Source organism: Streptococcus sp. 20925_1_22, from assembly GCF_041431685.1.
Classification (GTDB): domain Bacteria; phylum Bacillota; class Bacilli; order Lactobacillales; family Streptococcaceae; genus Streptococcus.
This window is the reverse complement of sequence record NZ_JAPVYE010000008.1, coordinates 1-56,991: the sequence shown is the minus strand read 5'-3', so window position 1 is coordinate 56,991 and position 56,991 is coordinate 1. Positions and strand designations below refer to the sequence as shown.

At 43.4% G+C, this 56,991-nt stretch carries 56 protein-coding genes and 1 riboswitch (1 of these 57 only partly in view); of the genes, 40 read left to right on the top strand and 16 right to left on the bottom strand.

What is annotated here, in order from left to right:
* Positions 1 to 1,294, top strand: partial view of an IMP dehydrogenase gene (guaB, locus tag O3621_RS10450; protein WP_314448146.1) — the 3' portion only. The gene continues 188 nt to the left of window position 1, outside the view; 1,294 of the gene's 1,482 nt are visible here — the last part of the coding sequence; its start codon lies beyond the left edge, outside the window; it ends in the stop codon at positions 1,292 to 1,294.
* Positions 1,295 to 1,473: 179 nt separating this feature from the next.
* On the opposite strand, the gene recF is transcribed toward guaB, so the two are convergent.
* Together recF and yaaA are read right to left on the bottom strand one after the other, a co-directional pair.
* Complete coding sequence (recF, locus tag O3621_RS10445) at positions 1,474 to 2,568, bottom strand: DNA replication/repair protein RecF (protein ID WP_314448143.1); 1,095 nt, start codon at positions 2,566 to 2,568, stop codon at positions 1,474 to 1,476.
* Positions 2,569 to 2,570: 2 nt separating this feature from the next.
* The gene (gene yaaA, locus O3621_RS10440; RefSeq protein WP_314448142.1) at positions 2,571 to 2,978 is read right to left on the bottom strand and encodes a S4 domain-containing protein YaaA; all 408 of its coding nucleotides are present in this window, start codon (positions 2,976 to 2,978) and stop codon (positions 2,571 to 2,573) included.
* Between the two features lie 187 nt (positions 2,979 to 3,165).
* On the opposite strand from yaaA, the gene yfmF reads away from it, so the two are divergent.
* The 8 genes from yfmF to O3621_RS10400 all read left to right on the top strand — a co-directional run bounded on the left by yfmF (position 3,166) and on the right by O3621_RS10400 (position 10,393).
* Positions 3,166 to 4,413 (top strand): EF-P 5-aminopentanol modification-associated protein YfmF, encoded by a 1,248-nt coding sequence (yfmF, locus tag O3621_RS10435; protein WP_314448139.1) that lies wholly within the window; start codon positions 3,166 to 3,168, stop codon positions 4,411 to 4,413.
* Positions 4,413 to 5,708: an EF-P 5-aminopentanol modification-associated protein YfmH gene (yfmH, locus tag O3621_RS10430; protein WP_314448138.1), complete on the top strand. Its 1,296-nt coding sequence runs from the start codon at positions 4,413 to 4,415 to the stop codon at positions 5,706 to 5,708. Before yfmF ends, yfmH begins: the two co-directional genes overlap by 1 nt.
* A gap of 33 nt (positions 5,709 to 5,741) precedes the next feature.
* A complete protein-coding gene (gene rodZ / locus O3621_RS10425) occupies positions 5,742 to 6,596 on the top strand; it encodes a cytoskeleton protein RodZ (protein ID WP_314448137.1) in 855 nt (284 codons plus the stop codon).
* Positions 6,597 to 6,612: 16 nt separating this feature from the next.
* Positions 6,613 to 7,152 (top strand): CDP-diacylglycerol--glycerol-3-phosphate 3-phosphatidyltransferase, encoded by a 540-nt coding sequence (pgsA, locus tag O3621_RS10420; protein WP_002899412.1) that lies wholly within the window; start codon positions 6,613 to 6,615, stop codon positions 7,150 to 7,152.
* A 1-nt stretch (position 7,153) separates the two neighbouring features.
* Positions 7,154 to 7,990, top strand: coding sequence for an energy-coupling factor ABC transporter ATP-binding protein (locus O3621_RS10415; RefSeq protein ID WP_314448135.1), 837 nt, complete (start codon positions 7,154 to 7,156; stop codon positions 7,988 to 7,990).
* Positions 7,966 to 8,805: an energy-coupling factor ABC transporter ATP-binding protein gene (locus O3621_RS10410; protein ID WP_314448133.1), complete on the top strand. Its 840-nt coding sequence runs from the start codon at positions 7,966 to 7,968 to the stop codon at positions 8,803 to 8,805. Before O3621_RS10415 ends, O3621_RS10410 begins: the two co-directional genes overlap by 25 nt.
* On the top strand, positions 8,798 to 9,592 hold the full coding sequence (locus O3621_RS10405; RefSeq protein WP_002905670.1) for an energy-coupling factor transporter transmembrane protein EcfT: 795 nt from the start codon (positions 8,798 to 8,800) through the stop codon (positions 9,590 to 9,592). The genes O3621_RS10410 and O3621_RS10405 overlap by 8 nt, the downstream gene beginning before the upstream one ends.
* Positions 9,593 to 9,802: 210 nt before the next feature.
* Positions 9,803 to 10,393 carry a LysM peptidoglycan-binding domain-containing protein gene (locus O3621_RS10400; RefSeq protein ID WP_009659542.1) on the top strand — a complete coding sequence of 197 codons (591 nt, stop codon included), beginning with the start codon at positions 9,803 to 9,805 and terminating at the stop codon, positions 10,391 to 10,393.
* A gap of 133 nt (positions 10,394 to 10,526) precedes the next feature.
* On the opposite strand, the gene O3621_RS10395 is transcribed toward O3621_RS10400, so the two are convergent.
* Genes O3621_RS10395 through sdaAB form a run of 3 tightly spaced genes read right to left on the bottom strand, consistent with a single transcriptional unit; the run spans position 10,527 to position 12,778 of the window.
* On the bottom strand, positions 10,527 to 11,174 hold the full coding sequence (locus O3621_RS10395; protein ID WP_314448127.1) for an HAD family hydrolase: 648 nt from the start codon (positions 11,172 to 11,174) through the stop codon (positions 10,527 to 10,529).
* 51 nt (positions 11,175 to 11,225) lie between these two features.
* Positions 11,226 to 12,098 carry an L-serine ammonia-lyase, iron-sulfur-dependent, subunit alpha gene (gene sdaAA, locus O3621_RS10390; RefSeq protein ID WP_002928565.1) on the bottom strand — a complete coding sequence of 291 codons (873 nt, stop codon included), beginning with the start codon at positions 12,096 to 12,098 and terminating at the stop codon, positions 11,226 to 11,228.
* Positions 12,099 to 12,106: 8 nt separating this feature from the next.
* Positions 12,107 to 12,778, bottom strand: coding sequence for an L-serine ammonia-lyase, iron-sulfur-dependent subunit beta (gene sdaAB, locus O3621_RS10385; RefSeq protein ID WP_371514143.1), 672 nt, complete (start codon positions 12,776 to 12,778; stop codon positions 12,107 to 12,109).
* A gap of 274 nt (positions 12,779 to 13,052) precedes the next feature.
* On the opposite strand from sdaAB, the gene mnmA reads away from it, so the two are divergent.
* From mnmA to O3621_RS10310, 15 genes are all read left to right on the top strand, one after another.
* A complete protein-coding gene (gene mnmA / locus O3621_RS10380) occupies positions 13,053 to 14,198 on the top strand; it encodes a tRNA 2-thiouridine(34) synthase MnmA (protein WP_314448173.1) in 1,146 nt (381 codons plus the stop codon).
* 137 nt (positions 14,199 to 14,335) lie between these two features.
* Positions 14,336 to 16,243 (top strand): tRNA uridine-5-carboxymethylaminomethyl(34) synthesis enzyme MnmG, encoded by a 1,908-nt coding sequence (gene mnmG / locus O3621_RS10375; RefSeq protein ID WP_314448125.1) that lies wholly within the window; start codon positions 14,336 to 14,338, stop codon positions 16,241 to 16,243.
* A gap of 157 nt (positions 16,244 to 16,400) precedes the next feature.
* Positions 16,401 to 18,422, top strand: coding sequence for a DHH family phosphoesterase (locus O3621_RS10370; RefSeq protein WP_032909870.1), 2,022 nt, complete (start codon positions 16,401 to 16,403; stop codon positions 18,420 to 18,422).
* Entirely contained in the window at positions 18,419 to 18,871 is a 453-nt protein-coding gene (gene rplI / locus O3621_RS10365; RefSeq protein WP_002894242.1) for a 50S ribosomal protein L9, read from the top strand. Before O3621_RS10370 ends, rplI begins: the two co-directional genes overlap by 4 nt.
* Positions 18,872 to 18,897: 26 nt before the next feature.
* Positions 18,898 to 20,253: a replicative DNA helicase gene (gene dnaB / locus O3621_RS10360; protein WP_002894241.1), complete on the top strand. Its 1,356-nt coding sequence runs from the start codon at positions 18,898 to 18,900 to the stop codon at positions 20,251 to 20,253.
* Between the two features lie 2 nt (positions 20,254 to 20,255).
* On the top strand, positions 20,256 to 20,531 hold the full coding sequence (locus O3621_RS10355) for a Veg family protein (protein ID WP_002894239.1): 276 nt from the start codon (positions 20,256 to 20,258) through the stop codon (positions 20,529 to 20,531).
* 96 nt (positions 20,532 to 20,627) lie between these two features.
* On the top strand, positions 20,628 to 21,251 hold the full coding sequence (locus O3621_RS10350) for an HAD family phosphatase (RefSeq protein ID WP_314448122.1): 624 nt from the start codon (positions 20,628 to 20,630) through the stop codon (positions 21,249 to 21,251).
* Positions 21,252 to 21,335: 84 nt separating this feature from the next.
* Positions 21,336 to 21,437, top strand: a riboswitch (TPP riboswitch).
* A gap of 90 nt (positions 21,438 to 21,527) precedes the next feature.
* Positions 21,528 to 22,307: an ABC transporter permease gene (locus O3621_RS10345; protein ID WP_002927386.1), complete on the top strand. Its 780-nt coding sequence runs from the start codon at positions 21,528 to 21,530 to the stop codon at positions 22,305 to 22,307.
* A complete protein-coding gene (locus O3621_RS10340; protein WP_371514142.1) occupies positions 22,298 to 23,350 on the top strand; it encodes an ABC transporter substrate-binding protein in 1,053 nt (350 codons plus the stop codon). The genes O3621_RS10345 and O3621_RS10340 overlap by 10 nt, the downstream gene beginning before the upstream one ends.
* Complete coding sequence (locus O3621_RS10335; RefSeq protein WP_004189378.1) at positions 23,350 to 24,072, top strand: ABC transporter ATP-binding protein; 723 nt, start codon at positions 23,350 to 23,352, stop codon at positions 24,070 to 24,072. The genes O3621_RS10340 and O3621_RS10335 overlap by 1 nt, the downstream gene beginning before the upstream one ends.
* Before the next feature lie 389 nt (positions 24,073 to 24,461).
* On the top strand, positions 24,462 to 25,073 hold the full coding sequence (gene rpsD / locus O3621_RS10330) for a 30S ribosomal protein S4 (protein ID WP_002899562.1): 612 nt from the start codon (positions 24,462 to 24,464) through the stop codon (positions 25,071 to 25,073).
* 199 nt (positions 25,074 to 25,272) lie between these two features.
* On the top strand, positions 25,273 to 26,304 hold the full coding sequence (locus O3621_RS10325) for an NAD(P)-dependent oxidoreductase (RefSeq protein ID WP_314448117.1): 1,032 nt from the start codon (positions 25,273 to 25,275) through the stop codon (positions 26,302 to 26,304).
* Entirely contained in the window at positions 26,279 to 27,106 is an 828-nt protein-coding gene (locus O3621_RS10320) for an MBL fold metallo-hydrolase (protein ID WP_314448115.1), read from the top strand. The genes O3621_RS10325 and O3621_RS10320 overlap by 26 nt, the downstream gene beginning before the upstream one ends.
* A complete protein-coding gene (locus O3621_RS10315) occupies positions 27,075 to 28,334 on the top strand; it encodes a F390 synthetase-related protein (protein ID WP_314448113.1) in 1,260 nt (419 codons plus the stop codon). The genes O3621_RS10320 and O3621_RS10315 overlap by 32 nt, the downstream gene beginning before the upstream one ends.
* Before the next feature lie 100 nt (positions 28,335 to 28,434).
* A complete protein-coding gene (locus O3621_RS10310) occupies positions 28,435 to 29,379 on the top strand; it encodes a 3-oxoacyl-[acyl-carrier-protein] synthase III C-terminal domain-containing protein (RefSeq protein ID WP_314448112.1) in 945 nt (314 codons plus the stop codon).
* A 104-nt stretch (positions 29,380 to 29,483) separates the two neighbouring features.
* On the opposite strand, the gene O3621_RS10305 is transcribed toward O3621_RS10310, so the two are convergent.
* Entirely contained in the window at positions 29,484 to 30,014 is a 531-nt protein-coding gene (locus O3621_RS10305; RefSeq protein ID WP_002918003.1) for a TetR/AcrR family transcriptional regulator, read from the bottom strand.
* Between the two features lie 232 nt (positions 30,015 to 30,246).
* Positions 30,247 to 30,951 (bottom strand): DUF4947 domain-containing protein, encoded by a 705-nt coding sequence (locus O3621_RS10300; RefSeq protein WP_314448107.1) that lies wholly within the window; start codon positions 30,949 to 30,951, stop codon positions 30,247 to 30,249.
* Between the two features lie 373 nt (positions 30,952 to 31,324).
* Here O3621_RS10300 and O3621_RS10295 point away from each other — a divergent pair, with 373 nt between their 5' ends.
* From O3621_RS10295 to O3621_RS10285, 3 genes are all read left to right on the top strand, one after another.
* Complete coding sequence (locus O3621_RS10295) at positions 31,325 to 33,748, top strand: YhgE/Pip domain-containing protein (protein WP_314448104.1); 2,424 nt, start codon at positions 31,325 to 31,327, stop codon at positions 33,746 to 33,748.
* A gap of 189 nt (positions 33,749 to 33,937) precedes the next feature.
* A complete protein-coding gene (locus O3621_RS10290) occupies positions 33,938 to 34,651 on the top strand; it encodes a polyphosphate polymerase domain-containing protein (RefSeq protein ID WP_314448101.1) in 714 nt (237 codons plus the stop codon).
* A 20-nt stretch (positions 34,652 to 34,671) separates the two neighbouring features.
* Positions 34,672 to 35,931, top strand: coding sequence for a carbohydrate-binding domain-containing protein (locus O3621_RS10285; RefSeq protein ID WP_314448099.1), 1,260 nt, complete (start codon positions 34,672 to 34,674; stop codon positions 35,929 to 35,931).
* Between the two features lie 78 nt (positions 35,932 to 36,009).
* Here the strand turns inward: O3621_RS10285 and O3621_RS10280 are convergent, their stop codons facing one another.
* From O3621_RS10280 to O3621_RS10265, 4 genes are all read right to left on the bottom strand, one after another.
* A complete protein-coding gene (locus tag O3621_RS10280) occupies positions 36,010 to 36,963 on the bottom strand; it encodes an LD-carboxypeptidase (RefSeq protein ID WP_314448097.1) in 954 nt (317 codons plus the stop codon).
* Between the two features lie 144 nt (positions 36,964 to 37,107).
* Positions 37,108 to 38,148, bottom strand: a complete 1,041-nt coding sequence (locus tag O3621_RS10275) for a DUF4097 family beta strand repeat-containing protein (RefSeq protein ID WP_111676851.1) — start codon at positions 38,146 to 38,148, stop codon at positions 37,108 to 37,110.
* Positions 38,141 to 38,740: an HAAS domain-containing protein gene (locus O3621_RS10270; protein ID WP_314448094.1), complete on the bottom strand. Its 600-nt coding sequence runs from the start codon at positions 38,738 to 38,740 to the stop codon at positions 38,141 to 38,143. Before O3621_RS10270 ends, O3621_RS10275 begins: the two co-directional genes overlap by 8 nt.
* Complete coding sequence (locus O3621_RS10265) at positions 38,715 to 39,053, bottom strand: PadR family transcriptional regulator (protein ID WP_268697923.1); 339 nt, start codon at positions 39,051 to 39,053, stop codon at positions 38,715 to 38,717. The genes O3621_RS10270 and O3621_RS10265 overlap by 26 nt, the downstream gene beginning before the upstream one ends.
* Before the next feature lie 258 nt (positions 39,054 to 39,311).
* On the opposite strand from O3621_RS10265, the gene O3621_RS10260 reads away from it, so the two are divergent.
* The 6 genes from O3621_RS10260 to O3621_RS10235 are packed head-to-tail and all read left to right on the top strand — an operon-like array spanning position 39,312 to position 44,300.
* Complete coding sequence (locus O3621_RS10260; protein ID WP_049542284.1) at positions 39,312 to 39,443, top strand: teichoic acid D-Ala incorporation-associated protein DltX; 132 nt, start codon at positions 39,312 to 39,314, stop codon at positions 39,441 to 39,443.
* 19 nt (positions 39,444 to 39,462) lie between these two features.
* Entirely contained in the window at positions 39,463 to 41,013 is a 1,551-nt protein-coding gene (dltA, locus tag O3621_RS10255) for a D-alanine--poly(phosphoribitol) ligase subunit DltA (RefSeq protein WP_314448092.1), read from the top strand.
* On the top strand, positions 41,010 to 42,254 hold the full coding sequence (gene dltB / locus O3621_RS10250; RefSeq protein WP_314448089.1) for a D-alanyl-lipoteichoic acid biosynthesis protein DltB: 1,245 nt from the start codon (positions 41,010 to 41,012) through the stop codon (positions 42,252 to 42,254). Before dltA ends, dltB begins: the two co-directional genes overlap by 4 nt.
* A gap of 19 nt (positions 42,255 to 42,273) precedes the next feature.
* A complete protein-coding gene (gene dltC / locus O3621_RS10245; protein WP_002894204.1) occupies positions 42,274 to 42,513 on the top strand; it encodes a D-alanine--poly(phosphoribitol) ligase subunit DltC in 240 nt (79 codons plus the stop codon).
* A complete protein-coding gene (gene dltD, locus O3621_RS10240; RefSeq protein ID WP_314448087.1) occupies positions 42,506 to 43,774 on the top strand; it encodes a D-alanyl-lipoteichoic acid biosynthesis protein DltD in 1,269 nt (422 codons plus the stop codon). The genes dltC and dltD overlap by 8 nt, the downstream gene beginning before the upstream one ends.
* Positions 43,775 to 43,814: 40 nt before the next feature.
* The gene (locus O3621_RS10235) at positions 43,815 to 44,300 is read left to right on the top strand and encodes an N-acetyltransferase (RefSeq protein WP_371514141.1); all 486 of its coding nucleotides are present in this window, start codon (positions 43,815 to 43,817) and stop codon (positions 44,298 to 44,300) included.
* A gap of 30 nt (positions 44,301 to 44,330) precedes the next feature.
* Here O3621_RS10235 and O3621_RS10230 read toward each other — a convergent pair whose 3' ends face one another.
* The 3 genes from O3621_RS10230 to O3621_RS10220 form a co-directional block, all read right to left on the bottom strand.
* Positions 44,331 to 45,158 (bottom strand): Cof-type HAD-IIB family hydrolase, encoded by an 828-nt coding sequence (locus tag O3621_RS10230; protein WP_371514140.1) that lies wholly within the window; start codon positions 45,156 to 45,158, stop codon positions 44,331 to 44,333.
* 32 nt (positions 45,159 to 45,190) lie between these two features.
* A complete protein-coding gene (locus O3621_RS10225) occupies positions 45,191 to 45,937 on the bottom strand; it encodes a DeoR/GlpR family DNA-binding transcription regulator (RefSeq protein ID WP_371514139.1) in 747 nt (248 codons plus the stop codon).
* Between the two features lie 162 nt (positions 45,938 to 46,099).
* Positions 46,100 to 46,495, bottom strand: coding sequence for a hypothetical protein (locus O3621_RS10220; RefSeq protein ID WP_002907568.1), 396 nt, complete (start codon positions 46,493 to 46,495; stop codon positions 46,100 to 46,102).
* Positions 46,496 to 46,775: 280 nt separating this feature from the next.
* Between O3621_RS10220 and O3621_RS10215 the strand changes: the two genes are divergently transcribed.
* Together O3621_RS10215 and O3621_RS10210 are read left to right on the top strand one after the other, a co-directional pair.
* Positions 46,776 to 47,357, top strand: coding sequence for a DNA-3-methyladenine glycosylase (locus O3621_RS10215; RefSeq protein ID WP_314448082.1), 582 nt, complete (start codon positions 46,776 to 46,778; stop codon positions 47,355 to 47,357).
* Between the two features lie 3 nt (positions 47,358 to 47,360).
* Positions 47,361 to 48,623, top strand: coding sequence for a S41 family peptidase (locus tag O3621_RS10210; RefSeq protein ID WP_371514138.1), 1,263 nt, complete (start codon positions 47,361 to 47,363; stop codon positions 48,621 to 48,623).
* Between the two features lie 25 nt (positions 48,624 to 48,648).
* Here the strand turns inward: O3621_RS10210 and O3621_RS10205 are convergent, their stop codons facing one another.
* Positions 48,649 to 49,815, bottom strand: coding sequence for an MFS transporter (locus tag O3621_RS10205; RefSeq protein WP_314448078.1), 1,167 nt, complete (start codon positions 49,813 to 49,815; stop codon positions 48,649 to 48,651).
* A 38-nt stretch (positions 49,816 to 49,853) separates the two neighbouring features.
* Positions 49,854 to 50,375 carry a TetR/AcrR family transcriptional regulator gene (locus tag O3621_RS10200; protein WP_002910979.1) on the bottom strand — a complete coding sequence of 174 codons (522 nt, stop codon included), beginning with the start codon at positions 50,373 to 50,375 and terminating at the stop codon, positions 49,854 to 49,856.
* Between the two features lie 169 nt (positions 50,376 to 50,544).
* Here O3621_RS10200 and O3621_RS10195 point away from each other — a divergent pair, with 169 nt between their 5' ends.
* From O3621_RS10195 to O3621_RS10175, 5 genes are all read left to right on the top strand, one after another.
* Entirely contained in the window at positions 50,545 to 51,432 is an 888-nt protein-coding gene (locus O3621_RS10195) for a cation diffusion facilitator family transporter (RefSeq protein WP_314448076.1), read from the top strand.
* 1,121 nt (positions 51,433 to 52,553) lie between these two features.
* Positions 52,554 to 54,236, top strand: coding sequence for a GspE/PulE family protein (locus tag O3621_RS10190; protein WP_002907555.1), 1,683 nt, complete (start codon positions 52,554 to 52,556; stop codon positions 54,234 to 54,236).
* Position 54,237: 1 nt separating this feature from the next.
* Positions 54,238 to 55,302 carry a type IV pilus twitching motility protein PilT gene (locus O3621_RS10185; RefSeq protein ID WP_011837691.1) on the top strand — a complete coding sequence of 355 codons (1,065 nt, stop codon included), beginning with the start codon at positions 54,238 to 54,240 and terminating at the stop codon, positions 55,300 to 55,302.
* Positions 55,303 to 55,305: 3 nt separating this feature from the next.
* Positions 55,306 to 56,532, top strand: a complete 1,227-nt coding sequence (locus O3621_RS10180) for a type II secretion system F family protein (protein WP_125434465.1) — start codon at positions 55,306 to 55,308, stop codon at positions 56,530 to 56,532.
* A gap of 172 nt (positions 56,533 to 56,704) precedes the next feature.
* The coding region (locus O3621_RS10175) for a prepilin-type N-terminal cleavage/methylation domain-containing protein (protein WP_371514137.1) at positions 56,705 to 56,991 on the top strand (287 nt) is incomplete at its 3' end.

Here is a 56,991-nt window from a genome sequence, read left to right as displayed (position 1 = left end):
CGCTATTGCCCGTGCTGGCGGTCTTGGAGTTATCCACAAAAACATGTCTATTGAGCAACAGGCTGATGAAGTTCGAAAGGTTAAACGTTCTGAGAATGGCGTTATTATTGATCCTTTTTTCCTAACGCCAGAGCATACGATTGCTGAAGCAGATGAGTTGATGGGACGTTACCGTATCAGTGGTGTTCCTGTTGTAGAAACTCTTGAAAATCGTAAGTTAGTAGGGATTTTGACCAATCGTGATTTGCGTTTTATTTCTGACTTCAATCAACCTATTTCCCGTCATATGACTAGTGAGAATCTTGTCACAGCTCCTGTTGGAACAGATTTGGGAACTGCAGAGCGCATTTTGCAGGAGCACCGGATCGAAAAGTTGCCTTTGGTTGATGATAAGGGCTGTCTTTCAGGTTTGATTACCATTAAAGATATTGAAAAGGTTATTGAGTTTCCAAATGCTGCCAAAGATGAGTTTGGCCGTCTCTTGGTAGCTGGTGCTGTGGGTGTTACTTCAGATACTTTCGAACGTGCAGAAGCTCTCTTTGAAGCGGGTGCAGATGCGATTGTTATTGATACTGCGCATGGGCACTCAGCTGGAGTTTTGCGTAAGATTGCAGAGATTCGTGCTCATTTCCCTGATCGCACCTTGATTGCAGGAAATATTGCAACTGCTGAAGGTGCACGCGCTCTTTATGAAGCAGGTGTGGATGTTGTTAAGGTCGGAATTGGACCAGGTTCTATCTGTACAACCCGTGTCATTGCTGGTGTTGGCGTTCCCCAAGTAACTGCTATTTATGATGCAGCTGCTGTGGCGCGTGAATATGGAAAAACCATCATTGCTGATGGTGGAATCAAGTACTCCGGAGATATTGTTAAGGCCTTGGCTGCTGGTGGAAATGCTGTTATGCTGGGTTCAATGTTTGCTGGTACAGACGAAGCGCCAGGCGAGACAGAAATCTTCCAAGGTCGGAAATTTAAGACTTATCGTGGTATGGGCTCTATTGCCGCTATGAAGAAGGGCTCTAGTGACCGTTACTTCCAAGGTTCTGTCAATGAAGCGAATAAGCTAGTTCCAGAAGGAATTGAAGGCCGTGTGGCATACAAGGGAGCTGCTGCAGATATTGTCTTCCAGATGCTTGGTGGTATTCGCTCTGGAATGGGCTATGTTGGTGCTGCAAATCTGCAAGAACTTCACGATAATGCTCAGTTTATTGAGATGAGTGGCGCTGGATTGAAAGAAAGCCACCCTCATGATGTGCAGATTACAAATGAAGCCCCTAACTATTCAGTTCAATAAAAAATAAAACGAGGTCGGGAATTTTTCCTAACCTCGTTTTAAATTTACGATTTAAATTGACATGCTTTACAATTCAAAAAGCTATAAAAGCTGTTCTAATAACAATTCGATATAATTCGTTTACACTATAAGCGATATTTTGTAAATGAAATTTACAAAAACGTAAATCTCATGTAATTCTAGGATTGAGACATGATTTGTCCTTGCTGAATGGTGAAAATTTTAATATCTTGTGGAAGATTTTTTAAATGTTCTAAAGTTGTTGTAGTGATGAAAGTTTGAATATCCTGAGAGATAGTTTCTAATAATTTTAGTTGACGGTTATTGTCAAGTTCGCTCATTACATCGTCAAGCAACAAAATAGGCGTTTCCTTTGTAATGCTTTCTATTAACTTGATTTCGGCTAGTTTCAGAGATAAAACAAGACTGCGATGCTGACCTTGACTACCAAAGTTGGCATCCATCTGGTTGATAAAAAAAGCAATATCATCACGATGGGGACCAACGCCTGTATTTTTTTTGAATAGATCGCGTTTACGGCTGCTTAATAAAGAAGAGTGGTAAGTTTCTTCTAAACTGTCAATTTGGTGTAAAGGAATAGATGACAGATACTTGACAGTCAATTCTTCCAAATTTTGAGAGATGTCCCAGTGCTTGTCTTGAGCAAAGCTTTCTAATTTTTGCAAAAAATCCAACCGATGCCTTATGACACGACAGCCATAGTCAACTAGCTGATCATCAAGGACAGTCAAGAAGGTTTCATCAACTTTGTCATTAGCTTTCAGATAGGCATTGCGTTGTTTGAGGACATGGTTGTAATTGGATAAATCTGATAGATAGACAGGTTTGATTTGTCCGAGTTCAATATCTATAAATTTACGACGTAGACTGGGGGAGCCTTTAATCAACTGTAAATCTTCAGGAGCAAAAAGGACAACATTCATAGTTCCAATGTAGTCTGATAATTTACTTTGCTTCAAGTGGTTGACTTTTGTGATGCGACCTTTTGGTGTCAAGTTAATGTCAAGGGGAACTTTACCAGTCTTTTTTTCCAAGATACCAGAGACAAGGAGTTCATTTTCTGTAAAATGAATCAGATCCTTATCTGAGCGTGTGCGGTGGCTTCTTGTCAAGGCTAGGAAATAAACAGCTTCTAAAATATTGGTTTTACCTTGTGCGTTCTGACCTAGAAAGACATTTAATCCAGGATGGAAGTCAATATCAGCTTCCTGATAATTTCGGAAATGCTTGATTTTTAATGATTGCAGCCACATGATTAGATACCAGGGAAGCGAACAGGGCTTTTAGTAGTTTTCTGCTTTTTAGGTACCCCTGTATTCTTACGCTTTTCTTTTTTAGAAGTCTGGTTTTTTTTAAAATCCTTATTCATGGCTTTGACAAGTTCAGCAACTCGTTTTTTTTCTGCGATTTCTTTCTGGTGTTGCAGAATTTCTTCTTGACTAGGAGCTGTCAGATTAATTTCAATTCCTTGCTCAGGAAGGGAAATCCTATCATTGACACGGAGTTTTTTTCCCCGGCGGTTTTCTGGCTCACCGTTAAAAAGAACTGGATATTCACTTAGAAATGTTTTAATTGCTCCGCCGCTTTGGATAATTCCTGTTTCTTTTAAAAGTGCTTGCAGCGTGATGTAGTCATCAAATAATTTAAATAATTTATATTCCATATTTCACCTCAACCCTGTCATTATACCATATTTGTTAGTAAAAAGTGCTGAGGTACTTTGGATAAAATCGGAAATTTTCTCCTGTTATCAGAAAACGTTTTAATCAGCAAAAAGCTTGGTGGAACAAACAAATCAGAGGCATTTCATGATATAATAGTAGTCTATATTATTCAGTATGAGGGGCGTCATGGAAATCACTAAAGGAGTTCGTCTCCATTTTATTCAATCAGAGAAATTTAAAACAAACAAAATTAGGGTTCGTTTTTCAGCGCCTATGTCCAAAGAAACAGTAGCTGGTCGGGTTTTAACAGCCAGCATGCTAGAGACTGTCAATGCTGTTTATCCTACTTCGCAGGCTTTTAGAGAGCGTCTGGCCAACTTGTATGGTGCTGATTATTCTACGAGTCTTTCAAGGAGAGGATTTATCCATTATTTAGATATCAATCTTTCTTTTGTGCGGGATAAATTTTTGAGTCGTAAGAATGTCCTGACAGATGCCATGCTTGATTTTTTGAAAGCCAGTCTGTTTTCTTCATTGGTAAGTCAGAACGCTTTTGATGAATCTGCTTTTGAAATTGAGAAGAAAAATATCTTGAATGATTTGGAAGCTGAAATTGAGAATCATTTTTATCATGCTCACCGAGAATTAGATAAACTCTTTTATGAAGAAGAGGAAATGCAGATGCCTCGTGTTGGGACGATTGAATTAATTCAGAAAGAGACAGCTGCAAGCAGTTTTGCTGCTTTTCAGCAGATGCTTCAGGAAAATCAGATTGACTTTTTCTTTATTGGGGACTTTAATGAAGTGGCTGTTCGGGAGAAAATTCAATCTTTCAATTTTGCACCTCGCCAGCAAGAACTTCAGTTAGTTTATCAGCAAGAATATTCCAATGTTTTGCGAGAAGGACTGGAGCAGAAGGACGTGCATCAGTCAATTATTGAGTTGGGCTATCACTTCCCTATTCAGTACGGAGAGAGTGAGCACCTGCCTTTGGTCGTTTTAAATGCTTTGCTAGGTGGCTTTGCTCATTCGAAATTATTTGTCAATCTTCGTGAAAAGGAAGGGCTGGCTTATACAATTTCTAGCAATTTTGATATTTTTTCAGGAATGATGCGGATTTACGCTGGTATTGACCGCAGCAATCGGACCAGAACAGTTGCTTTAATCAACCGACAGATTGGTGATTTGAAGCGTGGAAATTTTAGTCTGGAAGAACTGAATCAAACCAAGAAAATGCTGAGAAATTCGGTATTGTTAGCTCAGGATCGACAGAATACAATCTTAGAGAGAGCTTATATGGCTTCTGTTTTAGGGAAAAAATTCTTATCTCTTGAAGCTTGGTTGGAAGCTTTGGAACAGGTTCATAAAGATGATATTATCAAGGCAGCTGGTCTCTTGAAATTACAAGCTATTTACTTTATGGAAGGAAAATAATGCAGGGAGAAGTGTTAGAAAAAATTAATTATTCAGCAGTGGGAGAAACGGTCTATCAGACAGTCTTGGCAAATGGTTTGCGTGTTTTTCTTCTGCCTAAAAATGATTTTAATGAGACTTATGGGATTATCTCAACTAATTTTGGTTCAGTGGATACAGGGATTGTTTCACGTGAAACCAAGCAGGTCACTCAATATCCGGCTGGAATAGCTCATTTTTTGGAACATAAGCTTTTTGAAGGCCCGCAGGGAAAGGATCTGCTGCTGGAATTTACTAAGCTAGGAGCTGAGAGTAATGCCTTTACGAGCTTTACTCGGACCAGTTATCTGTTTTCTGCAACGGATAACATTTCAGAAAACCTACAGCTTTTGCAAGAACTTGTGCATCGGGTTGATTTCACAAAAGAATCCATTTTGCGGGAACAGGATATTATCGGCCAAGAAATTGAAATGTATCAGGATAATCCAGATTATCGTCTCTTTTTTGGAGCCTTGGCCAATCTCTATCCTCAAACACCTCTGGCAGAAGACATTGCAGGAACGAAAGAGTCCATCTCTGAAATTACCGTCGAAAATTTGAAGGAAAATTTCAAAAACTTTTATCATCCTTCTAATATGACTTTGTTTGTGATTGGAAATTTTGATTTGGAACAGATAGCTTCTGAGATTGCAGAACAGCAGGAAAAACTAGTTTTTGCTGGGAGTTCGGAATCTATTGAAAAAATTCCTGTTAGCCTTCACCCAGTGGTATCAACGGATACTCACCGAATGGAGGTGGCGAGTCCAAAACTGGCAGTTGGGATTCGAGGGACAGACTTTGTTGATGAATCGGAGCTGTATCACTATAAAATCACTTTGAAACTCCTATTTGCCATGATGTTTGGCTGGACTTCCAAGCGTTTCCAGTCCCTCTATGAAAGTGGGAAAATGGATAATTCTTTAACGCTGGAAGTGGAAGTAGAAAAAGATTTTCACTTTGTCATGTTGACGATGGACACTCAGGAGCCGGTGGGACTTTCTCATCAATTTCGCTCAGCCATCAAGAATTTTGACAAGGATCCGGATGTGACAGAAGAACATTTGGATACGATTAAAAGTGAGATGTTTGGTGATTTTCTGCATGGTTTAAACTCACTTGAGTATATTGCAACCCAATATGAACCTCAGTTGATGGGTGAGAATCTGTTTGATTTGCCGAAAATTTTACAGGACATCAGTCTGAATGATGTGATAAAACTAGGTCATCGATTTATCGATCAGTGTGATATGACAGATTTTACTATTTTTCCAAAATAATTCCAGAATCGTTTTTAAAATTTTGTTAAAATAGTGAAGAATAGAAAAAAGGGAAAAGTACGTATGAGAAAAAAAACGATAGGAGAAGTGTTAAAGCTTGCCCGGACCAATCAAGGGCTGAGCTTAGAGGAATTGTCAAAAAAGACAGATATTCAGCAGGATTTGCTGGAAGCGCTGGAACGAAATGACTATGATTTGCTTCCTAGTCCTTTCTATGCCCGTAGCTTCTTGCGGAAATATGCTTGGGCTGTAGATTTGGATGAATCCATTATTCTGGAGGCTTACGAAGCTGGTGAGATGATTGTCTTTGATGAAGTGGCACTGGCAGCAGATGAGGAATTTAGGAGCAGAAAAAATAAAAATAAAAGCTCTTTTCTCCCCTTGTTCTATTTTCTCTTATTGGCTTCAGCTATTGCTGCTTTCGTGGCATACTATATCTGGAGCTATGCTCATACTAATTCGGTAAGTTTCAAAGCATCTAACAGCAATTATAGTCTTGTTTCCTCTACAAGCACTAACAGTCAGAAGAGTTCCTTTTCTTCGGCTGATTCTAAGTCAGTTTCTTCCTCAGCTAGCAAATTGACAGTTAGTGGAAGCGGAGAGAATTTGATTGCTGAGTATAGTGGAGCAAGTCAGCCTGTTAAAGTGACCGTTTCTGTGGATCAAACGACCAATTTGGTAAGCATAAGCGATTCAGAACTAGCCGAAGGCATCACCTTATCTCCTGAAAAATCAAGCCAGACGGTTTCTCTTGAGCCAGGCAATAAGTATCTTATTACGATAGCACCTGTTAAAGGAGCAACTGTGACGATAGAGGGACAAAAACTAGATACTTCGGCTTTGACTAGTGATAGTGGAACCATTAGTTTGAACATTACGAAAGGATAAAAACGAAGGGAATCCCATGAAAAAAGAAAATATTCCAAATGCCTTAACTCTTGTTAGAATTGCTTTAATCCCTGTATTTGTTGTGATTTTAACATTCGGTCATTCTTACACCATGCATATCTTGGCAGCTTTTATATTTGCTTTTGCCAGTATAACTGATTATCTAGATGGTTATTTGGCTCGAAAGTGGGAAGTGGTAACAAACTTTGGTAAATTTGCTGATCCCATGGCTGATAAGCTTTTAGTGATGTCTGCTTTTATCATGTTGATTGAGATGAAAATGGCTCCTGCCTGGGTTGTAGCTATTATTATTTGCCGGGAATTGGCAGTAACAGGTCTGCGCTTGCTTCTAGTGGAAACAGGCGGTACAGTCTTGGCGGCTGCTATGCCTGGTAAAATCAAGACCTTCACGCAGATGTTTGCTATTATTTTTCTACTGATTCATTGGACTCTCTTAGGGCAAATCCTTCTGTATATCGCTTTAATCTTTACGATTTATTCTGGATATGACTACTTCAAGGGAAGTGCCTATCTCTTTAAAGATACCTTTAAATAATATGAAAAATATCATCGAAGTAAGAAATCTTAAGTACAAATACGATAGTGAGTCTGAGAATTACACTTTAAATGATGTCTCCTTTCAAGTAAAAAAAGGGGAATGGCTGTCTATTGTTGGTCATAATGGGAGTGGAAAATCAACCACAGTTCGTTTGATTGACGGTCTTTTAGAAGCGGAAAGCGGAGATATTATTATCTCAGGCGATAAGCTAACAGCTGAAAACGTCTGGGAAAAACGCAGACAGATTGGTATGGTATTCCAAAATCCAGATAATCAGTTTGTCGGAGCAACTGTAGAAGACGATGTAGCCTTTGGTTTGGAAAATCAAGGGCTGGACTATAATCTGATGGTAGAGCGAGTCCAGCAGGCATTAGAGCTTGTCGGCATGCAGGATTTTAAGGAGCGTGAACCAGCTCGTCTTTCTGGAGGCCAGAAACAGCGGGTAGCTGTTGCAGGTGTGGTAGCTCTGAGACCGGATATTATTATTTTGGATGAAGCAACTAGCATGCTGGATCCAGAGGGACGTTTGGATCTTATCCAGACCGTGAAAAAAATTAAAGATAGTAATCAGCTGACCGTCATTTCTATCACTCACGACCTGGATGAAATAGCCTTAAGCGACCGTGTTTTGGTCATGAAAGAGGGTCAGGTTGAATCTACCGCTACCCCGAGAGAACTTTTTTCTCGAGAAGATTTGGAAGAGCTAGGATTGGATCAGCCATTTGTTAATCAGGTAAAGGCGGCTTTGTGTCAGTCTGGGCTTCCTCTGCCAGACTCTTACTTAACAGAAAAAGAATTGCAGGATCAACTATGGGTATTACTCTCAAAAATGTAAGTTATACTTATCAAGCTGGCACCCCTTTTGAGGGACCAGCGCTTTTTGGAGTGGATTTGGAGATAAAATCCGGCAGCTACACCGCTCTTATCGGTCATACTGGCAGCGGTAAGTCAACCATTCTCCAGCTTTTAAATGGCTTACTGGTTCCCAATCAGGGCAGTGTTAAAGTAGGCAGTACAGTCATCACGGCTGATTCCGTCAATAAAGACATTAAACAGGTGCGCAAGAAGGTCGGTCTGGTCTTTCAATTTCCGGAAAGTCAAGTTTTTGATGAAACAGTTTTGAAAGATGTGGCTTTTGGCCCTCAGAATTTTGGTGTTTCTAAGGAAGAAGCGGAAGCGTTGGCGCGTGAAAAGCTGCACTTAGTCGGAATTTCTGAGGATTTGTTCAATCGCAGTCCTTTCGAACTTTCTGGTGGCCAGATGCGCAGGGTGGCCATAGCAGGTATACTGGCCATGGAGCCTGATATCTTGGTTTTGGATGAGCCGACAGCAGGACTTGATCCATCCGGTCGAAAAGAACTGATGAGGCTCTTTGAAGAGCTGCATCAAGCCGGTATGACCATTGTTTTGGTAACTCACCTAATGGATGATGTAGCCAACTTTGCTGATACAGTCTATGTTTTAGATAAGGGCAGAGTCGTCAAGAGCGGTCAGCCTGCTCAGGTCTTTCAGGAGCTTGATTTTATGGAGAGTATTCAATTGGGTGTTCCTAAGATTACAAAATTTGCTCACGAATTGGCGGAGAAAGGGATGACATTCTCGCACTATCCTATTACAATTGAAGAATTCAAGGAGATCTTGCATGGATAAGTTGATTTTAGGCCGCTATATTCCCGGAAATTCAATTATTCATCGTTTGGATCCGCGGAGCAAGTTGCTAGCGATGTTTCTTTTTATTCTATTAATTTTCTGGGCCAATAATCTTGTGACCAATCTGCTGCTGTTTGTTTTCGTTTTTAGTTTGGTCTTGCTGTCCAAGGTTCCTTTGAAGTTCTTTTTAAAGGGTATCCAGTCTATGGTGTTTATCATAGCTTTTACCACCTTGTTCCAGCTGTTTTTGACCTCGGGAGGGGCCACAATCTTTCGATTCGCTTTTGTCAGAATTACAGAACTAGGACTGTCACAGGCTGGCATTATTTTTAGCCGCTTTATTCTGATTATTTTCTTTTCTACTCTTCTGACTCTGACAACGACGCCCTTAAGCTTGTCCGATGCGGTTGAGTCTTTACTGAAACCTCTGAAGGTTTTCAAGGTGCCAGCACATGAGATTGGACTGATGCTCTCTATGAGCCTGCGCTTCGTTCCAACGTTGATGGATGATACTACTCGGATTATGAACGCCCAGAGGGCGCGTGGTGTTGACTTTGGCGAGGGAAAGCTTGTTCAAAAGGTTAAATCTATTATTCCCATTCTAATCCCTTTATTTGCTTCCAGTTTTAAAAGGGCGGATGCTCTAGCAATTGCCATGGAAGCGCGTGGCTATAATGGAGGTGAAGGGCGGACACGTTTTCGCCGCTTGGCATGGAAAAGAAATGACAGCTTGGCTATTATTAGCTTACTTATATTAGGTATTCTACTTTACATATTGAAAAACTGATCTACTGTTTAAAGTGTTTTTAGAGAATAGTATAAGTTGAACTTGTCTATTTTTTGCTTGGTCAAAGAAAATATTTGGGGGAAAAGCTCTAAAAGTCTGTTTTTAACGTCTAAACTAAATGTTCTTGTAACGTTTGACTTGGTAATGTAACTTTTTGGTAATATTTTATGTGTAAGATAGTATTATCACCGAAAGGAGAATTACTTTTTAATGAACAAAAAAACAGCAAAATGGACTTTAACAGGTGCAGTCGCTGCAGCGGCTTTCTTGGTTTCAGGTATTGCAAATGCCGAGACCTATACAGTTGAAGCCGGTGATACTTTATCAGCTATTGCTAACGAAAAAAATACAACTCTTGAGAAATTAGTAGAGTTAAACAAGATTGCAGATCCAAATCACATCCGTGTTGGTCAAATCTTGGAACTTGGAAATAGTGCCAAAACGTCTGAAACAAGCGTAGCAGCAACTGCAACTCCCGTAAATAATTATGCAGCACCTGCAGCAACAGCTAATTCAGCAGCAACTTCAGGAGGCCTTGTACTTAGCAATGGTAATACCGCTGGTGCAACTGGTTCTTATGCAGCATCACGTATGGCAGAGATGACAGGTGTTCCTGCATCAACTTGGGAAGCTATCATTGCCCGTGAATCAAATGGTCAAGTAGATGCTTACAACGCATCTGGTGCTAGTGGTCTTTTCCAAACGATGCCAGGTTGGGGATCAACGGCTACTGTTGATGATCAAATCCAATCAGCATATAGTGCCTACAGTGCTCAAGGACTTTCAGCTTGGGGCTACTAAGATAGAAATAAAAAAACCACAGAAATCTGTGGTTTTTTGGTTTACATAAAGTTGACAATTTATAAGCAGAAAATGATAGTGTAGATAAAGATTTAAAGGGAACAATCTTATCTAGATCGACAAATGTGTAAAGTTATGAAAAGTGTTCGTTCAATATTTTTAAAATGTGCTTGGGAGAATTAGCCAGCAAATCTGCTCCGTTTTCTAGTAACTCTTTTTGGTTGCCAAAGCCCCAAAGGACTCCCAGAGTTGAGATTCCTACTTCTTTACCGCCAATTATATCAAACTTTGTATCGCCTATAATTATGGTTTCTTCTGGATTTGCATCTAGTGTTCGCAGAGCTCGGCGCAGTACATCTGCTTTGTGAAATGAATCTGGCAGTGAGCCAAAAATATCATCGAATTGCTCAGAGATGGCTAGATTTGCTAATAAATCTTGTGCTGTGGGTTGATTTTTACTTGTTGTTACATAAATCTGATAGCCGGCTTCTTTTAACTGTGTTAGCAATTCTGGTATCCCCTCATAGAGGCGGACGCCCCAGATGCCTTTTTCCTTATAAAATCTGCGATAATAGTTAATCGCTTCTGGGACTTGGCTTTCTTCAAGAACAGAAGCGAAGCTTACTTCCAGAGGCGGCCCCATAAAACTTTTGATAATACTTTCTTCAGGGCACTCTTTTCCAAGTTGTTTGAAGCTGTATTCAAAGGATTCTTGGATGCCCTTTGAACTGTCAACTAAAGTTCCATCCAAATCAAAGAAGATATGTTTCAAATGACTCATCTTGCCTCCTTATTTACTATCTAGTAAATCTACTTGACAAATTTGTCAAGGTTATTCTCCGAAGATTTCTTTTGAAAGTCTGCGACCTGTCGGTGTTGTAGCTAGGCCACCTTCAGCTGTTTCTCTGAAAGCAGTAGGCAGACTTGATCCGACTTGATACATGGCGTCAATGACTTCGTCAACAGGAATTTTAGATTCGATTCCTGCAAGAGCCATATCAGCTGCAATAAAGGCGTAACTGGCTCCCATAGCATTTCGCTTGACACAAGGCACTTCGACCAGACCAGCTACTGGATCACAAATCAAGCCCAGCATGTTTTTAATGACAAAACAAATAGCTTGACTGGCTTGAAAAGGTGAACCTCCAGCAGCGAGAACTAAAGCAGCTGCACTCATAGCAGAAGCGGAGCCAACCTCAGCTTGACAGCCACCTTCAGCACCCGAAATTGAGGCGTTATTGGCAATAACTAGGCCAAAAGCGCCTGCAGCTAATAGAAAGTTTAGCTGTTCTTCTTCTGAGAGTCCTAATTTTTCAATGGCAGATGTAAGAACAGCTGGCAAACAGCCAGCGCTGCCGGCAGTAGGTGTTGCACAAACTAAACCCATTTTAGCATTATGTTCATTGACAGCAATAGCATTTTTTGCAGCAGTCAGCACAGTGTAATCTGATAAAGTCTTTCCTGACTGGATATAGTGGTCAAGTTTTGCTGCGTCTCCGCCAGTCAAGCCGCTGCGAGACTTGCTCTCATCCAGTCCAAGAAGGACAGAGGCTTTCATGACTTCCAGATTGCGACCCATCAGTCGCAGGACTTCATCTCTTTCACGACCAGTTAATTCATACTCGGTAGCAATCATCAATTCAGCAACATTTCCTTGGTAATCCAAGTCAGCTTGCTCTACCAATTCTTTGATGGAATAAAACATATTTTCTCCTATTTAAAGAAATTCACATTGTGCAGATGAGGAATATTACGGATTTCATTGATGGCTTCTTCACAGCTGCGGCTGTCAACTTCAATAATCATAATTGCTTTTTCTCCAGCCTTCTCACGGGTAACATTCATCTGAGCTATATTGATATTGTAGCGTGACAGAGCTTCGGTGACATGGGCAATCATACCTGGGACATCTTGGTGGACAATAATGATGGTCGGAGTATTCATGCTCAGAGATACTGAGAAGCCATTCAACTCTGTTACTTGAATGTTGCCGCCACCGATAGAGACTCCAGTCACACTGATTGTTTTATGGTCATTTTTGATTGTAATCTTGGTCGTATTAGGGTGGGGTGCATTGCTATCCTTTTGAATCGTCCAGACAATCTTGATACCGCGTTTATGGGCGATTTCAAGGCTGTTAGGAATCTCTGGATCATCTGTATCCATACCTAAAATCCCTGCTACAAGAGCTAAGTCAGTTCCGTGACCTCGGTAAGTTTTGGCAAAAGAGTTAAAGAGCTGGAATTCTACTTCTGTTGGCTCATCATTAAAAATAGAGGAGACAATTTTTCCAATACGTACGGCGCCTGCTGTATGGCTGCTTGATGGGCCTATCATCACAGGTCCGATAATATCAAAAACAGATTGAAATCTCAGTAAAGTCATAATTTCTCCTTGCAGCTTATTTATTATTTTCATTATAACAAAGTTAAGGGCTTTCTGCTGATTTTTTAAATGAATTAAAAGTGAATATTATAAAATTTTGTTAGAGGAGAAAGTAAACGAGAAAATCAATAACTTTACAGAGTTGTAAACATTCTTTACAGTTGATAATTCTAGTTAAATTTCTGATTTGTTTTCCTAATCCTTTCGTGCTATAATAGGGCTTGCTCAAGCGACCTTCAATCGTTGAAAGCACAGCACGACCTTCAATCGTGAAATAACGAAAAGATGGGAGAACACAATGAATGATAACTCTAAGATCCGTGTCGTTGTTGGTATGAGCGGAGGCGTCGATTCATCAGTAACTGCTTTGCTCTTAAAAGAGCAAGGTTACGATGTAATTGGCATCTTCATGAAAAACTGGGACGACACAGATGAATTTGGTGTCTGCACAGCCACAGAAGACTACAAGGATGTAGCAGCTGTTGCAGACCAGATTGGCATTCCTTACTACTCTGTCAACTTTGAGAAAGAGTACTGGGATCGCGTTTTTGAATACTTCTTGGCAGAATACCGAGCTGGTAGGACTCCAAATCCAGATGTCATGTGTAACAAGGAAATCAAGTTTAAAGCCTTCCTTGACTATGCCTTGACACTGGGTGCAGATTATGTTGCAACGGGTCACTATGCTCAGGTGAAGAGAGACCAAGATGGCCTAGTACATATGCTGCGTGGCAAGGACAATAATAAGGATCAGACTTACTTCCTAAGCCAACTGTCACAGGAACAACTCCAAAAGACCATGTTTCCTCTGGGTCATTTAGAAAAGCCAGAAGTTCGAGCGATTGCTGAAAGAGCTGGTTTAGCTACAGCTAAGAAAAAAGACTCGACAGGTATTTGCTTCATTGGTGAGAAGAATTTTAAAGAATTTCTGAGTCAATATTTACCAGCCCAGCCTGGTCGAATGATGACCTTGGAAGGCCGAGATATGGGCCAGCATGCTGGGTTGATGTATTATACTATTGGCCAGCGGGGTGGTCTTGGAATTGGTGGTCAGCATGGTGGTGATAATGAGCCTTGGTTTGTGGTTGGAAAAGACCTCAGCCAAAATATTCTTTATGTGGGTCAAGGCTTTTACCATGACAACTTAATGTCAACCAGCCTTGACGCTAGTCAGGTTCATTTTACAAAAGAAATGCCTGAAGAATTTACGCTGGAATGTACTGCTAAGTTCCGTTATCGTCAGCCAGATTCTAAGGTGACAGTTACTGTAAAGGGTGACAAGGCTGTTGTCAACTTTGATCAACCGCAAAGAGCTGTTACTCCAGGTCAAGCAGTCGTCTTCTATGATGGAGGTGAGTGCCTAGGTGGAGGCTTGATTGACAGAGCTTATAAGAATGGTCAAGTCTTGCAGTACATTTAGATTGACAATTCAACATAATTTGCTAAAATAAGATAAGCAATACCTATGATGGTCAAAGCTCATGGATGTTGCAGGCTTTTTTGTCCTGCACTTCTAGAGATTTGGCCTTTTTTGGTGAAAAAATGAAGGAAAAAGAAATGTCACACAATTTTACTGAAAGTTATGATATTATCGTGATTGGGGCAGGCCACGCTGGAGTTGAGGCATCTCTGGCAGCCAGTCGAATGGGTTGTAAGGTTCTTTTGGCAACCATCAATATTGAGATGCTGGCTTTTATGCCCTGCAATCCATCTATCGGAGGGTCTGCAAAAGGCATTGTCGTTCGTGAAGTAGATGCTTTGGGCGGAGAGATGGCCAAGAATATTGACAAGAGCTATATCCAGATGAAAATGCTCAATACTGGTAAAGGGCCCGCTGTTCGGGCTCTTCGGGCGCAGGCGGATAAGGAAGTCTACTCCAAAGAAATGCGGAAGACTGTCGAAAATCAAGAAAATCTGACTCTGCGGCAAACCATGATTAATGAAATCTTGGTAGAAGATGGTAAGGTCATTGGGGTTAAAACAGCGACCCATCAGGAGTATGCGGCTAAAGCCGTCATTGTTACGACCGGAACAGCCTTGCGGGGAGAAATTATCATTGGTGATCTCAAGTATTCATCTGGTCCTAACCATAGTCTGGCAGCCATTCCTTTAGCAGATAACCTGCGGGATCTAGGTTTTGAAATTGGTCGTTTTAAAACCGGAACGCCTCCGCGTGTCAAGGCGTCATCTATCAATTATGATGTGACCGAGATTCAGCCAGGTGATCAAAAGGCCAATCATTTTTCATACATATCTCGTGATGAGGACTATGTGAAAGATCAAGTGCCTTGCTGGTTGACTTATACCAATGCGGAAAGTCATGAAATTATCCAAAATAATCTGCACCGAGCTCCCATGTTTTCAGGTATCGTTAAGGGTGTGGGTCCTCGTTATTGCCCGTCAATCGAGGATAAGATTGTCCGTTTTGCGGATAAGGAACGCCACCAGCTTTTCTTAGAACCTGAGGGTCGTGATACAGAAGAAGTTTATGTGCAGGGGCTGTCAACCAGTTTGCCAGAAGATGTACAGAAGGACTTGGTTCACTCTATCAAGGGTCTAGAAAATGCCGAAATGATGCGGACAGGCTATGCCATTGAGTACGATATGATTATGCCTCACCAGTTACGGGCAACCTTGGAAACCAAGAAAGTTTCTGGGCTCTTTACAGCAGGTCAGACCAATGGGACTTCTGGTTATGAAGAAGCCGCTGGTCAAGGGATTATTGCTGGGATTAATGCAGCTTTGAAGATCCAAGGGAAGCCGGAGTTAATCTTGAAGCGCAGTGATGGTTACATTGGAGTCATGATTGATGATTTAGTGACCAAGGGAACCGTAGAACCTTATCGCCTCTTGACTAGCCGAGCTGAGTACCGTTTGATTCTCCGCCATGACAATGCAGATATGCGTTTGACAGAGATGGGACGAGAAATTGGTCTGGTTGATGATGAGCGCTGGGCTCGTTTTGAGATTAAAAAGAATCAGTTTGACAATGAAATGAAGCGTTTGGAATCTATCAAACTAAAACCTGTCAAGGAAACAAACGCTAAAGTAGAAGAGCTTGGCTTTAAGCCTCTGACGGATGCAGTAACTGCCAAAGAATTTATGCGACGGCCAGAAGTATCTTACCAGGATGTGGTTCAGTTCATTGGTCCGGCGGCAGAGGAGCTTGATGAAAAGATTATCGAGCTAATTGAGACAGAGATTAAGTACGAAGGCTATATTTCCAAAGCCCTTGATCAGGTTGAAAAGATGAAGCGCATGGAAGAGAAGCGCATTCCGGCTAATATTGACTGGGATGATATTGATTCGATTGCGACAGAAGCACGACAGAAGTTTAAGAAAATCAATCCAGAAACAATTGGTCAGGCTAGTCGTATTTCTGGTGTCAATCCAGCAGATATTTCTATTTTGATGGTTTACTTAGAAGGCAAGTCTAGAAGCATTTCTAAAAATCAAGCGAAGTAACTCTTTTAAAAGGCTTAGTTTCCTTTGGGAAGCAGCCTTTTTGTGTAAATTTACAAGAGGTTTACAAGATTGTAAACTTTGAAAGACTATTTTTCGCTTCCTTTACCCTTCTTAAATGCTTTACTTATTGGGAGAAATTCGCTTTTTTCTTGGATTTATGGTAAAATGGCGGAATAAGAGGTCTATGATGAAAAAATTTCGTTTTGCCCCAATTCACTTGGCGATGGCGGGTCTAATTTCCTTTATAATCTTAGCCATCTGTCTGAGGCTTTTTGGTGATAGTTTAGCCATGCTAGCTGCTCTCATGCTTGTGCTGGCTCTTTTGATTGTGCTTTTTATCCAGCAACAGAGAGTATCCGAGCTAGATGAGATTGAGCAGATTCATTATGTCAATCATCAAGCAGAAGGAAGCCTCGCTTCCTTGCTGGATAAGATGCCAGTTGGTGTCATTAAAATTAGTGAAGATAATGGTGATGTAGAGTGGTTTAATCCCTATGCAGAACTGATTTTTACAACTGAAGATGGTGATTTTGATGCTGATATGCTCAAGAATATCATGAAGGCTGCTTATTCAGACTCTGGTCATTATGCTACGGTTGGAGACAAGAAATATTCGGTTTACTTGGACCGTGCATCCAGTGTGTTTTATTTTTTTGATGCATCCAATGAATACGAAGCCACTGTTGGTCTGGTAACAACGCGCCCGGTGATCGGAATTATCTCGGTGGATAATTATGATGATTTGGAGGATGTCGTTTCTGACACAGATATCAGCCATATCAATAGCTTTGTGGCCAACTTTGTAGCAGAATTTTCTGAGCAGTTTCACATGTTTTACCGTCGGGTTAGCATGGATCGGTTCTATCTTTTTACGGATTACACGGTGTTGGAACAGCTGATGGAAAATAAATTTTCTATCATTGATCAATTCCGGACGGAAGCTAAAAATCGAGAGCTGTCGCTGACACTCAGTATGGGCTTTTCTTATGGTGATGGCAATCATGATGAAATCGGTCGGGTAGCCCTGCTTAACCTCAACTTAGCTGAAGTTCGCGGTGGGGATCAAGCTGTCGTCAAAGAAAATAATGACAACATGAACCCAATCTTCTTTGGTGGAGGAACGGCGTCAGCTGTTAAGCGCACGCGCACCCGAACTCGAGCTATGATGACTGCAATCTCTGATAAGATTAAGAGTGTGGATCAGGTCTTTATAGTCGGACATAAAAATCTGGATATGGATGCCTTGGGCTCTTCTCTTGGTATGCAGCTCTTTGCCAGTAATATCATTGAGAAAGCTTATGTGGTCTATGATCCGTCTCAGATGGCTTCTGACATTGAACGATCCATTACAAAGCTCCAGCAGGAAGGGGCTGACTATCTGGTGCCACTTTCTGAAGCAGTAAATATGGTGACCAATCGTTCGCTTTTGATTATGGTTGATCACTCCAAGATTTCTCTGACGCTGTCTAAGGATTTCTTTGATCAATTCAGTCAGATTATCGTAGTTGATCACCATCGTCGTGATGAAGATTTTCCGGAAAATGCTGTAATTGCCTATATCGAAAGTGGGGCTAGCAGTGCCAGTGAGTTGGTGACGGAGCTGATTCAGTTCCAGAATTCTAAAAAGAACCGTCTCAGTAAGATGCAAGCCAGCCTTCTCATGGCGGGGATCATGCTTGACACCAAAGGATTTTCATCTCGAGTCACCAGTCGGACCTTTGATGTGGCCAGCTATCTACGGACTCGGGGCAGTGACAGTGTTGTGATTCAGGACATTTCCGCTACGAATTTTGAGGAATATCGTGCGATTAATGAACTGATTTTAAACGGCAAGAAGATTTTGCCTAATGTCATTGTAGCAGCTGGTCCAGAGGAGAACACTTATGATACGGTTGTCATCAGTAAGGCAGCTGATACCATGCTCTCCATGTCAGGAATTGAAGCTACTTTTGTCGTGAGCAAGAATACCAAAGGCTATGTGTCTATTTCGGCTCGCAGTCGCAGCAAGATCAACGTTCAGCGAATTATGGAGAAGCTGGGCGGTGGCGGTCATTTCAATCTGGCGGCAGCTCAAATTGAAGGTAAAACAGTTTCTGAGGTCCTTCAGTCGCTGAATCAAGAAATTATGGACCAAGTCATTAAAGAGGAAGTAATAATAGACGAGGAGAAAAAAGGATGAAAGTAATTTTTTTAGCAGATGTAAAAGGCAAGGGCAAAAAAGGCGAAATCAAGGAAATGCCGACTGGCTATGCTCAAAATTTTCTGATTAAGAAAAATTTAGCCAAGGAAGCAACAGCGCAGGCTATCGGTGAGCTGCGCGGTAAGCAAAAGTCTGAAGAAAAAGCACACGCTGAACTAGTGGCAGAAGCTCAGGCTATTAAAGCTAAGTTAGCAGAAGAAGCTACTCTTGTTGAATTTACTGAAAAAGTTGGTCCAGACGGCCGCACCTTTGGCTCTATTACCAGCAAGAAAATAGCAGAAGAGCTGCAGAAGCAGTTTGGCATTAAAATTGACAAGCGCCACATTAAGGTGGACTCACCGATTCGCTCCATTGGTCTGATAGATGTTCCAGTGAAAATTTATCAGGATATAACTGGGGTGATTCGTTTGCGGGTTAAAGAAGGATAATAGTGATTTGAAGGAAGGATTTACCGATGGCAGAGATTGATGAACTCCGAGCTCAGCCTCAGGATATTTTAGCGGAGCAGTCCGTCTTAGGAGCCATTTTCATTGATGAGAGCAAACTGGTCTTTGTTCGTGAGTATATCGAGCCTGCTGACTTCTTTAAGTATGCCAATCGCTTGATTTTCAAGGCTATGATTGACTTGGCTGACCGCGGCGATGCCATTGATGCAACGACTGTTCGCAATATTTTGGACAGTCAGGGTGACTTGCAGAATATTGGCGGTCTCAGCTACTTGGTGGAAGTGGTCAATTCTGTGCCGACCTCTGCCAATGCTGAATACTATGCTAAAATCGTTGCAGAAAAGGCCATTCTAAGGCGGCTGATTTCGCGTCTGACAGAGTCTATCAATCAAGCCTACGATGGTGACCGTCTGTCAGAGGAAATTATCGCCGGAGCTGAAAAAGCTCTGATTGATGTCAGTGAGACGGCCAATCGCAGTGGCTTTAAAAATATCCGTGATGTGCTGAATCTTAACTTTGGGAATCTGGAGGCTCGGTCTCTGCAGACGTCAGATATCACTGGGATTGCGACTGGCTACCGTGAGCTGGACAAGATGACGACTGGTCTGCATGAGGAAGAGTTAATCATTCTGGCGGCTCGGCCAGCGGTCGGAAAGACGGCCTTTGCTCTTAATATTGCTCAGAATATCGGAACCAAGCTGGATAAGACTGTAGCCATTTTCTCTCTGGAAATGGGGGCGGAGAGCTTGGTGGACCGGATGTTGGCTTCTGAAGGGGTGATTAACTCTCATTCCATTCGTACGGGGCAACTGACAGATGAAGAGTGGCAAAAATATACCATTGCGACAGCTAATCTGGCCAACGCTAGTATTTATATCGATGATACACCAGGGATTCGGATTACAGAGATTCGCTCGCGGGCTAGAAAACTGGCTCAGGAAACGGGTAATCTAGGGTTGGTTTTGATTGACTATTTGCAGTTGATTACGGGAACTGGGCGTGAAAATCGCCAGCAAGAAGTTTCGGAAATTTCCCGGCAGTTGAAAATCTTGGCGAAGGAGCTCAAGGTGCCGGTCATTGCGCTGAGTCAGCTCTCGCGTGGCGTGGAGCAGCGGCAGGATAAGCGACCAGTGCTGTCTGATATTCGGGAATCAGGTTCCATTGAGCAGGATGCGGATATCGTTGCCTTCCTTTACCGGGATGATTATTATGATCGAGCTGGTGAGGAGGAAGAAGGCATTCCCAACAACAAGGTTGAAGTCATTATCGAGAAAAACCGGAGTGGAGCGCGTGGTACAGTAGAGTTAATTTTCCAGAAAGAGTATAATAAATTCTCAAGTATTTCCAAAAGAGAGGACGAATAAAGATGAGTGATGCATTTACAGATGTGGCAAAAATGAAAAAAATCAAAGAAGATATCAAGGCGCATGAAGGACAAATCGTTGAGATGACGCTGGAAAACGGTCGTAAGCGCCAAAAAAGCAAGCAAGGCCGTCTGATTGAAGTTTATCCGTCTTTGTTTATCGTGGAATATTCCAATGAAGGCGGTCAGCCAGGGGAAATCTCTAATACCTATGTAGAGTCTTATACTTATTCTGACATTTTGACAGAAAAGAACCTCATCCGTTATTTTGATGAATAGAAAGGTCCGGTGGGCCTTTTTACTTATATTTGAAGCATTTCCTCAGTCAAATCGACTTATATAGAGGATGATAAGCAAAGAAAACAGGTGGTCATCATGATTAAAAATTTGGTTTTTGATTTGGGCAATGTTCTGATTGAATGGAATTCTGAGAAAATCTTGACATATTTTGAACCTGAGAAAGAGCGGCGGCAGGTTCTTAGACAGGCCATTTTTGAGTCGGGTGTCTGGCATCAGACGGACAAGGGAGAGCTGGATTTGAAAGAAGCTTGTGAGGAAGTCCTGGCTCAGTTAGACGCCTCCTATCACTCTGCCGTTAAGAATATCTTTTATCATTGGTATGAGGTTGTGCATGTTTACAGTGGTTTACAGGAAAGGATTCGGCTATGGGCTGACCAGGGCTATCGAATCTATATCTTGTCAACCACTTGTGAGATTTTTTATCATATTGAAAAAGCTGGTTTGTTGCCCATTTACCCACTTCTGTCGGGCTATATCCTTTCCTCAGAGGTCGGTGTTGTCAAGCCGGAAGCAGAGATTTACCAAAAGCTCTTGAAAAAGTATGGTTTGAATCCAGTAGAATCCGTCTTCATTGATGATATTCAGGCTAACTTAGATACGGCAGCTGAACTGGGCTTTGAAATCATTTTATCCACAAGTGAGACTGAGAATATCAGAGCTATGGAGGCTTTGCTGGCTGCGAAAGGGAAGTTTGGCTGATTGATGATAGTTTGCTTTACTTATAGTTGAAAAGGAGCGATCCCAAGCTCCAACCTTGACATTTGCTGATGATTGCGCTATCATAGTCCTATATATGGGAGTCTGTGTACAGTCTGAGAGGAAGTGTAAGCTTCGACCGCACCTGATCTGGGTAATGCCAGCGTAGGAATCATACCGAAAATATTGGTATTTGTGCGCCTTTTCCATATATGGAAAAGGCCTTTTCTTTTATCATCTTTATCGATGATGATATCTTGAAGAATTGCAGCGCTAAAAATGCAGGAAGGGAGGGAAATCGTTCTAATGAAAGCACTACAAAGGCTGATGCGGCAGCAAATCGGTCTCTTAGGTATGCTGGGTGTACTTGTCATCTGGCAGGTCATGGGCTGGCTCAAGCTCTTGCCCAAGTTTATCCTGCCGACACCTCTGGAAATCGGTCAGGCCTTTATCAGAGATGCTGGATTTCTAGCAAGTCATAGCTGGGCGACCTTAAAAGTAGCCTTGCTGGGTTTAGTCTTGGGCGTCATCTTAGCCTGTATATTAGCTGTGCTCATGGACAGCATGAGCTGGCTCAATGATCTGATTTACCCCATGATGGTCGTGGTGCAGACGATTCCTACCATTGCTTTGGCGCCAATTCTGGTTCTCTGGCTGGGTTATGGGATCTTGCCCAAGATTGTGCTCATTATTCTGACGACGACTTTTCCGATTATCATCAGTATTCTGGACGGTTTTCGGCATTGTGACCGGGATACTCTGACTCTCTTTGAGCTTATGCAGGCCAATCGCTGGCAGATTCTCTGGCATTTTAAGATTCCAGCTAGTCTGCCCTATTTCTATGCGGGCTTGCGCGTCAGTGTTTCCTATGCCTTTATCACGACCGTGGTTTCTGAATGGCTGGGCGGTTTTGAAGGCTTGGGTGTCTATATGATCCAGTCTAAGAAACTTTTCCAGTACGATACCATGTTTGCTATTATCATATTGGTTTCGGTTATCAGTCTTCTGGGGATGAAGCTGGTGGCTGTCAGTGAAAAATATGTCATTAAGTGGAAATAGGAGCTCAGCTCTGCTATTTTCCAAAGAAAGAAAAGAGGATAATGATGAAAAAAAGTTATAAAGTGTTGCTGGCAGGCTTGGCTGCTGTGTCTATCTTTGGTCTAGCGGCTTGCAGTAAGTCAGACTCGGAGTCAGCTAAGAAGGATAAAAAGATTGATTTTATCCTAGACTGGTCACCTAACACCAATCATACCGGCCTTTATGTGGCTCAGGAAAAAGGCTACTTCAAGGAAGCAGGCGTGGATGTGGATATCAAGTTGCCGCCTGAAGATAGCAGTTCGGATTTGATTATCAACGGCAAGGCTCCTTTTGGAATTTATTTCCAGGACTCTATGGCTAAAAAATTGGATAAGGGTGCGGAAATCACAGCTGTTGCCGCTATTGTAGAGCACAATACTTCGGGCATTATTTCCAAGAAGTCTGCAGGGATTACTGGACCTAAGGACCTAGCTGGGAAGAAATATGGCACCTGGAATGATCCAGTGGAGCTAGGCATGCTTAAAACTTTGGTTGAAAGCCAAGGCGGCCAGTTTGATGAAGTGGAAAAAGTTCCCAACAACGATTCCAACTCTATTACGCCGATTGAAAATGGCTTGTTTGATGCGGCCTGGATTTATCATGGCTGGGACGGCATCATGGCTCAGACGCAAGATATGGACACTAATTTCTTTTATATGAAGGACTATGTTAAAGAGTTCGACTATTATTCTCCAGTCATCATTGCCAATAATGACTATCTCAAGAAGAATCCGGACGAGGCGAAAAAGGTCCTGCAGGCTATCAAGAAGGGCTATCAATATGCCATGGAGCACCCTGAAGAAGCAGCGGATATTTTAATCAAGCATGCGCCAGAGCTGAAAAACAAGCGTGATTTTGTTTTGGCTTCTCAAAAATATCTGTCTGAGCAATATGCATCAGATAAAGAAAAGTGGGGTCAGTTTGAGGCTAGCCGCTGGAATGCCTTTTACAAATGGGCCAAGGATAAAGGTATCGTGGACAATGACTTGAGTGACAAGGGATTTAGCAACGATTATATAAAATAATGACAGAAATTAAACTTGAAAATGTAAGCTATGCTTATGATGAGCAGCAGATTTTGAAAGACATCAGCCTACAGGTAGAAGCAGGTCAGGTCGTAGCGATTTTGGGACCTAGCGGAGTCGGGAAAACGACCCTCTTTAATCTGATTGCGGGGATTTTGGAGGTCCAGTCGGGCAGGATTGTCCTAGACGGGCAGGAAAATCCCAAGGGCCGGGTGAGTTATATGCTGCAGAAGGACTTGCTGCTGGAGCACAAGACGGTGTTGGGCAATGTCATCTTGCCCCTCTTAATCCGAAAGGTATCCAAAAAGGAAGCGACGGAGCAGGCAACTCAGATTTTGAAGGAGTTCGGGCTCTTTGATGTGGCAGATAAGTATCCACATGAGCTGAGCGGGGGGATGCGGCAGCGCGTGGCTCTGCTGCGAACCTATATGTTCGGCCACAAGCTATTTCTTCTGGACGAGGCCTTTAGTGCCTTGGATGAGCTGACCAAGATGGAGCTGCACACTTGGTATCTGGATATTCACCGTAGGCTGGGTCTGACGACTCTCCTTATCACTCATAGCATCGAGGAAGCTCTGGCTCTCAGTGACCGTATCTATATTCTGAAAAATCGACCTGGGCAAATCGTTGCAGATCTCCAGCTGACCTGGTCAGACAGCGAGGATAAGGAATTGCAGAAGCTGCGATACAAGCAGGAGATTTTGAAGATTTTGGGAGTGTGAAGCAACTGCCTGAATTCCTTTGCTTTCAAGAAACAACTTAAATCAAGCCTCTGTGCTTGATTTTTTGTATGTAAGTGTCTAGAGTTTTGAGAAAGTGAAAAATTGAATAAGAAATTGATGAGGAAATGAGAAATCATTTCCTTGAATTTCTGCTATTTTTTTATCTTCTCAAAAATTCAGACACATACTTTTTGTATGAGGCCCTTTACTTTTGACTTTATTCATGGTACAATAGCCCTTGTGTGAAATAGCAGCAGGAAAGCATGGAGCTCGTCAACAGAACATCAGCTATAAAAGTAGCCTTAGCTGTTTGGGCGAAAATGTTCTGCACGAATCAGGGCTTTCTAAGTGACTATTTCCTCAAAAATATTTTACAGGAGGACATTTTTATGTCACGTTATACAGGACCATCTTGGAAACAAGCTCGTCGTTTGGGTCTTTCTCTTACTGGTACAGGTAAAGAATTGGCTCGCCGTAACTATGTACCTGGTCAACATGGACCAAACAACCGCAGCAAATTGTCAGAATACGGTTTGCAATTGGCTGAAAAGCAAAAACTTCGCTTCACTTACGGTGTAGGTGAAAAACAATTCCGTAACTTGTTTGTTCAAGCTTCAAAAATCAAAGAAGGAATCCTTGGTTTCAACTTCATGCTTCTCTTGGAGCGTCGCTTGGATAACGTTGTTTACCGTCTTGGTCTTGCGACTACTCGTCGTCAAGCTCGTCAATTCGTAAACCACGGTCACATCCTTGTTGACGGCAAACGCGTTGATATCCCATCATACCGCGTAACTCCAGGTCAAGTGATCTCAGTTCGCGAGAAATCATTGAAAGTTCCAGCAATCCTTGAAGCTGTTGAAGCAACTCTTGGACGTCCAGCATTCGTATCATTCGATGCTGAAAAATTAGAAGGTTCATTGACTCGACTTCCAGAGCGCGACGAAATCAACCCAGAAATCAACGAAGCACTTATCGTTGAATTCTACAACAAAATGCTTTAATTTGTATTTGTTCAGAAGTCGGTTTCCCGGCTTCTTTTTTATACTCTCAATGAAATAATAAAGCTAATTCCTACTAAAAAATGTCAATGGCTTGAGACAGCTGTTTTGGGAAATTATCTGATTTCTTTCTACTCCTATCCAATCAGGTGAAACACTCTGTAAAGATTTTTTCCAGCTTTTTTACGGAAGATTTGCTGAAATGGTGTATAATGGGGACAAGACAGAAACAGAAAATTGTATGAAAGGAGTAGCGATGAAGGTTCTAGTGACAGGAGCGACTGGCTTTCTAGGAAAGTATGTTGTTGAAGAGCTGGCTGAACAAGGCTATCAGGTACGGGCTTTTGGTCGTAATCTGAAGGCTGGTCGGCAGTTAGAAGGTCCTTTAGTAGAGTTTTTTGCTGGAGATTTTACCAGAGAAGAAGAAATTTTTGCAGCCTGCGAAGGAGTGGATGCAGTGGTGCATGCTGGAGCCCTCTCAACGATTTGGGGACCCTGGGAGCAGTTTTATCAGACCAATGTGGTAGGAACCAAGTTGGTTATGGAAGCCTGCCGACATTTTGGAGTACAAAGACTGGTCTATATTTCCTCCCCAAGTGTTTATGCTGCTGCGCGTGACCAACTCGCTATCAAAGAAGAGGCTGCTCCTCAGGAAAATGAGCTGAATTTTTATATCAAAAGCAAGCTCATGGCTGAGCGGATTGTCCGAAGTTATTCTCAAGTATCGTCTGTTATCTTACGCCCTAGAGGACTTTTTGGCATCGGAGATACCAGTATCTTTCCTAGAATTTTGCGCTTAAGCCAAAAAATAGGAATTCCACTCATCAAAAATGGTCAGCAAATGATGGACATGACCTGTGTGGAAAATGTGGCCTTGGCTGTTCGTCTGGCTTTGGAAATGCCAGAAGCGCAAGGACAAGTTTACAATATTACCAACGGAGAATCCCGTAGTTTCAAGGATATGCTGGATGAAGCTTTAGATGGTTTACAGGTTCGTAAACGTTATGTTAAGTTGCCTGCTGCTTTTCTAGGATTTCTAGCACACTGCTTTGAAAGCTTTTATCGCTTTTTTAACATTGAAAAAGAGCCACCTCTTACTCTTTACACCTATTACTTAATGCGTTACAGTCAAACGCTGGATATATCAGCAGCAGTAAGGGATTTGGGCTATCAACCCAAGTTGACAATCAGTGAAGGGATTGCAAAATATGTCCAACATTATCGAGAAAATTGAGTATCTTCAGCCTGGGCGCTGCAGCAGTCACTTGCAGCAGATTTTTAAGGGAGTTGCCAAGAAAAAAATAATTTTTCCAGCTGGCGTTTTCCTCTTGAAGCATCGTGAGAAAGGCTATATTCTCTATGACACTGGCTATTCTCCAGATATTCTGAAGCCTAACTTCAAATACTGGCTTTATGGTCTGGGAACGCCTGTTGATATACTAGAAGAGGAGCGTGTAGATCGTCTACTTGAGCAAAAAGGAATTGCGTCAGAAGATATTTCTTATGTCATCTTGTCGCACTTGCATCCAGATCACATCGGCGGAGCCGCTTTCTTTCCCAAGGCTCGCTTCATTCTGACCAAGACCGTTTTTAAAACTTATCAGCATGCCAAGCTTAAGGATTTGATTTTCAAGGAATTTCTTCCGCAGGATTTTGAGAGTCGGTTGGAAGTAGTGGAACCTCAGCAGGTGCAAGCAGCATTCCTCTATCGCAAGACAGTTGACTTGTTTGGGGATGGCAGTTTATATCTGGCCTCAGTTGATGGCCATGCTGCTGGGCAAGCTTGTCTCTTTTTGCCAGATTATCATCTGTTTATCGGAGCTGATTTGTGCTGGGGCGTGGATCTGTTGCCTCATACGGAGCAGATGCGTTTCTTGCCGTCACTAATCCAAGATAACAAGGAAGAATACATGGCCGGTGTGGCCTTGCTTCGACAGTTACTTTCTGTCGGTTATCAGGTGCTAGTCAGTCATGATCCGGCTGAGAGAGCGGAGCAGATTTTGTATGAAACTAGGAACATTTCTAAAAACCTTTAGCGTCATGCGCTGGGGGCATCGATTTAAAGATCGACAGGCCCTGGAACGCTATCAAGTCAAGGCTTTAGCAATCTATCGGGAATTTCTGCAGCAGGAATCACCTTATTTCAAATCAGGTATTCCAGCAGATTTTAAGATGAATAAGGCCTTTATGATGGAGCATTTCAATGAGCTCAATACTCAGGGGCTGGATCGAGATGAGTTGTTAGCCTTGGCACTGGAGAGCGAGCGGACACGTGATTTCAGTCCCATGATAGGAGAAATTGCTGTTGGCTTGTCTTCAGGGACATCCGGTCATCGAGGCTTGTTTGTCACTACTGAAAAGGAGCGCAGTTTGTGGGCGGCAGCCATCTTGGCCAAGATGCTGCCTACAGGCAAACTCTTTGGGCACAAGATTGCCTTCTTTCTTCGGGCAGACAACCAGCTTTATCAAATTGTTAATTCAGGTTTGATTTCTCTGGAGTATTTTGATACCTTTCAGGGAGCCGAAGAGCATGTAGAGCGTTTGAATGCTTACCAGCCAACGATTTTGGTAGCGCCAGCGTCAATGCTCTTGGAGCTGGCAAAACAAGTCCAGGCAGGGAATTTGCAGATTGCCCCTAGCAAAGTCGTATCAGTGGCAGAGATTTTGGAAGAACCGGATCGGCAAAGGATTCAAGAAGGATTTGGTCTAAAAAAAGTGGATCAGGTCTACCAAGCGACCGAGGGCTTTCTAGCCTGCAGCTGTACCTACGGGAATCTTCATCTAAACGAAGACATTGTCCATGTAGATAAGAACTACTTGGATGATAGACGCTTTTATCCAATTATTACGGATTTCAAGCGGACTTCTCAGCCAATTTTTCAATATGAGCTGAATGATATCTTGGTGGAAAATCCTGAACCTTGCCCCTGCGGTTCGGTCTTTACACGGATTGACAGCATTGAGGGGCGCTCGGATGATATTTTCATTTTTGAAAATGCTGCAGGTCAGTCGGTGGAGGTCTTTCCAGACTTTATTCGCCGCTGCCTGCTCTTAGTTGATGGGATTGGAGAATATCAAGTCGCTCAGAAAAATGACTATTCGCTGACCATTGCTATTGAACATCGTAGTCAGCAGCGAGAAGACGAGCTTGTCCAGCAGTTTCAAAACTTAGCGACTGATAAAAGCTTTCTTATGCCGGCTATTTCTTTTGAAAATTATCAGCGGGACAGAAGCCGTAAGTTGAAACGCATCTATCGGGCTTAAGAATGCCCCAATTTGGAAAACATATGAATTGGTGGCTCAAGCGCTTTGGCAGTTTACCCAGCTGTCGAGAAGCCCCAAGTCTGACAAGAAGGAGTTTAATATGACAGCAGTAAAGAATCATATAAAGATTGTTGGTTACGGTACGCATCTACCTAGAAATACTGTGACTTTTAAGGATCAGACCCGTTATCGGGTGGTGGAAAATGAAGAAACCCAGCTTTCTATGGCTATTAAGGCGATTGAAAAAGCCCTAGAGCAAGCGGGCTTGACAATCAAAGACATCGACTGTATCGTGTCGGCCAGTGCGGTGGGCGTTCAGCCTATTCCCTGCACAGCGGCCCTGATTCATGAGTTGGTGGCTAAGGGGCTGTCCATTCCAGCCATGGATATCAATACAACCTGCACCAGTTTTATCTCTGCTTTGAGTCTCATGTCTCATTTGTTGGAGGCTGGTGAGTATCATAGGATCCTCATCGTGTCTAGTGAGGTTGGAAGTTTGGGTCTTAATCCCAATCAGAAGGAAAGTTTTGAGTTGTTCAGTGATGGTGCGGCTGCTTTGATTTTTGAAGCAACAGAGGAAGAGAGAGGTGTTATCTCCAGCCTGCAGCGGACCTGGTCTGAGGGAGCTCACGATACAGAGATTCGCGGTGGTTTGACATCTTTTCAGCCTAAGGAGTATTCGGATGCTACCAAGACTCACTACATGTTTGACATGAATGGCAAGAAGATACTCTTGCTCTCTGCCAGAAAAATTCCGGAAATGTTTAAAGAATTTAAAGAAAAGAGTGGTCTCAGCCTATCTGACTTGGATTATATCATTCCGCATCAGGCGAGTCGTGCTCTGCCAATGGTCATGCGCAGCTTGGGTATTCCTGATGATAAATACCTTAATATTGTGCAAGACTATGGTAATATGGTGTCAGTAGCAGTGCCCTTTTCTCTCTGCTATGCTCTGGAGCGCAATTTAGTCAAGGAAGGAGACACCATCGCTCTGATGGGAACAGCAGCTGGTATGACAGTCAATATGTTGGCTATGAAATTATAATACAATAAAAATAGGGTGTACAGAACCAAAAGAGGTTACGTACACCCTGTTTAATTTTTCAAAAATATGAAAAGAGCTGGAACCCACCGGGGTCCAGCAGCTTCTTACAGCATTTTCAAAAGAAATTCTGCTATTTGTTCAGGACTTTCTTTTTTTCCTCTGGAAACCCACATCTGGCAGACGCCGAAGAAGGCATTAGCGAGAAAGACTCGGCTGTATTCTTTTTCAAAATGATTGTAAATGCGATTGCTAAAGCGATCCTGAAGGCTATCAGCTAGCATCATCTGCAGCTTATGGCGCAGGAAATTTTGAATTTCTTTCGTTCCGTTTTCCGTCAGAAGAGCAGCTAAAAGCGGTTCTAGCTGGAGGAACTGAAAGACCTCCGTAATCGCAGTTTGAATATCTTCCTGATTGTTATCAAAAATATACCCCAGTTGATGAAAGAGGTTTTGCTGATAACGTTCAATCATATCGTACTTATCCTTGTAGTGAGTATAAAAACTACTACGGCTGATGCCAGCAGCTTGAGCTAACTGGACAGTAGTGATATGGTCGAAGGACTGCTGATGCAGTAGTGAAACCATGGCTCTCTCAATAATAGCCTTGGTTTTTCGGCGTTTATTGCTTTCTAACATAAAATCTCCCTTTGAGGCTAAGCCTCAGTCTGCTCTTCAAACTAATAGCTATCATAGCAAACTACTTTTTCTTTTTCTCCATGTACTATTATATCAAATGTTTTTCAAGTGGAAAAGAGTTAAATTCCGAAAATAGGCATAGATAGGCAAAATTTTATTTTATTAGGTTTCTTAGACTGGTAAAATAATAAAGCCAAGACTTAAAGTAAAGTCTTGGCCTTCGTTTTGAGCATTATTTAAAGTAGAGGTAGTCGGGGTCGGGAGTGATGTAAAGCAACTCACCCTCTTGCGAGAAGATAATAGAAATTTGTTCATTTTTATAAGAGTAAATCGTATAGGTATTTTGTAACCTTGATGCTTGAGAAATATCAACTACACCTGCTAAGAAAGCACGCGCTTGTTCGGTGTTGATTTTTTGCTCCTGAACCAGCCTCTTCAGATTTTCTAATTCTTTGTTTTGGAAAGCTTCGTATTCAGAAGCGAGGTCGGTGCTTACTTTTTCTGGCTCGCCGAGAATACTTTTGACTTTTTCTTGAGTATATCCTTTAAATTCAGGAATTTGAGCTTCAAAACCGCCAGATTCATAGGATTGGTAATAAACCTTGGCATTGCCAGTCGCATAAATCTTGTCTTTCTTAGCATGATCGGCATCTTCTGGAAGACCATCTGTGGTTTTTTCTATATCCTTACTAGAACTACTATTTTCTTTACTAGAACTTCTGGAAGAACTACTGCTGCTAGAGGAGCTGCTTTTGCTTTTGGAAGATTGCTTTGATGAACTTGAGGAATCCTTTAAACTAACTTTTTTTCCTGATTTATCTGAATTAGAAGGGTGAGTGGTAGACTCTGAGTTAGATGGTACAAGGAAACGGCAGGCTGACAGAAGAAATAGTACTGCAACTAGAGAAAATAAGCTAAATAGTGTTCTTTTTTTCATTGTCTTAAACCTTTCTTTACTATGCTCAATCTGACTTGAGCTATTGTGATATGAGGCATCTGCTGGCAGCAGTGTTTCATATGGAACCGTACCTTCAAGTTAAGATCTCGATGCTTGACTCCATTTACCTCGCTTATCATTCTAACATAATACTGATTTTCTGTGTAGCTACCAGTGGAAAAATATTTTTTATCTACAGATTATTTAGGGATTAAAGACAGTAGGACTAACTTATTCCGCTTCTCTACAATCTTTTTAAACAAAATTAGACACGGTGTCCAATTTTTAAAGAATAAACTTGTAATAATTTTCGATTGGTGTATAATCAATTTTATCGAAATTTGGACACTGTGTATAATTTTAGGAGGTAGACATGTTAAGAGAATGGAAAGCTATTTTAAAAAAGCCGACTTTTATCATTGTGATGTTAGGAGTCTCTTTGATTCCTGCCTTGTATAATGTTATTTTCCTGAGCTCCATGTGGGATCCGTATGGAAAGGTATCGGACTTGCCAGTGGCGGTCGTCAATCAGGATAAAGCTGTAACTGCTAGTGGTAAGACTTTGTCTATAGGCGAGGATGTTGTTTCCAGCCTCAAGGAAAATAAAAATCTGGATTTTCACTTCGTCAGCAAAGAAGACGCTCAAGCTGGTCTGGAAAAGGGTGATTACTACATGGTTGTGACGCTTCCAAGTGATTTATCTGAACGTGCAGCCAGTATTTTGACCGATAATCCTCAGCAAATGAAGATTGACTATCAAACGTCTAGCGGCCACAGTTTTATTGCTGGTAAGATGAGTGATTCAGCCATGGCTTCTTTGAAGCAGACGGTGGCGCAAAATGTGACGGATACTTATACAAACGCCTTATTTAAGAATATAGGAGACCTAAAAACTGGCTTGGTGAAGGCATCCGATGGTGCTCAGCAATTAGCATCTGGCAGTCAACAACTAGGTTCAGGCAGTCAGACAATTGCAGATAACTTAAGAACTCTGAATCAAGCTACGAGCAAATTATCGTCCGGTGCAGCTCAATTTAATACAGGACTACAGACTTATACTGGGAGTGTTGCACAAGTATCGTCTGGACTGGGTAGTTTGTCAAACGGGATACACACTTATGCTAATGGTGTAAGTACTGTGGCCGCAGGTGCAAATCAGCTGTCGGGTCGATCAGCAGACTTATTGGGAGGAGTCCAACAGCTCACCCAGTCAGGAGATGGAGTTCAGGCCTTATCGACAGGTGTGACAAATCTGAATACTGGCTTGGACACATTAAAGTCCTCGGTAGATACCACCTTAGCCAACAATCAGCAAAACGTGAATGATTTGGCAACTAGCTTGACTCAGTTGAATGCAAGTATTCAAGCTGCAGCAAGTGACTCAGCTGTTTCGACAGACAGCATTGAGGCTTCACTGACTAGCATAGCAGCATCCGCTCAGGCCATTATCAATAATAATCAAGACGCCAAGGCCGCAACTTTGGCAAGTGTCAAAGGGACGAGCGCTTATCAAGGCCTTTCTAGTGAGGCTAAGGCTGAGATTGACGCAGCAGTCAGTGCTAGTCAAGCGGGAAGTGACCAATCTGCTCAGGCAATTTTATCAGAAGTTGATACGATGAGGGCTTCTCTTGAAACGATAAAAGGCGCTAGTCAAACAAAACTTAGTCAGTTAGAAGGTGCATCAAATCAAGTTCTGCCACAGGCAGCTAGCATGATCAATGGCCTTTATAATGGCTTATCAACGGTGAGTACTGGCCTCGGTTCAGCAAGCGGAGGAGCCAATCAACTAGTCGCAGGTGTAGACACCTTAAATGATAAACTAACGACTGGCGCGACACAATTGGAACAAGGGGTGACAAGCTATACCAATGCAGTCGGTCAGCTATCTGAGGGGACATCAGCTTTGGCAAGTAAGAACCCTGATTTGCTAGCAAATACAACAAAATTAGCAAACGGGGCTGCCCAATTAACAGATAAATCACCAGAATTGACCTCTAGTTTCGGAAAATTAGCAGATGGAACCAATCAATTAGCGAGCGGCACAGAAAAGCTGGCTGATGGCAGCAGTGCTTTAACAGATAATCTCTCTAAACTTACTGTGGGAACGAGTGATTTGTCCAATGGCCTCTCAGATGCAGGCGATAAATTGTCAACTGTTTCAACTAAGGAAGACAATGCAAAAACTCTAGCAGATCCTTTGACACTGAGCAAGACAGATGAGAACAAGGTGGAGAAAAACGGCATTGGGATGGCGCCTTATATGATTTCAGTAGCTTTATTTGTGGCGGCTATTTCAACCAATATCATTTTTAGTACACTTCCATCGGGTCAAGAACCCAAGACGAAACGAGACTGGCTGAAGGCCCGTATAGAGGTAAATGGAGTAATTTCCGTCGTGGCAGGTGTTTTGGTCTATGGTGCTGTGCACTTGATAGGCCTATCTGCTAATCATGAGTTGGCAACCCTTGGTTTGATAGTCCTAGCCAGCATGACTTTTATGGCTCTTGTGACGGCTTTGGTTACTTGGGATAGCAAGCTTGGTGCCTTTGCTTCTCTGATTCTTTTGCTTCTACAGCTGGCTTCTAGTGCAGGAACCTATCCATTGGAGCTGACTAGTAAGATTTTCCAAGTTATCAACCCTTGGCTGCCAATGAGCTATTCTGTATCGGGCTTACGCCAAACGATTTCTATGAACGGCCAAATTGGTAGTCAGGTCCTCTTCCTTACTTTTGTTTTAGTTCTTTTCATGGCACTTGGTACTCTGGTCTATCGAACAGATAAAAAACAGTTAGCTTAGGGTTCTTAATCTTATGAATCTGTAAAAATGTAGATGAAAAGTCTATCTGTAATTCGTTTATTTTTTCTCTCATCAACATCTCCTGAAAAGGGAGATGTTTTGTTTTCTTTAAGTTTTCTTTATCTTTCTTTTAAGTTTTCATCTTTAAAATTGCATTACATTCAAGAAAGATAGAGAGGGGAGAAGCCCATGGCAGAAAAATTTTTTCAACATCATTTTCAGCGCTTTGAAACTAAATACATCATTTCCAAGGAAACCTTGTTGGCTCTATTGCTAGAGTTTGAAGGCTATCTGTTGGAGGATGAGCGAGCTTATTCGACAATTAACAATCTCTACTACGATACGTCGTCTTATCAGCTCATTCGTGAGTCCTTGGAAAATCCTCACTTTGACGAAAAGGTGCGCTTGCGGACTTATCAAGAGCATCCGACCGAGGATAGTCAAGTCTTTTTGGAAATCAAGAAAAAGACAGAAGGTCTGGTCACCAAACGCCGGCTTGCAGCAGATTTGCTGACAGCGGAAGCCTATCTGGACGGTGATTACAGTCAGCTGACTGACGTTCAGATAGATACGGAAATGGTCTGGCTGACCCAGCATTTTGGCAATATTCAGCCTATGATGTATATCGGCTACAATCGTTATTCTATGAAAGGAATTGAGGACGAGCGTATTCGGATTACCTTTGATCACGACCTGACCTACCGTCCTTATGATCTGAGTCTCTTAGCCGGTCGCCATGGAGATTATCTCCTGCCAGCCAACCACGTGATTATGGAAGTTAAGATTCCAGAAGCTTGTCCGCTATGGCTGAGTGAAATCATGGATCGCTACCAGCTGTCTCCTAGCTCTTTCTCCAAATATGGTTTTGCTTACAAAAAGTTAAACTGTATCAGCAGCAAATAAAATAGATAGGAAAAGTAAAAATGAAACAATCAACATCGACCCTTAAAAAAATTAAATTGATGATTCCACTGGTCTTGATGACAGCAGTGCTGGGAGCATGCAGCTCAAACGCCAGCAGCTCTACAACTTCAAGCAGCACCCAGGCTGCTAATGCTACAAGTACCAGTCAGACTAAGACTAATACTTCTGATTATTTTGCCTCAGAGGACTCAGATGCTTCTTATGATGAGTCCAAGGCGACGACCATCAGCCTGAGTGGCTCTAGTGCTAAGACCTCTGGTGACGGCGCTAGTGTCTCCGGCTCTACCGTGACAATCTCTAAGGCTGGGACCTATGTCGTTTCCGGAACGAGTGGAAATGTGCAGATTGTCGTCAAAGCAGGTGATAGCGACAAGGTTCAAATCGTTCTGAATGGCGTAACCATGAGTGGGACAGACGCAGCTATTCTGGTAGAAAATGCGGGTAAAACAAGCCTGACTTTGGCTGACGGCAGCCAAAACACCATCTCAGACTCATCAAATCACAGTAATACGGATGCAGATGCAGCTATCTATAGTAACTCTGATCTGACTCTCAATGGATCTGGAAGCCTGACAGTTGACGGCAAGTATGAAACAGCGATTAAGTCTGAGCAGACCTTGCGGGTGACAGGTGGTACCTATACACTCAAGGCAGCTAAGAATGGTCTGTCAGCAGCTTCAGCCATTAATATCAAGGACGCTACGATTGATATCACGGCGTCAGAAGATGCCATCCACGCGGACAATGATGAAGATACTTCTCTGGGAAATCTCTATATCCAATCAGGCACCATCACGATTAATGCTGGTGATGATGGTCTACACGCTAGCAATATCGCTTTAATTGATGGCGGAACGATTACGGTTTCTAAGAGTGTAGAAGCTCTGGAAGGAACCAATGTTACCATTAACGGTGGGAAACTGGATCTTTATGCGACAGATGATGGTATCAATGCAGCTAGTGACGTAACTGGAGCTGATATCTTTATTAAGATTACCGGCGGCGATATCAAGGTCGAGGTCGGTGAAGGCGATACCGATGCTATCGACTCCAACGGCGATGTCATTATGTCAGGAGGAAACTTAGACATTACTTCTACGGTATCGGCCTTTGACTTTGACGGAACGGCCACCTACACTGGCGGTACCATCACGGTCAATGGTGAAAGCCGAACAGAAATCACGGCAGATGGACCTGGCGCTGGTGGACCGGGTGGCGGCGGTGCCCCAGGCGGCCAAGGCGGTTTTGGTGGCCGATAAGAAAGCCGACGAGATAACAATGAAATAGTGCTAATGAAAGAGAAGAATCCTCATTCCAGCTGGAATGAGGATTTCTTGCTATTCATCAATTCTGATAGACATCTTCTCCGTATCCACGGTCACTTGAGCACCGATGGTAATGGTAAAGAGTGGCTGAGTATGAGCAAAGTCCAAGTCATAGAGGACAGGAATCGTCTTTAGAATTGGATGTTTGTCCAAGATATAAAGGAGCAGCTCCTCTGTCATCTGGCATTCTTTTGGAAAGCGGCCGATGAGGAGGGCCTGTGGGTTAGGATAGGCCTGAAGGAGGGCAGCTAGATTGCGGTCAAACTCCACATAATCATCTTCCTCGGCCTCTTCAACAAAGAGGACATAGTTTTCATCTGTTGGGGCATAGGGTGTTCCACGCAGGAGTGAGAAGGTGGAGAGATTACCGCCGATAGCAGTGGCTTGGGCTTGCCCGTGGTGATAAACTTTCCACTCCGTCTCATGGAAGGTCAGTGGGGCATCAGGCAGATACCAAGCATTGTCGCCCCATTTTTCACTAGGAGTCAATTCATAAGAAGTCTGGCTGACGGCCTTGAGCCAGCTCTCGGTCTGATAGTCCTGCAGGGCATCCATTTTAAAGCTGGAGTAGGACGGTCCCATGTAGGTTTTCATGCCGGTCTTGCTATAAATAGCGTTGAGCAAGGCTGTCGTGTCTGAGTAGCCGCAGAAAATCTTAGGATTTCTAGCAATCAACTCAAAGTCCAGATAGGGCAGGAGCTCATTGCAGTTGAAACCGCCGATAGTGGCCAGAATAGCATCAACGGAGTCATCTGCGAAGGCAGCATGGATGTCTGCCACCCGGCTTTCGATGGAGGCAGAATCTAACATATCATTTTCCAGATAATGCTCCGAAAAAGACACGGTAAATCCTAGCTTTTCCAAGCGCTCCTTGGCGGTTAGATTGGCCTCAAAGCCACCGATGTGTTCGATTGACGCTGAGGGGCTGACGACCCGAATGTGCATACCAGGTGTGAGTTTTTTCATAGGGACCTCCTTATGATAAATTTTTATAGAATATCATAGCACAAAGGCCAAGGCCTGTAAAGCAATCTTAGGGCATTGCGGGAATTTTTATCAAAAAAGGGAGCCGCTGAGGACTCCCTGATTGTATATATTTTTTTCTATGATTTATTCGCTGAGCTTAATGCTGCCACTTTGGGCGCTGGCAGAAAGTGTAGTTGTCGGATTTTCGACTTTACGGATGGCAGAGTCGCCAAGTTCATCGCCTTTGGAGTGCTCTACACTCATACCACTAGGGATGTCAATTTCACCTAGATCCGTTTTCAGATCAAAGGATAACTGCGACAAACTGCCAGAAACCAGATGCAGATTAATATCGCCCAGTTGGTCAGTGATAGAGATTGTACCAGCTAATTCCAACTGTTCAGAATTCAGTGAGCCGCTTGAGATTTTCAGAGTGCTGTCGGAGATTTTGCTCGAGTTTAGGTTGATCTCTCCTAGAGAGTTTGCTATTTCGCCCGATGCGAACTGGCTGTTGCTCAGAGTGATGGTACCCGAAGAAGCAATGATTTTTCCAGAGCTAATCTGACTGTTATTGAAGGCAATCTCTCCCAGAGAGTTCTTAAATTTACCAGATGCAAATTGGCTATCATTCACAGTCAACGAGCCATTGGAGAGAGAGAAGTCAGCATTTTTAGCTGATAGATTGGACAGCGTAACATCTCCTAGTGACGAGCTGCCGCTGAATGTCTCAAGCTTGGTCCCCTTAGGCAGGGAAAGCTGCACAGTACGCTTCCCTTGAGATTCTTGGTCAAATAAGCTGAGTAAGGAGCGGATGCCAGCGCTTATGTGGAAGGAGCCTGCATCTTCTTCCTTGATGTTTAAGTTTCCGTTTTCAGAACTTGTCGTAATTTTTCTAAGCGCGTCTCCATCAATCTTATAGTTGCCGTCGATTTGGTAATAGGTCAAGTGAGCCTTGTCATCAGGAGATTCGCTGATGACGAGGTTTCTAGCCACTAAGTTAATATTTAGGGAAGAAAGATCAGAGAAGCTTTCTTCTTTTTTCGTTACTTTTACCTTGCTTTTGGCAGAATTGACCAAGTCGTTGACACCGCCTGTAGTGGAGCCGATAGTTGTCAGGGCTCCACCAAAGAGACAGGCTAAAATAGCTGCAGATAAAAGAGGTTTTTTCAATTTGATGTTAGCCATGACGTGCTCCTTTCTTTGCGAAAAGTTGAGCTAGTTTGACAAAGCCGGCCTTGCCAAACTGAGCAACAGGAGAAATGCCTGAGTAGAAGATGCCTGACAGTCCCAGAGATAGGATACTGAGACCTAGGGTGAACAGGAGGGCTGGGACAGATGTCGTCAGTCCCACTGTCAAAGTGTCCCAAATCAGGCTGATTCCGAAGATAAAGAAGGCAAAGGCACCTATAGCCATGACGAGAGCAAAGATAAAGACTAAGAGGAAGAAAACGAAAGTCAAAAGGGCTGCTACTATAAAGAGCGGAATAGCCAAGGGTGCTGCCAAAATGGATAGGATAGCAATCTGGACGATGTTCTTAGTGTTTTTTGATGAACTGCTGTCTTGATTATCTTCCTCGACTTTTTTGTCCAAAAGATTTAGCATAATCTCGTGAGCCGCTTCCTTAGGGCTGCCTAAATCAGCAATAGCGGCTGCCTCGCCCTCTGGGCCTACCTCGTCGAAGTACTCAGTGAAGTAATCCATAGTTTCTTCATAGTCCTTGCGTGGCAGTTTTTTTAGATATTTTTCTAGCTCAGCTAGATACTCGGTTCTTGTCATGACGTATGCTCCCTTCTATGATACCGCTGATGGTCGTAGTATAAGTTTGCCACTCTTCTTTTAGAGTGAGTAGCTGTTCGTGCCCGTAGGCAGTGAGTGAATAGTATTTTCGTTTTCGTCCTTGGTACTCCTGCGAATAAGTCGTGAGGCAGTCATTTTGCTCCAGCTTCTTCAGAATAGGGTAAAGTGTTGATTCTTTGATATTGGCAATCAGCTTGATTGTCTGGCTGATTTCATAACCGTAGGAATCGTCTTTTTCAAGGATGGCTAAGATGAGAAACTCAATCAAAGCCGATGATGTGGGGAAAGACATAGGACCACCTCCTTGTGTAAAATATTTATATATAATCTTTCTATATATAGTCTACAACCTCTTAGGGAAAAAGTCAAGCAAAATATATAAAATTTTTATATATTTTTTTAAAAAGTCTTTTAATGGCTGTTTATAAGGCACATCAAAGTACCTTTCTTCCTTACAAGAACTTTACATCTTCCTTAGCTTTTGTGTTGAAAACATCTTCCATAAAATGGTAAAATGGTGTAAGTCTAACTAAAAATATAAGAGAGATCTATGGAAAAACATCAAACCCTATATAAATTTTTGGGCCAAACCCTACTATATTTTGTTATCTTTCTGGCCTTGCTTTATTTCTTTAGCTATCTGGGTCAGGGTCAGGGCGGCTTTATCTATAATGAATTTTAATGTGAGAGAGTAGGAAACAATGTCAAATAAAGTGATACATGATATGATTGAAGCGATTGAGCATTTTGCTCAGGTGCAGCCGGATTTTCCAGTTTATGATATTTTAGGTCAAGTTCATACTTATGGCGATTTAAAGAAGGATTCCGATTCGTTGGCGGCTCAGATTGACCGTTTAGGACTTCCTGACCAGTCTCCGGTTGTGGTCTTTGGTGGTCAGGAATACGAAATGCTGGCTACTTTTGTGGCCTTGACCAAGTCTGGTCATGCCTACATTCCTATCGACAGCCATTCAGCCTTGGAGCGCGTGGCAGCGATTGTGGAAGTTGCTGAGCCAAGCTTGATTATTGCCATCAATGATTTTCCGCTGGCAGATGTGGCAGCTCCTATTTTTAGTGCGGAGCAAGTTCAGACAGCTTTCAGAGAGGGAGCGTCCTATGAGCTTAGCCATCCGGTGCAAGGAGATGATAACTACTACATCATTTTCACATCAGGAACGACTGGCAAGCCTAAGGGAGTGCAGATTTCCCATAATAATCTGCTCAGCTTTACGAATTGGATGATTACAGATAAGGAGTTTGCGACTCCAACTCGTCCTCAAATGTTGGCTCAGCCGCCTTATTCTTTTGACTTGTCGGTCATGTATTGGGCGCCGACTTTAGCCTTGGGAGGGACTCTTTTTGCCCTGCCTTCGGCAGTGACTCAGGATTTCAAACAGCTGTTTGAGACGATTCTCAGTCTGCCTATTGCTATCTGGACTTCGACGCCTTCCTTCGCGGATATGGCCTTGCTGTCGGATGACTTTAACAGCCAGAAGCTGCCTCAGCTGACGCATTTCTACTTTGACGGCGAGGAGTTGACGGTCAAGACAGCTCAGAAACTGCGTGATCGCTTCCCTCAAGCTCGCATCATCAATGCTTACGGTCCGACTGAGGCAACAGTGGCCCTGTCTGCAGTAGCAGTGACAGATGAGATGCTGCAAAATTGCAAGCGCCTGCCGATTGGCTATACCAAGGCGGATTCTCCGACCTTTGTCATTGACGAAGAGGGACGGAAAGTGCCGAATGGCCAACAGGGAGAAATCATCGTCTGCGGTCCAGCCGTATCCAAAGGATATCTGAATAATCCTGAGAAGACAGCGGAGGCCTTCTTTGAATTTGAAGGTCTGCCAGCCTATCATACGGGAGATGTCGGATCGATGACAGATGAAGGTCTGCTGCTCTACGGTGGCCGGATGGACTTCCAGATCAAGTTTAATGGTTTCCGTATTGAGCTGGAGGATGTGTCTCAGAACCTGAACAAATCTAAATACGTTGAATCTGCAGTGGCTGTGCCTCGCTACAATAAGGACCACAAGGTCCAAAATCTGCTGGCCTATGTCATTCTCAAAGACGGTGTGGCTGAGCAGTTTGAGCGAGAAATCGATATTACCAAGGCAATCAAGGAAGATCTGCAGGATATCATGATGTCCTACATGATGCCGTCCAAGTTCCTCTATCGAGAGACCCTGCCTTTGACCCCGAATGGCAAGATTGACATTAAGGGGCTGATTAGCGAGGTCAATAAGCGATGATGGATTTCTTGAAACAGCTGCCTCACTTGGAACCCTACGGCAATCCAGTTTACTTTGTCTATATCGTTCTGGCAGTTCTACCAATCTTTGTTGGACTTTTCTTTAAGAAACGCTTCCCCCTTTATGAAGCCTTGGTCAGCTTGGTCTTTATCGTCCTGATGCTGACAGGTCCCAGTCTGGCGCAGCTTTGTGCTCTGTTGGGCTATGTCATCTGGCAGATAGTTTGGGTTTATTCATACAAGCTCTATCGCCGGTCGCGGGACAGCAAGTGGATCTTTTATCTGCATACCTTGCTGGCGGTTCTGCCGCTTGTGATTGTCAAGGTAGAGCCCGCAATCAGTGGCCATCAGTCTCTCTTTGGCTTTTTAGGGATTTCCTATCTGACCTTTCGCTCGGTAGGGATGATGATTGAGATGCGGGATGGAGTTTTGACAGAGTTCACACTCTGGGAGTTCCTGCGTTTCCTGCTCTTCATGCCGACCTTTTCGAGTGGCCCCATTGATCGTTTCAAGCGTTTCAATGAAGACTATTTGAACATTCCTGAGCGCGATGAGCTGCTGGATATGCTGGAGCAGTCTGTCAAGTATATCATGCTAGGCTTCCTTTATAAGTTTATCCTGGCACATATCTTTGGACATCTCTTGCTGGGTCATGTCAAGACCTACGCTCTCTATACCGGCGGTTTCTTTAATCTGGGAACTCTGGGCGTCATGTATGTCTTTGGTCTGGATCTCTTCTTTGACTTTGCCGGTTATTCGATGTTTGCGCTAGCTATTTCCAATCTCATGGGAATCAAGAGCCCTATCAACTTTGATAAGCCCTTTCTCTCACGCGATTTGAAAGAATTTTGGAATCGCTGGCACATGAGTCTGTCCTTTTGGTTCCGTGACTTTGTCTTTATGCGGCTGGTCATGGTCCTGATGCGCAATAAGGTCTTTAAAAACCGCAACACGACCTCTAGTGTGGCCTATCTAATCAACATGCTGATCATGGGCTTCTGGCATGGAGTGACCTGGTACTATATCGCCTATGGTCTCTTTCACGGAGCAGGGCTGGTCGTCAATGATGCCTGGTTGCGCAAGAAGAAAACCCTAAACAAAGAGCGCAAGGCTAAGGGGCTTCCGCCTCTGCCAGACAATAAATGGACCCAAGCTTTGGGGATTGTGGTGACCTTTCACGCAGTCATGTTCTCATTTTTAATCTTTTCTGGATTTTTAAATGAGCTTTGGTTTAAAAAATAAAAATGAATGAGGAAGAAAAATGGATATAAAAGCAGAAGTAATTGAAATTATTGAAGAACTATTTATGGAAGATGTGTCAGACATGATGGACGAGGATTTGTTTGACGCTGGTGTCCTAGACAGTATGGGAACGGTCGAGCTGATTGTTGAGCTGGAAAACCGTTTTGATATCCGCGTGCCAGTATCAGAGTTTGGCCGCGATGACTGGAACACAGCCAATAAAATCGTTGAAGGTGTAACGGAGCTTCGCAATGCTTAAACGACTCTGGTTGATTCTGGGGCCGGTTTTCTGCGCTATGGCCATGGTTGCCCTGCTCTTTTTCTTCTATCCGCTTGATAAAAAGCATAATATAGAAGCAGAGAAGCGCTCGGCAGTGACCTTGACAGCAGAAAACTTCAAGAGCCGTAGCAAGAAGGTGACAGCCTTGACCGATAAGAAGATGCGCTTTGTGCCCTTTTTTGGCTCTAGCGAATGGCTGCGCTTTGATAGCATGCATCCGGCAGTGCTGGCTGAGAAATACGACCGCTCCTATCGGCCTTATTTTCTAGGCCAGCGCGGGGCAGCATCATTTAATCAGTATTTTGGTATGCAGCAGATGTCTTCTGAGTTGGAGGGACAAACGGCGGTCTATGTGGTGTCGCCCCAGTGGTTTACCAAGACTGGCTATGATGCTTCGGCCTTTCAGCAGTACTTCAACAGCGATCAGCTGACGGCTTATCTGTCTCAACAGCAAGGAGATGCGGCGGCGCAATATGCAGCCCAGCGCCTCCTGCAGCTCTATCCAGATGTCGCTATGGCAGAGAGCGTGCAGAAGCTGTCTGAAGGTAAAAAGCTGAGCAGCTTTGAAGAGCGTCATATTGAGATGATGGCTCATCTTAATGAGCGCCAAGATGCTTTTTTCAGCAACTTTGCTGCCCTTAATAATGAAAATTATGACCAGCGAATTTTGCCTTATATGGCTGATTTGCCAGACACCTTCTCCTATCAGGCTTTGGAAGAGATTGCTATAGCAGAGGCCAAGAAGAAGACCAATAACAACCAATTCGGTATAGACAATCAATTTTACAAGACCCGTCTGGCCGGCAAGGTTGCCAAGCTCAGAGGTTTTCAAACCAAGCAATCTTATGAAAAATCCCCTGAGTACAACGACTTGCAGCTGGTTCTGGATCAGTTCGCCAAGTCAAAGACCAATGCCATCTTCATCATTCCACCGGTCAATTCTAAGTGGATGGAGTATACAGGACTCAGTCCTGAAATGTACCAGCGGACGGTTGCCAAGATTCGCTACCAGCTGGAAAGCCAGGGTTTTACCAACATTGCTGACTTTTCTAAGGACGGCGATAAGCCCTACTTCATGCAGGATACTATTCACATGGGCTGGAATGGCTGGCTGGCCTTTGACAAGGCGGTTGATCCTTTTGTAGCCAATCCACAGCCGGCGCCAAACTACCAGATTAATGACCGTTTCTTCACTAAGGAATGGTCTCAGTATACTGGCAAACCAGAAGAATTCAAATAGGGTTGGGACTTTCCAGCCTTATTTTTATAAAGGAGGAAAGATGAAGATTCGTTTGTCCCAAACAGAAGATATCCCAGCCATTATGGCGATTTATGATGTAGCCCGTCAGTTTATGAAAGACCAGGGCAATCCGACTCAGTGGGATGGAGGCTATCCTAGCGCGGGTTTGATTGAGGATGACATCGCGGCTGGCCACTCTTTTGTTGTCGAGGAAGGAGGGCAGCTGGTCGGCACCTTTGCTTTTATCATTGGAGAAGACCCGACCTATCAGGTCATCGAAAAGGGAGCCTGGCATTTTGCGGAGCTTTACGGCACCATTCACCGCATCGCTTCGAACGGACAAGTCAGAGGTCTATCCCGTCAGGTCTTTGATTTTTGCTGCCAGCAGATTCCCTATTTGCGAATCGATACCCATGCGGACAATCAAGCTATGCAGGCTGCTGTTTTGAACTACGGCTTTAGGGAGTGTGGCATTATTTATGTGGCAGACGGCAGTCCTCGCCTGGCTTATGATTATCATCAATAAAAAAATCTGCCCTTGAGCAGATTTTTTACGTTATAGTAAAACATACTTTTCGACAGCTTCCGCAACTCCGTGCTCATTGTTACTTTTGGTCACGGCTTTTGCCTTGGTTTTAACTGCTTCAGGGGCATTGCCCATAGCGACTCCAAGTCCAGCCAGTCGCAGCATTGGAAGGTCATTGAAGTTGTCTCCGATTGTCATGACCTGCTCTAGAGGCACTTGGTAGTGCTGGGCAATTTCGTACAAGGCTTGCTCCTTGGAGACATGCTTGGCCGTGACTTCCATGTAGTTGTCCTTAGAGAGGTAGAAGGCTGTCTTGGGGAAGTCTAAGGTCTGTAGGTAGTCATGGAGTTTCTGGATGATAGGCGCTTGGTCAATCAGAAGTAGCTTGTGGACGGGCATTAGAACGTCCAGCACTGGCATTAGTACATTCTGAATCATCGGCTGCTCCCCTGTAATAGCAGCCTCTATCTGTACCCACTTATCCAAACGATCGGCAATCCAATCCTTACCGGAATAGAGATTGATGGACACGCTAGGAAATTCAGTCTTGACCAGCTCTAGAAAAGTTCGGATTTCTTTCTTGTACAGAGGGTGCTCAATAATGGTCTCGTAAGCTTGTGGGTCGCCCTTGATGACTAGAGCGCCATTGTAGCAAGCCAGTGGATTATCTCCCAGTCCTAGGTCGCGTGCAATGGGCTCCATGCCTAGAGGAGAGCGAGCAGAAGCCAGAACGAAAGGGATTTTTTCTCGGTTTAGCAGGGGAATCATGTCCTTGAGTTTAGAATCTACTTGATGCTGGTCGTCCAAAATGGTACCGTCAATGTCGCTGATAATCAGACGAATCGCCTGGTTTGTCATAGCTCTTCCTCCTTTGTATCGAATGAATTGATTTAATAAATGATCTGAACCTTGTCTCCAAGCAATTTTTGGACTTCTGGGCTGGGCTCTTGGTCCGTAATCCAGTAGTCAAAGTTGCTGACAGGACCCAGGATGTACTTAGACTCTTTCTGCCATTTGTCTTGCTCGGCCAGCAGAATCTTAGTCTTGGCGTGCTTCAAAGCCAGTCTTTTCAGGTGAGCATCAGCCTCGTCTTCAAAGCTGACCAGACCATCAGAGACGCTGGCTGCCCCGATAAAGGCAATGTCAAAGGAAATCTGCTCCAGCAGCTCTGCTTCATTGAGCGCGTAGTAGAATCGGTTTTTGGGATAAAATTTTCCGCCTAAGAGGTGAAAGTCCACTTTGTCCTGACTGCTCAGCATGATTGCATTATCCAGAGAATGGGAATAGATTGTCATAGGCTCCTTGATGCGCTGAGCCAGATGGAGAACGATGGTTGAGACATCAAAGAAAGCAATCTGCTCCGGCTTGAGAAAGTCATGAGCCTTCTGAGCAATAGCCTTTTTTTCTTGACTTAGTTGGTTGATGCGGTCGTTAAAGGAGGGGATTTGCCGGCTAGTATCCAGCGGGATAATACCTCCGTGGGTGCGCTGCACAAGCCTACGCTCGCTTAAAATTGAAAAATCTCGCCGAATAGTATCTTTAGAAACCTGAAAATGCTCAATCATATCCTTGGCTGACAGCTGTTTTTTCTCAGCTAAGAGCTCTAAGATTTCAGTTAAGCGTTGTTCTTGATACATGCTTGTCCCTCCTTGCTTTTCTAAATAGAGTATAACATAGCAAATAAGTTTTTACAAGTCTTTTTAATGTTTTACAAGTTTTTTGAAATGCACAGGAGAAAATCAAAAAACCGAGCGACACTCGGTTTTTATGAATTATAATAATCGAAAGGCTTTTTTCAATTAAGGTGTTTGGATATTGACAGATCCATCGCTGCCGACCTTAACATCAACGCCGCCGCCTTGAACATGAACGCCATCTTCATTTACGCTAACACCAGCGTTGTCAGTTTGTACATTAGCACTACCGTCTCCGTTAGTTTCAACAGAAGCATCGCCGCTTTCGTCATCGCCATTTACATTAACGCTGGTATCACCACCGTTTACGTTGACTTTGGCACTGCCGCTTTCTTCAGATGTGCTGCTAGAGCTTGTTTTAGCTTTAGATGAAGAAGATACGCTTGAGCTGGAACTTGAGCTTTCTTCAGTCTTCTTATCTGCAGAATTTCCGCAAGCTGCCAAAAAGAAAAGTGCAATTAGTGGTAATAAAAATAAAGAAATTTTAGATAATTTTTTCATCTTACCCCTCCTTCTAGTATAATATTAAACAAATATTTCATTTGAAGCAATGAAAAACCGGATTGATACATAAATAACATACTCTGTTAATAAAAATGTTACAAAATATATGCAATGCAATTAGACAATAAATAGATTTTATAAGCTTTTCTACGATTTTCCGCTTATTTAGTGTGTAATTGTTTTGTAATATAATTCTTGTCCATGAGAAGGAGAAAAATAACATTTTTGCAACATTTCTTTTCCTCTGTAAATGGAGAAATCATGCTATAATCAACCTATGTTATCAAGAGATTTTCAGAAACTAATCGAGACAGACACAGTTGCAGCAGCGCGAGCTTTGCTAGGTATGCAACTGATTCTAAATGGTCAGAAGCTAGGCCGGATTGTCGAAACAGAAGCCTATCTAGGAAGTCAGGATAGTGCCTGTCATTCGGCTGGAGGGCGCCGTTCCCCTAAGAATGAATCCATGTATCTGCCAGCTGGTCACTGGTATATCTATCAGATTCATGGTCATCAGATGCTGAATCTGGTGACTAAGGCTGAAAATGTGGCCGAAGCCATACTGATTCGAGCCTTGGAGCTACAGGATGGCCGCCTTTTAGCTAACGGCCCTGGCAAGTTAACCAAGTATGCTGGGATTGACAAGCGCTTTGATGGACAAAGTTTAGCGACCTCCAGTCTGCAATTAGCCTATGACCTGACTCCCAATCAGATTGCTAGCCGTCCGCGGATTGGCGTGACCTGCACAGATGCCTGGCGGGAGGAGCCCTTGGGCTTTTATGTGGCCAGCAATCGTCATGTCTCAAAAATGTCCAAGCGAGACCTGCTGGATGATGAGGCCACCTGGAAGAAGGAGTAAAAGATGAAGAAAACAGAGATTTTTGACCAAGTCGTAGAAATTATGCGAGAGGATTCCTCTACAAAGAAAGACATCACAGGTGCAAAGCCCGAAGAATATCGAGCGCGTATCACAGACCAAATGAACCAAGAAGACTTTCTTTACCAGATGCATTGTTATATAGCCAGTTTTGGGATTTTGTCCCATGTTTGGTTTGGACTTAAGGAAACGCAATCGCCCGGCTTTAAAGTGAGATACTACCAAGACTGCCTCTACGTCCTGCAGGCAAATAGCGATACAGAGCTGAAACGTGGAGACCAGATTCTAGCCTTGGATGGGAAACCTTTGCCCCAGGTTTATCAAGAGCACAAGGATTATTTTGTCAGTTCCACACCAGAGCGACAGCACAAGGAGTGGGCTTACTTTGTGGGGCATGCAGGAGAAGTTACGGTGGTACGCAATGGCAAGGAGGAGCAACTGCATGTTCAGCCGACCGCTCACCCAAAGAAGCCACCGCAGTTTGAATGGCGCAATCTTTCTGAGGACATCGTCTATCTTAAGTTAGAAGATTTTACGGATGAGGCAGCAATCACTCAGCTATATGCTGACAGTCAAGCAGCTATTGAGCAGGCCAAGTATTTAATCATTGATGTTCGAGTCAATTATGGCGGGACGGACTCGCTTTATTATCCACTTTTCAAATATACTCTCCCTCAGGGAAAGGCCTTCAGTGACTTAGATTTGCCAAGCGATGATGGGATGGAGATTCTCTATACTGATAGAAATGTTGATTTGCGCCAGCAACTGATGCAAAATATCCTAGAAGATCCAAACTTATCAGCAGAAACTCACCAGATTCTCAAAGAATTTCTAAAAGAGTTGGAAGAGAATCGGGGAAAAGGTTATGTCCTTTATGGCGATGAGGACAGTGATCAGAATATTCTGCCAGACGCCCTAGGCCTAGCTCGACCTGAAAAAGTCTTTGTACTAGCAGATGTTACCTGTGGGTCTTCAGGTGATAATTTTGTTGATACCATGAAAAAGATGCCCAAGGTTACGGTCCTAGGGCGTCCGACTATGGGCATTCTAGATTATTCCAATTGCTGCGTGAAGGATTTTGGTGACTATGAGCTCTTATTTCCCACCTCACGTGACACTAGAATTGATCAAGGAAAGGGCATGAATGACAAGGGAGTTGAACCAGATATCTTGATTCCTTGGACACCAGAGCACTTAGAGCGGGATGTGGACCTGGAAGAGTGTCTCAACTATTGCAAAAACGCTTAGGATTTCTAAGCGTTTTTCGTCTTTATTATATCTTGTCAAACTTCTCAATGTAAAAGAGAGTTAGCGTCACAATGGCAGCCAAGCCAATGAGAATGAGGATGGCTGGAGTCCAGGAATGGAATAAATCAAAGCTGTATCCAAAGAGGCTAGGTCCAAAGGCGGCCAGAATATAACCACCAGTCTGGGCTAAGCCAGATAGCTGAGCGGTTTGCTCAGGAGTACTGGTTTTGAGCGAGAAAGTGACCATGAGGTAGGGGAAGAGGGCGCTGACGGACATACCGATTAGCAGATTGAGGATGAGCCAGTAGACAAAGGAATCTGTCTTGACCAGCAGCATGCCCAGACCAACCATACCAGTTGCAGAAAAGAGAGCTATCATCCCCAAGCGTTTTTTAGCGGATAGACGCGTTGTCAGACTAGGTATCGTCATAGCCAAAGGAAGGCTGATAATTGAAAAGATAGAGGCTAAGAATCCAGTAGCATCATCAGAAAGTCCAGCCAATTGTCCAAGAGTCGGCAGCCAAGTGATAGCTGTATAAAAGAGTAAAGATTGCAGGCCACCAAAAATAATCAGAGCCCATACTCTAGGATTTTTTAGCAGGGAGCCCATTTGCTGCTCGCGATTTTTACTAGTCAGTTTGTGATTGTGCCGGCTGTTGGGCAGCCAGATTAAGCAGGCCAGTAAGCAGATGAGGGTCAGGACGAGAATCAAGCCTTTCCAGCCAGCTAAGCGGACAATAGGTGCAGCCAAGGGAGACATGATTGAGATAGCTAGTCCCATAGAAGTGATATAAAGCGTGGTTAGAAATCCAATTTTCTCTGGCTGATTAGCCTGAATGACATTGGGCAGGAGCACATTTAAGACAGCGATGGCAGCCCCTAGCATGATTGTACCTGCGTAGAGTAGAGGCAGGTTAAAGATACGAATAAAAGAGCCCAGAGTCAGCACAATCATGGCTATGGTAAAGAGCTTTTCCAGGCCGACCTTTTGAGCCAGGCGTGGGGAAAAGGCTGAACAGAGGGCAAACATGATTAAGGGCAGGCTAGTCAGCAGTCCCAGAGAGTTGAAGGGAACTTGCAGTCCCTTAGCAATATCTCCCAGCACAACAGGTAGCACTGCAAAAGGCGCCCGTAGGACAACCCCCACCATCAGAATACCTGGAAGCAAAAATGTCGAATGTTGCTTTTTCATAAAGTTAAGTTTCCTCCTATATAAGTATCAAAATAAAATCAGTCCATCAAATCCAGAAAATACTGGCTGATAACTGTTTCTGGCAATGTTTTCTTCTGCTGGAGCCACCAGCTGACCGTCTCCACAAAGGTAGAAGTCACATAATTTCTTAGAAAGGGCTCTGGCAGCTGAGATTTTTTCTGCAGGAGCTGCTCCTGAATCATCGGAAAGAGATAGTTTTCCAGCTCAATCTTTAAGCGGTTGGTGAAATAGATATTTTTCGAAAGCAGCAAGGTTGCAATCTTGTCCTGATTCTTTTGGAAATGCTTAAAAATATGGGCGGTTGCTTCAAAGAGATCCTTGCCGTCGTCGCGCTCAAGAAAGGTATGCTGAAAGAGGTCTTGGCAAACCTCCTCTAGCAAGGCTTCCTTAGTATCGAAATGGGCATAAAAAGTCGACCGGCCAACGTCTGCCAGGTCGATGATTTCTTGCACTGTAATGCTTTCATAACTTTTTTGATGCAGCAGGCTGATAAAAGCTTGGTAAATAGCTGCGCGTGATTTCTTGACTCGTCTGTCCATAGCATTTCGGAACAAAAGAGCAGGATTGTTCAGTAACGGACAAAGCCCCTCAATTGCTTCTTGTTTCCTTTCTGAGAATAAGGGATAATAAAGATGAAGAAAACTGAACAAGGTGTTCCGTTTTGATTACATTATACTATAAATTTAGCCAAACTGAAAGGAGGCTGCCGTGAAATCTAGTAAAAATATGACTATTGCTTTTCTATTAAACTTTTCCTTTGCCATTCTTGAGTTTATCTTTGGCTTCATGTTCAATTCCAGCGCTGTACTAGCCGATGCTGTGCACGACACAGGAGACGCGATGGCCATCGGACTTTCCACCCTTTTTGAAAAAATTTCTAATAAAAAAGAAGACAAGAAATACACTCTGGGCTACAAGCGCTACAGCCTTTTAGGAGCCCTGCTGACCTCTGTCATCTTACTAGTCGGCTCGACCTTGGTGATTATCGAAAATGTACCCAAGGTCTTTGAGCCTGAAAAGGTCAATTATGACGGCATGTTGGTGCTAGGTATCTTTGCCATTATAGTCAATCTAGCAGCCAGCAAGGTGGTCGGCCATGGTCATGGACACAGTCACAATGAGTCCATTCTCAGTCTCCATTTTTTAGAGGATATTCTGGGTTGGGTAGCTGTTATTCTGGTCTCTATCGTGTTGCGCTTTACCGACTGGTATTTTCTTGACCCGCTGCTCTCCCTGCTTATTGCGGGCTTCATCCTCAGCAAGGCCCTGCCTAAATTCTGGGAAAACATCAAAATCTTTCTGGATCACATCCCTAGCGATATCGATTTGAGCCAGCTTTATCAGGAAATCCTAGCCGTTGAAAACGTTCAGGCTATTACTCAGCTCAATGTCTGGACCACAGACGGTTTGGAAAAATTTGCCATGATCCATATCTGTCTTGAAAACCCAGAGCTGCTGGCTGAGACCCAAACTATTCTGCGTCAAGAATTGCAAGCCTATGGCATCACCAAAATCACTATCCAGACGGATAGCAGCTTGGAAGAGCATGAAGAGTGGTGTTTAGGTGGGGAGAGTGATTTAAAACCTCATATTTAAATAGTACTACTGTAAACATATCTCTGCAGTCCGATATTTCGGGCTGTTTTTCGTTATACAGTCTAATTTCCATCACTCAACTGGTTCTTTTTTTACAATTTTCTTCTTATTTAATATGTCTTTTTCCCTTTCTGAAAATTCTAGCCTTTTTGATTTTGTGGTTTTTCTATAAAAAATAGACAAGCTGAGTACATTGTGCATTTTTAGATAGGTTTTACATCTAATAAAATGCAAATGCATTGACAATGCTTTTTCTTTAGCATATACTATTGGGTAGGAAGAAACAGGCAAAGCTTGCTAAGCCTTGTCCTGAAGCGCCTTTCCTAAGCATATCGACTACCGATTAGAAGAGGACAGATGCTGTCACACTGTCCATCTGAAGGTTGAAAAAGAAGCAGTAAAGGGGAAATTTCCTCAAAAAAATTTGCTTTTTTTATCCTCGAAGTAAAAAAAACGCTTTAAAAAAGTGTCAAAAAGCTTGATATAACAAGGTTTTGTCAAAATTAAACATTTTTTTAAATGCAGTCATTTTTTTCGAGGCAAACCTGTTGACAAGATGTCAATTATGTCATATACTGGGATAGGTAAATGTTTTTTAAAGCAAATAAAGCTTTTGTTCCTAGCATTTCCTACCACAATATGCATATCGGTAAAAAGAAAAACCATAAGATAAGAATTCTTATCTTATGGCAATGGCTGCTTGATGATTCGGGTTAAACCAACTTCACACACACACGGTTTAACCTGCATCTAAAAGCATGAGAAATTTTTGCAAGAGAACTTGCTTTGTATAGTATTTAAGAACGCAAGAACAAATGTTTTTGGCATCTGCTTTTTTGCGCCCCTTTTGACAAATCTAAAACGCCCTTGTCAATCCTAGGATTGGTTTAAGGACTGTTTACTAGGTTTATCAAATGGAGATACTGCTCAAAGCATCTAACTTAAAACATTAAGTTTGGTTCTATTGGTAAATTTTCCATGTACTAGCCTAACTTAAAAAGCTTAAAGAAACCTTAAAGAAAACTTTAAGCGAGGGAGATTTTTTTAAGAAAGCTGTTATCTATTAACGCATAGAAAGAATTGAAGGATTTTTACAAAAAAATCACAGACAGGAGAAACAAATGGCACTAATCGCTATATTGGTTCAATTCAATCTGATAACGGCAGCTCAAAAAGAAGAAATTCTTCAAGATATGCCACAATCAAACATGCAGTTAGAGAGATATCTAATCAGCAAGGGCTATGTGACAGAAGAAGATATGCTGAAAGTCATGAGTTACTATTATCGTGTACCTCATGTCAATCTATCACAGTTTGTGATAGAAAAGGAAGCTGTCGAGAAGGTTTCAGAAAAAGTTGCTAAACGTCATGGATTGATTCCGATTGCCTTCACCGATGGAGAAACGGATGAAGAACCGAAATTAATAGTTGCAATGGCAGACCCAAGCAACTATATCGCCCTAGACGATGTTAAAATCGTCTCTAAGATGGCGGTAGAACCTTATGTAACTTTTCGGGATGATATTGAGAAGTATATCGATCAATACTATTCCAAAGGAGAAGAAGCCCAACAGGCAGCGACCGAAATCGAAGGTTTTAATGTGGATGAAGAGATCGTCGAAGAAGATCTAGAAATCAAAAACGCTCCGGTTGTACGTTTGATTGACTCGATTATCAGTCAGGCAATCAAGACGCGGACCAGCGATATCCATATTGAGCCCTTTGAAAAAGTTGTTCGTGTTCGTTTCCGGGTTGACGGGACTTTGGTGGAAAACATGCAGTTGAAAGCCAATGCTCACTCAGCCATTGCGACACGGATTAAGATCATGAGTGGTCTGGACATCGCCGAGCGGCGGATTCCTCAGGATGGACGGATTGAAACAACCATCGACGGCAAAGAAGTCGATATGCGGGTTTCAGTCTTGCCTACTGTATTCGGTGAAAAAATCGTTATTCGGATTTTGAGCCGGAATGCAACTCTCCTCAGTAAAGAGGAGTTGGGATTCTCGCCAACCAATCAGAAGCTCTTTGAAGATATTCTTAAGGCGCCAGAAGGCATTATCTTGCTGACTGGTCCTACAGGAAGCGGAAAGACAACCACTCTTTACACAGCGCTCCGTGAGCTCAATGATGTAGGAAAAAATATCATCACCGTTGAAGATCCGGTTGAGTACCGATTGGAAGGGGTCAACCAAGTTCAGGTAAATAATAAAGCTGGACTGACCTTCGCGAGTGGTTTGAGAAGTATCCTGCGTCAGGACCCGGACATCGTTCTCTTGGGGGAAATTCGGGACGAAGAGACAGCTAGTATCGCGGTTCGGGCCGCTATCACTGGTCACGTCGTTCTCTCGACTATCCACACCAATGACACAGCTAGTACAGTCAACCGTTTGGTCGATATGGGCATCAAGCCTTATCTGGTCTCAACGGCGACTGTCGGTATTATCGCACAGCGCTTGATTAAGCGTATCTGTCCCAAGTGTAAGACTGAGTACACTGTAGAAACAAATGAACATGCAGGTATCGGTATTCACAAGGGAGACACCTTGTATCGCGGACGCGGCTGCAACTACTGCAGTGGTACGGGATACTATGGACGTATCGCTATCCACGAAATCATGGCGGTGACAAGGGAGATTAAGTCACTAATTAATGATGGTGGAACAACGTCACAGCTTCGAGCAGAAGCTAAGAAAAATGGTATGCGAGACTTGGCGGAGGAGGCCATTGATATCGCAAAACAGGGGACTACAACGATTGAAGAAGCAATGAAGATTGCCTTCAGTCTAGAAGGGGAAGTTTAGGATGAATTTGGATGAGTTAATTAAGCAGGCGATTGAAGCGGGTGCGTCAGATATCCACTTCACGGTTGGCGCTGAGCCAAGCATGCGTCTGCACGGGAGGTTAACACAACTCAACAATACAATTTTGACCAACGAAGACACGGTTCGCTTCACCAAGCACATTTTAAATGAGAAGCAGATTGCTCATCTTTTAGAAGTCGGTGAAGTGGACTGTGCCTACGAGGTCGACAATGGCTATCGCTTGCGGGTCAATATCTTTAAGCAGAAAAACAACTGCGGGATTGCCTTGCGGGTCATTCCCAAGGATATTCCATCTATGGAATCTCTGGGATTGCCACCAGTTATCAAAAAGCTAGCTGAGAAACGCCGGGGTCTGATATTGGTTACCGGACCAACAGGAAGCGGAAAGTCAACGACCCTGGCAACCATGATCAACTACATGAACAGCTTGCGGGACGAGCACATCATCACGATTGAAGATCCGATCGAGTACATGCACACGCATAATAAGTGCTTGGTCAACCAGCGTGAGCTGGGAGCGGATACGCAGAGCTTCGGCAATGCCCTCCGCGGTGCACTTCGTCAGGACCCGGATGTCATCCTAGTCGGTGAGATGCGGGATAAGGAAACGATTGAAATCGCCCTGCGTGCGGCGGAAACAGGTCACTTAGTCCTGTCAACCCTCCACACGGTCGGTGCCGTAAACACCATGGACCGGATTATCGACGTATTTCCAGCCGAGCAGCAGGAGCAGATTCGTGTGCAGCTTTCCGCCGTTATGGAAGGGGTTGTATCGCAGCAGCTTATGCGTACAGCGACCGGCAAAGGTCGTGTAGCTGCCTTTGAAATCATGCTGGGAACACCCGCTATTCGCAACCTCATTCGCGAAGGGAAGACCCACCAGCTGCTAACGCCAATCCAAACGGGGGCTCAGCTAGGCATGATTACCATGGACACTTCGCTCATGGGACTCTATCGTCGCAATGTTATCGATCAGAGAACACTGCTGTCCTACTCAGTGGACCGCGCTCAAGTTGAAAAATCCCTAGGAATAGTGGGGTACTAGAGCATGACAATATATGTTTGTAAATACTTAGACACTCGGCAAGGGGTTGTCACACTAGAGGTAGATGCTCCTAACCGGACAGACGCCGTTAATCGGATCCGTCTCAAAGGTAAGCCGATTAGTGTCGAAGAAAAGGTCATGGGCTCTAAGGAAATCACCCTTTTCCAAAGCAAGAAGATCAAGCTCAAGGATATATCACTCTTCTGTAAGCAGATGTCGGTTATGTTAAACTCGGGTATCCCGCTCAACAATGCAGTAGATATCTTAGAGCAGCAGACAGATGCCAAAAACCTAAAGGCTAGCCTTAAGGTTATCAGTAAAGGCCTGAAGGAAGGGAATCAGCTGTCCAAGTCTCTGATCGAGCAAAACGGTCTCTTTCCTGACCTTTTAATCCGTATGGTGCAGGCTGGTGAAAAGACTGGTAAGCTGGACGAGGTACTGGAAAGAATGTCTGAGCACTATAATAAGGAGCTCAAGACCAGTCGCCAGATTCGCGGAGCTATGATCTATCCAGCGGTCCTTGCCTTTCTGGCAGTAGCTGCCACCTTGGTCTTGCTCTATGTCGTTATCCCTAACTTCTCGGGAATCTTTGAGCAGAGTGGCGTTGCTTTGCCTTTGCCGACACGTATCGTCTTGGCAGCTAGTAACTTCGTTCAATCTTACTGGTATATCCTCTTTGGAGGGGTTGGGCTTCTAGTCTTCCTATTCCTGCGTTATCGCAGTACAGAGGCAGGCCGCTATCAGCTGGACCAGCTCAAGCTCAAGATGCCAGTCGTCAAAGGACCGATGCAGAAGATTGTCACTGCTCGTTTCGCCAGCACCTTGGCTACTCTTACCAGTGCGGGTATCCCTCTGGTAGAGGCTATTGATTCAGCTGCCGCAACGACCAATAACGCTGTTGTTATTGACAAGCTGAGAATTGCCAATGAAGGTCTGCAAAAAGGGGAACGTCTGACGGGTATGCTGACCTCGACAGGTCTCTTCCCGCCTATGATGCTCTCGATGGTAAAGATCGGTGAGGAGTCTGGGTCTCTGGAGTCCATGCTCAATAAAACATCGGATTTTTATGAAGAAGAGCTGGAGGCAGCTATCAAGCAGTTACTCTCACTCTTGGAACCAGCCATGATCATCGTCATGGGGGTCATCATCGGGGGAATTGTTGCCTCTGTTATGTTGCCAATGTTTGAAATTGCTAATGCTGTTCAACAGGGCGCTGAAGCAAATCAATAACAGATTATTTACAGAAAAAGTTAGGATTCGCAGAGTAATTGCTCTGCACAAAAAGTTAGGAAAATCGTTCTGATGCTGGGAGTTTGTGGGGTCTCCCAGCTAGGAACAAAACAAATGCCTCTGTGGGCGAATATATTAAAATTTATGAAAAAGAAATAGGAGAACTATTCAAATGTTAAACAAATTGCAAAAGTTCCGTCAGGACTTGAAGAAAAAAGGTAAAGGTTTTACCTTGGTTGAGTTGATTGTCGTAATCATCATCATTGCTGTTTTGGCAGCAGTAGCTATCCCGGCTATCACAGGATTCCAAGACAGTGCGCGTAAGAGCCGTATCGAAACAGAACACCGTCAGTTGGTATCAGCTATTCAGTCTTATCTAGGTTCTCAAGTAGATCCTGAGACTGCTACAGCTCCGACACTTAATGATTTGAAGCCTTATATCTCTAAGAGCTCACAAGG

Excerpts from the sequence above, each read along its gene's own strand:
- recF (WP_314448143.1), bottom strand. The coding sequence starts at position 2,568 with ATGTGGCTGCAATCATTAAAAATCAAGCATTTCCGAAATTATCAGGAA.
- O3621_RS10180 (WP_125434465.1), top strand. The coding sequence starts at position 55,306 with ATGACAATATATGTTTGTAAATACTTAGACACTCGGCAAGGGGTTGTC.
- O3621_RS10320 (WP_314448115.1), top strand. The coding sequence starts at position 26,279 with ATGTCCAACATTATCGAGAAAATTGAGTATCTTCAGCCTGGGCGCTGC.
- O3621_RS10335 (WP_004189378.1), top strand. The coding sequence starts at position 23,350 with ATGACAGAAATTAAACTTGAAAATGTAAGCTATGCTTATGATGAGCAG.
- O3621_RS10220 (WP_002907568.1), bottom strand. The coding sequence starts at position 46,495 with ATGAAAAAATTATCTAAAATTTCTTTATTTTTATTACCACTAATTGCA.
- O3621_RS10400 (WP_009659542.1), top strand. The coding sequence starts at position 9,803 with ATGAACAAAAAAACAGCAAAATGGACTTTAACAGGTGCAGTCGCTGCA.
- O3621_RS10415 (WP_314448135.1), top strand. The coding sequence starts at position 7,154 with ATGAAAAATATCATCGAAGTAAGAAATCTTAAGTACAAATACGATAGT.
- O3621_RS10190 (WP_002907555.1), top strand. The coding sequence starts at position 52,554 with ATGGCACTAATCGCTATATTGGTTCAATTCAATCTGATAACGGCAGCT.
- O3621_RS10275 (WP_111676851.1), bottom strand. The coding sequence starts at position 38,148 with ATGGCTAACATCAAATTGAAAAAACCTCTTTTATCTGCAGCTATTTTA.
- dnaB (WP_002894241.1), top strand. The coding sequence starts at position 18,898 with ATGGCAGAGATTGATGAACTCCGAGCTCAGCCTCAGGATATTTTAGCG.
- dltD (WP_314448087.1), top strand. The coding sequence starts at position 42,506 with ATGCTTAAACGACTCTGGTTGATTCTGGGGCCGGTTTTCTGCGCTATG.
- O3621_RS10295 (WP_314448104.1), top strand. The coding sequence starts at position 31,325 with ATGTTAAGAGAATGGAAAGCTATTTTAAAAAAGCCGACTTTTATCATT.
- dltA (WP_314448092.1), top strand. The coding sequence starts at position 39,463 with ATGTCAAATAAAGTGATACATGATATGATTGAAGCGATTGAGCATTTT.
- O3621_RS10280 (WP_314448097.1), bottom strand. The coding sequence starts at position 36,963 with ATGAAAAAACTCACACCTGGTATGCACATTCGGGTCGTCAGCCCCTCA.
- O3621_RS10355 (WP_002894239.1), top strand. The coding sequence starts at position 20,256 with ATGAGTGATGCATTTACAGATGTGGCAAAAATGAAAAAAATCAAAGAA.
- O3621_RS10260 (WP_049542284.1), top strand. The coding sequence starts at position 39,312 with ATGGAAAAACATCAAACCCTATATAAATTTTTGGGCCAAACCCTACTA.
- dltC (WP_002894204.1), top strand. The coding sequence starts at position 42,274 with ATGGATATAAAAGCAGAAGTAATTGAAATTATTGAAGAACTATTTATG.
- O3621_RS10230 (WP_371514140.1), bottom strand. The coding sequence starts at position 45,158 with ATGACAAACCAGGCGATTCGTCTGATTATCAGCGACATTGACGGTACC.
- O3621_RS10290 (WP_314448101.1), top strand. The coding sequence starts at position 33,938 with ATGGCAGAAAAATTTTTTCAACATCATTTTCAGCGCTTTGAAACTAAA.
- O3621_RS10235 (WP_371514141.1), top strand. The coding sequence starts at position 43,815 with ATGAAGATTCGTTTGTCCCAAACAGAAGATATCCCAGCCATTATGGCG.
- O3621_RS10350 (WP_314448122.1), top strand. The coding sequence starts at position 20,628 with ATGATTAAAAATTTGGTTTTTGATTTGGGCAATGTTCTGATTGAATGG.
- O3621_RS10310 (WP_314448112.1), top strand. The coding sequence starts at position 28,435 with ATGACAGCAGTAAAGAATCATATAAAGATTGTTGGTTACGGTACGCAT.
- O3621_RS10265 (WP_268697923.1), bottom strand. The coding sequence starts at position 39,053 with ATGTCTTTCCCCACATCATCGGCTTTGATTGAGTTTCTCATCTTAGCC.
- O3621_RS10395 (WP_314448127.1), bottom strand. The coding sequence starts at position 11,174 with ATGAGTCATTTGAAACATATCTTCTTTGATTTGGATGGAACTTTAGTT.
- O3621_RS10270 (WP_314448094.1), bottom strand. The coding sequence starts at position 38,740 with ATGACAAGAACCGAGTATCTAGCTGAGCTAGAAAAATATCTAAAAAAA.
- dltB (WP_314448089.1), top strand. The coding sequence starts at position 41,010 with ATGATGGATTTCTTGAAACAGCTGCCTCACTTGGAACCCTACGGCAAT.
- O3621_RS10325 (WP_314448117.1), top strand. The coding sequence starts at position 25,273 with ATGGTGTATAATGGGGACAAGACAGAAACAGAAAATTGTATGAAAGGA.
- O3621_RS10210 (WP_371514138.1), top strand. The coding sequence starts at position 47,361 with ATGAAGAAAACAGAGATTTTTGACCAAGTCGTAGAAATTATGCGAGAG.
- O3621_RS10285 (WP_314448099.1), top strand. The coding sequence starts at position 34,672 with ATGAAACAATCAACATCGACCCTTAAAAAAATTAAATTGATGATTCCA.
- yfmF (WP_314448139.1), top strand. The coding sequence starts at position 3,166 with ATGGAAATCACTAAAGGAGTTCGTCTCCATTTTATTCAATCAGAGAAA.
- O3621_RS10315 (WP_314448113.1), top strand. The coding sequence starts at position 27,075 with ATGAAACTAGGAACATTTCTAAAAACCTTTAGCGTCATGCGCTGGGGG.
- O3621_RS10205 (WP_314448078.1), bottom strand. The coding sequence starts at position 49,815 with ATGAAAAAGCAACATTCGACATTTTTGCTTCCAGGTATTCTGATGGTG.
- O3621_RS10225 (WP_371514139.1), bottom strand. The coding sequence starts at position 45,937 with ATGTATCAAGAACAACGCTTAACTGAAATCTTAGAGCTCTTAGCTGAG.
- O3621_RS10345 (WP_002927386.1), top strand. The coding sequence starts at position 21,528 with ATGCAGGAAGGGAGGGAAATCGTTCTAATGAAAGCACTACAAAGGCTG.
- O3621_RS10215 (WP_314448082.1), top strand. The coding sequence starts at position 46,776 with ATGTTATCAAGAGATTTTCAGAAACTAATCGAGACAGACACAGTTGCA.
- sdaAB (WP_371514143.1), bottom strand. The coding sequence starts at position 12,778 with ATGACTTTACTGAGATTTCAATCTGTTTTTGATATTATCGGACCTGTG.
- O3621_RS10300 (WP_314448107.1), bottom strand. The coding sequence starts at position 30,951 with ATGAAAAAAAGAACACTATTTAGCTTATTTTCTCTAGTTGCAGTACTA.
- mnmG (WP_314448125.1), top strand. The coding sequence starts at position 14,336 with ATGTCACACAATTTTACTGAAAGTTATGATATTATCGTGATTGGGGCA.
- yfmH (WP_314448138.1), top strand. The coding sequence starts at position 4,413 with ATGCAGGGAGAAGTGTTAGAAAAAATTAATTATTCAGCAGTGGGAGAA.
- O3621_RS10185 (WP_011837691.1), top strand. The coding sequence starts at position 54,238 with ATGAATTTGGATGAGTTAATTAAGCAGGCGATTGAAGCGGGTGCGTCA.
- pgsA (WP_002899412.1), top strand. The coding sequence starts at position 6,613 with ATGAAAAAAGAAAATATTCCAAATGCCTTAACTCTTGTTAGAATTGCT.
- O3621_RS10200 (WP_002910979.1), bottom strand. The coding sequence starts at position 50,375 with ATGGACAGACGAGTCAAGAAATCACGCGCAGCTATTTACCAAGCTTTT.
- O3621_RS10405 (WP_002905670.1), top strand. The coding sequence starts at position 8,798 with ATGGATAAGTTGATTTTAGGCCGCTATATTCCCGGAAATTCAATTATT.
- rplI (WP_002894242.1), top strand. The coding sequence starts at position 18,419 with ATGAAAGTAATTTTTTTAGCAGATGTAAAAGGCAAGGGCAAAAAAGGC.
- O3621_RS10305 (WP_002918003.1), bottom strand. The coding sequence starts at position 30,014 with ATGTTAGAAAGCAATAAACGCCGAAAAACCAAGGCTATTATTGAGAGA.
- rpsD (WP_002899562.1), top strand. The coding sequence starts at position 24,462 with ATGTCACGTTATACAGGACCATCTTGGAAACAAGCTCGTCGTTTGGGT.
- yaaA (WP_314448142.1), bottom strand. The coding sequence starts at position 2,978 with ATGGAATATAAATTATTTAAATTATTTGATGACTACATCACGCTGCAA.
- sdaAA (WP_002928565.1), bottom strand. The coding sequence starts at position 12,098 with ATGTTTTATTCCATCAAAGAATTGGTAGAGCAAGCTGACTTGGATTAC.
- O3621_RS10370 (WP_032909870.1), top strand. The coding sequence starts at position 16,401 with ATGGTAAAATGGCGGAATAAGAGGTCTATGATGAAAAAATTTCGTTTT.
- O3621_RS10410 (WP_314448133.1), top strand. The coding sequence starts at position 7,966 with ATGGGTATTACTCTCAAAAATGTAAGTTATACTTATCAAGCTGGCACC.